Source organism: Sphingomonas sp. P3_C6 (assembly GCF_056402595.1).
The window spans coordinates 1-55,834 of sequence record NZ_JBFUHB010000023.1 but is presented as its reverse complement, the minus strand read 5'-3'; the positions used below and the strand labels follow the sequence as shown (position 1 = coordinate 55,834).

54 protein-coding genes and 2 tRNA genes (1 of these 56 cut by a window edge) are annotated in these 55,834 nt (G+C 64.3%); 39 read left to right on the top strand and 17 right to left on the bottom strand.

Annotated features, from left to right (window positions below; translation table 11 throughout):
- Window positions 1-186 carry the beginning of a PadR family transcriptional regulator gene (locus tag AC1DT7_RS18530; protein WP_478037637.1) on the bottom strand. It extends 336 nt beyond the left edge of the window, so 186 of the gene's 522 nt are visible here — the first part of the coding sequence; its start codon is at window positions 184-186; the stop codon falls past the left edge of the window.
- 58 nt (window positions 187-244) lie between these two features.
- Between AC1DT7_RS18530 and AC1DT7_RS18525 the strand changes: the two genes are divergently transcribed.
- Window positions 245-1,111, top strand: a complete 867-nt coding sequence (locus AC1DT7_RS18525) for an aspartyl protease family protein (protein ID WP_478037635.1) — start codon at window positions 245-247, stop codon at window positions 1,109-1,111.
- 98 nt (window positions 1,112-1,209) lie between these two features.
- Window positions 1,210-1,689, top strand: a complete 480-nt coding sequence (locus AC1DT7_RS18520; protein ID WP_478037634.1) for a hypothetical protein — start codon at window positions 1,210-1,212, stop codon at window positions 1,687-1,689.
- A gap of 170 nt (window positions 1,690-1,859) precedes the next feature.
- Here the strand turns inward: AC1DT7_RS18520 and AC1DT7_RS18515 are convergent, their stop codons facing one another.
- Window positions 1,860-3,815: a DUF2207 domain-containing protein gene (locus AC1DT7_RS18515; RefSeq protein ID WP_478037633.1), complete on the bottom strand. Its 1,956-nt coding sequence runs from the start codon at window positions 3,813-3,815 to the stop codon at window positions 1,860-1,862.
- A 2-nt stretch (window positions 3,816-3,817) separates the two neighbouring features.
- Complete coding sequence (locus AC1DT7_RS18510) at window positions 3,818-4,390, bottom strand: LemA family protein (protein WP_478037632.1); 573 nt, start codon at window positions 4,388-4,390, stop codon at window positions 3,818-3,820.
- Window positions 4,391-4,678: 288 nt separating this feature from the next.
- Here AC1DT7_RS18510 and AC1DT7_RS18505 point away from each other — a divergent pair, with 288 nt between their 5' ends.
- The 6 genes from AC1DT7_RS18505 to AC1DT7_RS18480 all read left to right on the top strand — a co-directional run bounded on the left by AC1DT7_RS18505 (window position 4,679) and on the right by AC1DT7_RS18480 (window position 10,288).
- A complete protein-coding gene (locus AC1DT7_RS18505; RefSeq protein ID WP_478037630.1) occupies window positions 4,679-5,287 on the top strand; it encodes an outer membrane protein in 609 nt (202 codons plus the stop codon).
- An 83-nt stretch (window positions 5,288-5,370) separates the two neighbouring features.
- A complete protein-coding gene (locus AC1DT7_RS18500; protein ID WP_478037628.1) occupies window positions 5,371-6,045 on the top strand; it encodes a response regulator in 675 nt (224 codons plus the stop codon).
- A gap of 65 nt (window positions 6,046-6,110) precedes the next feature.
- Window positions 6,111-7,445, top strand: coding sequence for a sensor histidine kinase (locus tag AC1DT7_RS18495; protein ID WP_478037626.1), 1,335 nt, complete (start codon window positions 6,111-6,113; stop codon window positions 7,443-7,445).
- Window positions 7,446-7,672: 227 nt separating this feature from the next.
- On the top strand, window positions 7,673-8,398 hold the full coding sequence (locus tag AC1DT7_RS18490; protein ID WP_478037625.1) for an SIMPL domain-containing protein: 726 nt from the start codon (window positions 7,673-7,675) through the stop codon (window positions 8,396-8,398).
- Window positions 8,399-8,841: 443 nt separating this feature from the next.
- Window positions 8,842-9,156, top strand: coding sequence for a hypothetical protein (locus tag AC1DT7_RS18485; RefSeq protein ID WP_478037624.1), 315 nt, complete (start codon window positions 8,842-8,844; stop codon window positions 9,154-9,156).
- 355 nt (window positions 9,157-9,511) lie between these two features.
- Window positions 9,512-10,288, top strand: a complete 777-nt coding sequence (locus tag AC1DT7_RS18480) for a hypothetical protein (RefSeq protein WP_478037622.1) — start codon at window positions 9,512-9,514, stop codon at window positions 10,286-10,288.
- Between the two features lie 489 nt (window positions 10,289-10,777).
- Here the strand turns inward: AC1DT7_RS18480 and AC1DT7_RS18475 are convergent.
- The 4 genes from AC1DT7_RS18475 to AC1DT7_RS18460 form a co-directional block, all read right to left on the bottom strand.
- Window positions 10,778-10,853: transfer RNA gene (locus AC1DT7_RS18475), tRNA-Thr, on the bottom strand.
- A 43-nt stretch (window positions 10,854-10,896) separates the two neighbouring features.
- The gene (locus tag AC1DT7_RS18470; protein ID WP_478037665.1) at window positions 10,897-11,757 is read right to left on the bottom strand and encodes a hypothetical protein; all 861 of its coding nucleotides are present in this window, start codon (window positions 11,755-11,757) and stop codon (window positions 10,897-10,899) included.
- A 102-nt stretch (window positions 11,758-11,859) separates the two neighbouring features.
- Window positions 11,860-12,210: an MmcQ/YjbR family DNA-binding protein gene (locus AC1DT7_RS18465; RefSeq protein ID WP_478037620.1), complete on the bottom strand. Its 351-nt coding sequence runs from the start codon at window positions 12,208-12,210 to the stop codon at window positions 11,860-11,862.
- Complete coding sequence (locus tag AC1DT7_RS18460; protein WP_478037619.1) at window positions 12,207-13,520, bottom strand: replication-associated recombination protein A; 1,314 nt, start codon at window positions 13,518-13,520, stop codon at window positions 12,207-12,209. The genes AC1DT7_RS18465 and AC1DT7_RS18460 overlap by 4 nt, the downstream gene beginning before the upstream one ends.
- Before the next feature lie 137 nt (window positions 13,521-13,657).
- Here AC1DT7_RS18460 and AC1DT7_RS18455 point away from each other — a divergent pair, with 137 nt between their 5' ends.
- A complete protein-coding gene (locus tag AC1DT7_RS18455) occupies window positions 13,658-14,236 on the top strand; it encodes a PadR family transcriptional regulator (RefSeq protein WP_478037617.1) in 579 nt (192 codons plus the stop codon).
- A complete protein-coding gene (locus AC1DT7_RS18450) occupies window positions 14,233-14,523 on the top strand; it encodes a DUF2218 domain-containing protein (protein ID WP_478037616.1) in 291 nt (96 codons plus the stop codon). The genes AC1DT7_RS18455 and AC1DT7_RS18450 overlap by 4 nt, the downstream gene beginning before the upstream one ends.
- A 130-nt stretch (window positions 14,524-14,653) precedes the next feature.
- On the opposite strand, the gene AC1DT7_RS18445 is transcribed toward AC1DT7_RS18450, so the two are convergent.
- Window positions 14,654-15,805, bottom strand: coding sequence for a glycosyltransferase family 4 protein (locus AC1DT7_RS18445; protein WP_478037615.1), 1,152 nt, complete (start codon window positions 15,803-15,805; stop codon window positions 14,654-14,656).
- 232 nt (window positions 15,806-16,037) lie between these two features.
- Here AC1DT7_RS18445 and AC1DT7_RS18440 point away from each other — a divergent pair, with 232 nt between their 5' ends.
- The 7 genes from AC1DT7_RS18440 to AC1DT7_RS18410 all read left to right on the top strand — a co-directional run bounded on the left by AC1DT7_RS18440 (window position 16,038) and on the right by AC1DT7_RS18410 (window position 21,875).
- Complete coding sequence (locus AC1DT7_RS18440; protein WP_478037613.1) at window positions 16,038-16,745, top strand: glutathione binding-like protein; 708 nt, start codon at window positions 16,038-16,040, stop codon at window positions 16,743-16,745.
- Between the two features lie 181 nt (window positions 16,746-16,926).
- A complete protein-coding gene (radA, locus tag AC1DT7_RS18435; RefSeq protein ID WP_478037612.1) occupies window positions 16,927-18,300 on the top strand; it encodes a DNA repair protein RadA in 1,374 nt (457 codons plus the stop codon).
- 102 nt (window positions 18,301-18,402) lie between these two features.
- A complete protein-coding gene (locus tag AC1DT7_RS18430; protein WP_478037610.1) occupies window positions 18,403-18,972 on the top strand; it encodes a CvpA family protein in 570 nt (189 codons plus the stop codon).
- Window positions 18,969-19,403: an iron-sulfur cluster assembly scaffold protein gene (locus tag AC1DT7_RS18425; RefSeq protein WP_478037609.1), complete on the top strand. Its 435-nt coding sequence runs from the start codon at window positions 18,969-18,971 to the stop codon at window positions 19,401-19,403. The genes AC1DT7_RS18430 and AC1DT7_RS18425 overlap by 4 nt, the downstream gene beginning before the upstream one ends.
- Window positions 19,400-21,154, top strand: a complete 1,755-nt coding sequence (locus AC1DT7_RS18420) for a cation:proton antiporter domain-containing protein (protein WP_478037608.1) — start codon at window positions 19,400-19,402, stop codon at window positions 21,152-21,154. The genes AC1DT7_RS18425 and AC1DT7_RS18420 overlap by 4 nt, the downstream gene beginning before the upstream one ends.
- Window positions 21,151-21,528: a diacylglycerol kinase gene (locus AC1DT7_RS18415; protein ID WP_478037606.1), complete on the top strand. Its 378-nt coding sequence runs from the start codon at window positions 21,151-21,153 to the stop codon at window positions 21,526-21,528. The genes AC1DT7_RS18420 and AC1DT7_RS18415 overlap by 4 nt, the downstream gene beginning before the upstream one ends.
- Window positions 21,529-21,539: 11 nt before the next feature.
- The gene (locus AC1DT7_RS18410; protein WP_478037605.1) at window positions 21,540-21,875 is read left to right on the top strand and encodes a DUF423 domain-containing protein; all 336 of its coding nucleotides are present in this window, start codon (window positions 21,540-21,542) and stop codon (window positions 21,873-21,875) included.
- A gap of 60 nt (window positions 21,876-21,935) precedes the next feature.
- On the opposite strand, the gene aroB is transcribed toward AC1DT7_RS18410, so the two are convergent.
- Window positions 21,936-23,042 carry a 3-dehydroquinate synthase gene (aroB, locus tag AC1DT7_RS18405; RefSeq protein WP_478037604.1) on the bottom strand — a complete coding sequence of 369 codons (1,107 nt, stop codon included), beginning with the start codon at window positions 23,040-23,042 and terminating at the stop codon, window positions 21,936-21,938.
- Window positions 23,039-23,578, bottom strand: coding sequence for a shikimate kinase (locus AC1DT7_RS18400; protein ID WP_478037663.1), 540 nt, complete (start codon window positions 23,576-23,578; stop codon window positions 23,039-23,041). The genes aroB and AC1DT7_RS18400 overlap by 4 nt, the downstream gene beginning before the upstream one ends.
- A 98-nt stretch (window positions 23,579-23,676) precedes the next feature.
- On the opposite strand from AC1DT7_RS18400, the gene AC1DT7_RS18395 reads away from it, so the two are divergent.
- From AC1DT7_RS18395 to AC1DT7_RS18380, 4 genes are read left to right on the top strand one after another with little or no spacing between them, the layout of a single operon-like run.
- Window positions 23,677-23,814 carry a hypothetical protein gene (locus AC1DT7_RS18395; protein ID WP_272626644.1) on the top strand — a complete coding sequence of 46 codons (138 nt, stop codon included), beginning with the start codon at window positions 23,677-23,679 and terminating at the stop codon, window positions 23,812-23,814.
- Entirely contained in the window at window positions 23,795-25,600 is a 1,806-nt protein-coding gene (locus AC1DT7_RS18390) for a hypothetical protein (RefSeq protein WP_478037602.1), read from the top strand. Before AC1DT7_RS18395 ends, AC1DT7_RS18390 begins: the two co-directional genes overlap by 20 nt.
- Window positions 25,597-26,514: a tyrosine recombinase gene (locus AC1DT7_RS18385; RefSeq protein ID WP_478037601.1), complete on the top strand. Its 918-nt coding sequence runs from the start codon at window positions 25,597-25,599 to the stop codon at window positions 26,512-26,514. The genes AC1DT7_RS18390 and AC1DT7_RS18385 overlap by 4 nt, the downstream gene beginning before the upstream one ends.
- A 12-nt stretch (window positions 26,515-26,526) precedes the next feature.
- Window positions 26,527-27,474 (top strand): acetyl-CoA carboxylase carboxyltransferase subunit alpha, encoded by a 948-nt coding sequence (locus AC1DT7_RS18380; RefSeq protein WP_478037600.1) that lies wholly within the window; start codon window positions 26,527-26,529, stop codon window positions 27,472-27,474.
- Between the two features lie 126 nt (window positions 27,475-27,600).
- On the opposite strand, the gene AC1DT7_RS18375 is transcribed toward AC1DT7_RS18380, so the two are convergent.
- Both AC1DT7_RS18375 and AC1DT7_RS18370 read right to left on the bottom strand, forming a co-directional pair.
- Entirely contained in the window at window positions 27,601-27,774 is a 174-nt protein-coding gene (locus tag AC1DT7_RS18375; RefSeq protein ID WP_478037599.1) for a Flp family type IVb pilin, read from the bottom strand.
- Between the two features lie 128 nt (window positions 27,775-27,902).
- Window positions 27,903-28,091: a Flp family type IVb pilin gene (locus AC1DT7_RS18370; RefSeq protein ID WP_478037662.1), complete on the bottom strand. Its 189-nt coding sequence runs from the start codon at window positions 28,089-28,091 to the stop codon at window positions 27,903-27,905.
- 66 nt (window positions 28,092-28,157) lie between these two features.
- Between AC1DT7_RS18370 and AC1DT7_RS18365 the strand changes: the two genes are divergently transcribed.
- Together AC1DT7_RS18365 and AC1DT7_RS18360 are read left to right on the top strand one after the other, a co-directional pair.
- Window positions 28,158-28,574, top strand: coding sequence for a (deoxy)nucleoside triphosphate pyrophosphohydrolase (locus AC1DT7_RS18365; RefSeq protein ID WP_478037597.1), 417 nt, complete (start codon window positions 28,158-28,160; stop codon window positions 28,572-28,574).
- 48 nt (window positions 28,575-28,622) lie between these two features.
- Window positions 28,623-29,762: a sterol desaturase family protein gene (locus AC1DT7_RS18360; RefSeq protein ID WP_478037596.1), complete on the top strand. Its 1,140-nt coding sequence runs from the start codon at window positions 28,623-28,625 to the stop codon at window positions 29,760-29,762.
- A gap of 110 nt (window positions 29,763-29,872) precedes the next feature.
- On the opposite strand, the gene AC1DT7_RS18355 is transcribed toward AC1DT7_RS18360, so the two are convergent.
- A complete protein-coding gene (locus AC1DT7_RS18355) occupies window positions 29,873-31,513 on the bottom strand; it encodes an acetolactate synthase large subunit (RefSeq protein WP_478037594.1) in 1,641 nt (546 codons plus the stop codon).
- 197 nt (window positions 31,514-31,710) lie between these two features.
- Window positions 31,711-31,784: transfer RNA gene (locus AC1DT7_RS18350), tRNA-Cys, on the bottom strand.
- 136 nt (window positions 31,785-31,920) lie between these two features.
- Here AC1DT7_RS18350 and AC1DT7_RS18345 point away from each other — a divergent pair.
- The 12 genes from AC1DT7_RS18345 (at window position 31,921) to AC1DT7_RS18290 (ending at window position 48,754) form a co-directional block, all read left to right on the top strand.
- On the top strand, window positions 31,921-32,553 hold the full coding sequence (locus AC1DT7_RS18345; protein ID WP_478037592.1) for an OB-fold-containig protein: 633 nt from the start codon (window positions 31,921-31,923) through the stop codon (window positions 32,551-32,553).
- 26 nt (window positions 32,554-32,579) lie between these two features.
- Window positions 32,580-34,271 carry a flotillin family protein gene (locus tag AC1DT7_RS18340; RefSeq protein ID WP_478037590.1) on the top strand — a complete coding sequence of 564 codons (1,692 nt, stop codon included), beginning with the start codon at window positions 32,580-32,582 and terminating at the stop codon, window positions 34,269-34,271.
- 24 nt (window positions 34,272-34,295) lie between these two features.
- Window positions 34,296-35,393, top strand: coding sequence for a hypothetical protein (locus AC1DT7_RS18335; protein ID WP_478037589.1), 1,098 nt, complete (start codon window positions 34,296-34,298; stop codon window positions 35,391-35,393).
- A gap of 163 nt (window positions 35,394-35,556) precedes the next feature.
- The gene (locus AC1DT7_RS18330; RefSeq protein WP_478037588.1) at window positions 35,557-36,225 is read left to right on the top strand and encodes a protein-L-isoaspartate O-methyltransferase family protein; all 669 of its coding nucleotides are present in this window, start codon (window positions 35,557-35,559) and stop codon (window positions 36,223-36,225) included.
- Between the two features lie 15 nt (window positions 36,226-36,240).
- The gene (locus tag AC1DT7_RS18325; RefSeq protein WP_478037586.1) at window positions 36,241-37,755 is read left to right on the top strand and encodes a TolC family outer membrane protein; all 1,515 of its coding nucleotides are present in this window, start codon (window positions 36,241-36,243) and stop codon (window positions 37,753-37,755) included.
- Between the two features lie 67 nt (window positions 37,756-37,822).
- Window positions 37,823-38,344: a DUF2497 domain-containing protein gene (locus AC1DT7_RS18320; RefSeq protein ID WP_478037585.1), complete on the top strand. Its 522-nt coding sequence runs from the start codon at window positions 37,823-37,825 to the stop codon at window positions 38,342-38,344.
- 89 nt (window positions 38,345-38,433) lie between these two features.
- The gene (locus tag AC1DT7_RS18315; RefSeq protein WP_478037583.1) at window positions 38,434-40,485 is read left to right on the top strand and encodes a S9 family peptidase; all 2,052 of its coding nucleotides are present in this window, start codon (window positions 38,434-38,436) and stop codon (window positions 40,483-40,485) included.
- A 90-nt stretch (window positions 40,486-40,575) separates the two neighbouring features.
- The gene (locus tag AC1DT7_RS18310) at window positions 40,576-43,266 is read left to right on the top strand and encodes a valine--tRNA ligase (protein ID WP_478037582.1); all 2,691 of its coding nucleotides are present in this window, start codon (window positions 40,576-40,578) and stop codon (window positions 43,264-43,266) included.
- Window positions 43,267-43,372: 106 nt separating this feature from the next.
- Window positions 43,373-44,833, top strand: a complete 1,461-nt coding sequence (locus AC1DT7_RS18305) for an MATE family efflux transporter (protein ID WP_478037580.1) — start codon at window positions 43,373-43,375, stop codon at window positions 44,831-44,833.
- Window positions 44,834-45,000: 167 nt separating this feature from the next.
- Complete coding sequence (gene hemB, locus AC1DT7_RS18300) at window positions 45,001-45,993, top strand: porphobilinogen synthase (protein WP_478037579.1); 993 nt, start codon at window positions 45,001-45,003, stop codon at window positions 45,991-45,993.
- On the top strand, window positions 45,990-46,523 hold the full coding sequence (locus AC1DT7_RS18295) for a GNAT family N-acetyltransferase (protein WP_478037578.1): 534 nt from the start codon (window positions 45,990-45,992) through the stop codon (window positions 46,521-46,523). Before hemB ends, AC1DT7_RS18295 begins: the two co-directional genes overlap by 4 nt.
- Complete coding sequence (locus AC1DT7_RS18290; RefSeq protein WP_478037576.1) at window positions 46,523-48,754, top strand: spermidine synthase; 2,232 nt, start codon at window positions 46,523-46,525, stop codon at window positions 48,752-48,754. Before AC1DT7_RS18295 ends, AC1DT7_RS18290 begins: the two co-directional genes overlap by 1 nt.
- A gap of 51 nt (window positions 48,755-48,805) precedes the next feature.
- Here AC1DT7_RS18290 and AC1DT7_RS18285 read toward each other — a convergent pair whose 3' ends face one another.
- Both AC1DT7_RS18285 and AC1DT7_RS18280 read right to left on the bottom strand, forming a co-directional pair.
- On the bottom strand, window positions 48,806-49,141 hold the full coding sequence (locus tag AC1DT7_RS18285; RefSeq protein WP_478037575.1) for a hypothetical protein: 336 nt from the start codon (window positions 49,139-49,141) through the stop codon (window positions 48,806-48,808).
- A 115-nt stretch (window positions 49,142-49,256) separates the two neighbouring features.
- Window positions 49,257-50,546, bottom strand: coding sequence for an exopolysaccharide biosynthesis polyprenyl glycosylphosphotransferase (locus AC1DT7_RS18280; protein WP_478037574.1), 1,290 nt, complete (start codon window positions 50,544-50,546; stop codon window positions 49,257-49,259).
- Between the two features lie 930 nt (window positions 50,547-51,476).
- Between AC1DT7_RS18280 and gmd the strand changes: the two genes are divergently transcribed.
- The 4 genes from gmd to AC1DT7_RS18260 all read left to right on the top strand — a co-directional run bounded on the left by gmd (window position 51,477) and on the right by AC1DT7_RS18260 (window position 55,588).
- A complete protein-coding gene (gene gmd, locus AC1DT7_RS18275; protein WP_478037572.1) occupies window positions 51,477-52,550 on the top strand; it encodes a GDP-mannose 4,6-dehydratase in 1,074 nt (357 codons plus the stop codon).
- On the top strand, window positions 52,550-53,518 hold the full coding sequence (gene fcl, locus AC1DT7_RS18270) for a GDP-L-fucose synthase (RefSeq protein ID WP_478037570.1): 969 nt from the start codon (window positions 52,550-52,552) through the stop codon (window positions 53,516-53,518). The genes gmd and fcl overlap by 1 nt, the downstream gene beginning before the upstream one ends.
- Window positions 53,515-54,681: an acyltransferase family protein gene (locus tag AC1DT7_RS18265; RefSeq protein WP_478037569.1), complete on the top strand. Its 1,167-nt coding sequence runs from the start codon at window positions 53,515-53,517 to the stop codon at window positions 54,679-54,681. The genes fcl and AC1DT7_RS18265 overlap by 4 nt, the downstream gene beginning before the upstream one ends.
- A 106-nt stretch (window positions 54,682-54,787) precedes the next feature.
- Window positions 54,788-55,588: a WecB/TagA/CpsF family glycosyltransferase gene (locus AC1DT7_RS18260; RefSeq protein WP_478037660.1), complete on the top strand. Its 801-nt coding sequence runs from the start codon at window positions 54,788-54,790 to the stop codon at window positions 55,586-55,588.
- A 12-nt stretch (window positions 55,589-55,600) separates the two neighbouring features.
- On the opposite strand, the gene AC1DT7_RS18255 is transcribed toward AC1DT7_RS18260, so the two are convergent.
- On the bottom strand, window positions 55,601-55,834 hold a 234-nt coding region (locus AC1DT7_RS18255), incomplete at its 5' end, for a transposase (RefSeq protein ID WP_478037488.1).

Below are 55,834 nucleotides of genomic sequence, written 5' to 3'. Positions count from 1 at the left end.
TACCAACCCCGCCGCGACCATCTTGCTGATCGCCGGATAGACGGCGCCAGCGCTCCCACTCCACTCGAGAGATGGCGAGACCTGGAACGCCTTGCGCACCTGAAACGCCGTTGAGCGCTGGCGGTGATGGATTTCCGAGAGGATCGCTCCCTCAAGCTCGGTGAGGGGATCTTTCCGACTGTTCATTTGACCCTTCCGTCACTATTAGTACTAATCGTACTATAAATGTTTCGAGGACGCACCCATGCTCTTAACCCGTCACGCCGCCGCCGCACTTTCCATGGCATTGTGCTGCGGTAACGCGGCGCCGGCATCAGCGCAGACCGCCAGCCCGTCTTCGGAACAGTCCGTCCAGACCTTCCCCCTGTTCAGCTCCGGCAATCGCACGATCGTGGTCGCACGTTTCAACGAATCGACCCCCGTACCGCTCGTTTTCGACACCGGCACGAATGGAAACATTGTCGATAGTATTTATGCCGCACAGATCAGCCTGCCCAATGTCGGCCCTTCGGAATCGGTCGATGGCGCCACGGGGCGTCCAATACCAGGATACACCACACGCCTTGTAGGATTGACCATTGGAAGGGCCGTCGTTGCCGACGGGCCGGCGACCGTGATCGACTTCAAGAGGCGCGATTCCGTAGGAGTCATCGGACCTAACAGCTTTCCGGGCCGTCTGACCGAGATTGATTTTGCTCACAGTCGGGTCCGGATCCTCCCGGATACGGCCGACAATAGGCCAACCGGGCCCGCGGTCGGTCACCTCGACGAGCTACCTGCAGTGACGGTGGGGTTGCCGGGGCAAACCATTACCGCCCTCGTTGACACCGGAAACGACCAGCCGCTGAGCTTTCCGCTATCAATGGCGGCAAGCCTTCCTTTGAAAGCGCCGCCCGTGCGAAATGGAATAACTCGGTCGGCAGGCGGTCAGCAAGCGTCCTACCAGGCACAGATCATAGGCGAAGTTCGGATTGGCTCAGTCGTCCTGCAATCGCCTATGGTAAGCTTTGAGGAAAACGGACTTCCGAATGTCGGCATGCCGGTCTTGAGACAGATGCTTATCGTCATCGACCACACGGGACAGCGGACATGGCTCCGCCCGTTGAGATGAACCGCGAAGGTTACCGCAGCCCTCGATCGCGTGGGTGCTTGGCCGCTCTGGGGCGACTTTACCTTAGGTGTTCGATATATTCAAACCTATGATAGCCGATGACCTTGAACATCCTGCTCTCTGTCCTTGTGGCCGTCCTTCAGATCCTCGTCCTTGGCGGGCTCTTCCTGCTCGGGCGTCGCTTCCTGCGCTCGAAAAAGTCATTGGGATCAGCGGGTCCCGTCAGCGTTGATACACTGGGTTTGGCCACAATTCCCGTGTTCGCGACCTTCACCGGTTTGCGGGGGCTATCGCCCTGGCTTGCCGTCGCGACCAACAGTCTGAACCCCTACTTGGGAATCGCGCCTGATGGACTTGAATACCGGGTGATCCGCAAGCGGGCCGCACCCTTCAGCACAATCGAGTCTGTCGAGGTGCGCACGGGTCCCGGCACGGTCAACCTCTGTTTTGTTTTCACCAGCGGGCTCTTCACGTTCTCAGCGAACGTCGGCGATGACGCCTCGGCATTGCAGGCCTTGGGTCGGCTGCCGGCATCGATCCCCCGGGGGCCAAACGCGCGTAAACTCCAGCGGCTCTAGCCCTAACCCGGGGCCGCGATATTGTCGAAGTCGGGCCTGCGGCCAATGGGGCTCTCAGCGCTGATGGGGCCCGTCACATTCACGTCCTTAGAACAGAGAAATCGGGCCGCCGTCGGCGCTGTCGCGACCGCCTGCGCTTGGTCACTGGAAACGTGGGCTATGTCCGCTTCCTACCATCCCGATCCACCGCCACCGCCGCCGCCGCCGCCGGATGAACCGCCGCCTGAGGAGCCGCTTGAACTACTGCTGCTGCTGCTCGAACTGCTGCTGGAGGTACTGGGCGAAGTCGCGGCCGAAGCGATGGTGGAGGTCAGCGCCGAGCCCATCGCAACAGCGAACGCGCCGGAATCCGACCAGGATCGCCTGTTGTTCCCGACATACCAGTCGCTCGTGGAGTTGGGGCGGTCGTCCATGCCGGCTGTGACCATGACATTGGCGAAGCGCTTCGCCCAGCGATTTTCCACCTCCAGCGCCATGGCATAGGGCAGGTAGCGTTCAAACAGCGCCGCGGTCTTTTCCGGCGGGTTCAGCGTGTCCAGCCGGTCCTCCTCCGCCACTGATAGATAATGGCGAAACCCGCGAATCCCGTCGCGAAGTGCCCATCCGGCCGGGGTGGGCACCACCAGCAACGCGCGGGTCACCAGCAGGAAGGGGATGGCGAGCAGCGGAACGAGCAGGGGGAGGGGGTTGCCGCTGGCCAACCCCAGGAAGACGAGCGTGCAGCCAAGGAACACCGTTGCCAGCCACGTCAGCCCGGTGACGATCCAGTTCAGGACCTTCACGCCTTTGCCGGGCTTCCCGCGGCGCTGGCGGGCCAACAGCATTAGCAGAAGGCGGCCGACGACCATGCCGCCGACGAGCCCGGGGAGCGTCCAGGGCGACACTCGCGGATTACCCAGCAGCAACGTGACCGCCACCGCGAGCATCAGGCCGACGACGAGCATCCATCCCAGCAGGCGGTTGCGGGGCTCCTCGGTAAAGGTGCGGCCCTCGCCATACTGCGCCTCGAGTTCCTCTACCAGGCTGCGGCGCGCGGCGGTCAGCACGGCGTGGTTGGCCTGCTTCAGCACCACCGACTTGCGCGATTTGAACAGCCGCCGGGTCATTTTCTCTTCCGCCGGGGGAAGAGCGGCCGCGCCGTCCACCTGCTCGAGCCGCTGCTCGGCGTCGCCGTCGTTCGCGACGCCGTCGACGATCCGCAGCCGGCCGCGTACCGCGGCATCGACCACCGCCGCGGAAAAGGTCCGATCGTCGAAATCCTTGCGCCAGACATAGCGCACCGCAGCCGCGGACAGCCCATCGGGTGGCGAGAACAGTGGCACGAGCGGGCGGGGATCGGGGTGACGCCGCGCCCGCCACAAGGAATGCGCCCAGTAAACGAGCATGGCGATCACGCCGAGGGCGGCGAGTAGCACCGCGCCCCAATCGTCCAACCACCAGCCGAGCTTGTCCAGCGCGCCGGGCGGAGCGACGACGCCCTTGGGCCAGGCGGCAGCCACGGTGAGCCCCTCCATCGCCTCAAGCCGCCTTGTGGTGCGAAAGACGATCCTGCCTGGCCGCTCGTCCACCACTTGCGCGTCAGCGGCGGTTGAGCCCTGTTCCCCGGTATACAGCGCCCGCTTCCCGAATTTCACTGCCTTGGGCAGGGTAATTCTTGCCTCTGCGCGTTCGATCGGGAAGGTCCAGCCATTGCCGGTGGCATTCCAGTAAAGCTCGTCGACATCGGAATAGAAACTGAGTTGGCGGGTCGTGCGATACTGGATGCGATAGACGTGCTCGCCGGGCGTCAGCAGCGTATCCGCGCGTCCGATCCGCACCCGCTCGCCATTGTCCATGCCGACCAGCGTATAGGGTTCGGGGCGACCGTCGCGCACCACGCCGACCACCCGGAAGCCGACGGTAACCATGCGGCCCCCCGGACCGGGATAGCGGGTCGGGAAATCGCGCTGGATACCTCGCTGGATCTCGTCCCCTTCGGAGACGATGTGGATCGTCTCGACGACGTCCAATGTGCCGTCCGCACGTACGGTGACGTCGCTGACGAAATCGGTGATCCGCTCCTCTGCATGCGCAGGCACGGCAACCAGCAGCGCGAGCGCTGCGATCAGCTTGGGCAGGATCCGCACGCTCAGCGCGCGCCGTCGAAACGGATTGCCGGGGCGTTCGCGATGGCGGGATCCGCATCCTCGAAATATTGTTCCTCGCGAAAGCCGAGCGGACCGGCGACGAGCAGATCCGGGAAGGAAGCTATACGGGTGTTCAGATCGCGGACCGTGGCATTGTAATAGCGGCGGGCGCTTTGAAGTTCCGTCTCGATCGCGGACAGCTCGGTTTGCAGGGCACGGAAATTGGTATCGGCCTTCAGTTCGGGATAGGCTTCGACAACCGCCATCAGCCGGCCGAGCATGCCGCCCAGCGCCGCATCGGCACGGGCCGCATCCTCCGGACGGGCGGCTTTCACCGCATCCGACCGATGGGCCGTGACGTCGTCGAGCAGATCGCGTTCATGCGCGGCATAGCCCTGGACCGTGGCGACCAGATTGGGCACCAGATCCGCGCGTCGCCGCAATTGCACGGTGATCCCGCTCCAACCCTCGCGTACGAGCGCACGCGCGCGCACCAGCCGGTTGTAGATCAGGATGAAGAGAAGACCAGCCAGCGCCAGGAGGGCGAGCGCGATCCACAAAGCAGTATAGGTCAAGTTCGCTCCCGGAAAGATCGCGCCGACGCCGGGCGGCTGCCGGTCCTCCCGATACCGCGTCAGCGATCGATATCCAACACCGTCTTGCGCCAGGCGCGACCGCTTCGGCCGAATGGCGGCGCCTCTGGTCGCCAACCTTGCCCCCGGAGCGTAGGACGGCGCCAGAAATCGGACCGCTGCGAGGCGCTCGTCTGAAATCTGACGCCGCGCAATGCTCGCACAAGGTTGCACGTCCATCCGGTCGGCACCGCCCTTTGCAGGCGGCTGTGACCGGAAAAAGGATTTGTGATGAAGAGTATCTGCTTGTTGATCGGGGCCCTGGTGCTTCTGCCGAGCGCCGCCCTCGCCCAGTCGCGCGAAGAGGTAACGCTCGCTGGCGTCAAGATCGGGGCGTCGATCGACTATCGCTGGCATGACGGTGACTTCCAGGTGCCGCGTATCGCGACCAAGGTCGATGAGAAGAAAGGCGGGATCGGTTATCGCGGACATGTCGGTTATGACGCGCAGATCGGCAAGGCATTGCTGATCGGTGCCGAGGCGGGGATCGGACGCGGCGGCAAGGCGCTTGTCGCGTCGAGCACCACGGGCGACTATACCCTGAAGCCGCGATGGACCTGGGATGTCTCGGGCCGCGTGGGCGTACTGCCGGCGTCGAACGTGCTTCTCTACGGCCGCGCCGGATATAGCTGGCTGCGGGTGCGCGAGACGACCGACTTCCGCGCGACCAATCTCAAGGACCTGAAGACCAGCAGCACCGAAAAGGGATTCCTGTGGGGCGCCGGCATCGAGGCCGCGGTGACACAGGGTGTTTCGGCACGTGCAGAATATGTCCGCGTGAACTATCGCGACGGACTTACCTCGTCGAAGATCCAGCTGGGCATGTCGCTCGGCTTTTGAAACGCCGCTGACACGGTGGGCGGTCGGTCGTGGCGACCGCCCATCCGGTTCGCGCCCCGTTAGCGACTGTAATAGGACGAACGATGCGGATATTGCTGGTCGAGGACGAGGCCGGGATGGCGGCGGCGATGGTCGCCGTACTGGAGCGCGAGGGCTACGTCGTCGACCAGGTGACGTCGCTCGCAGAGCTGCACGAAGCCGCGCGGCTCGCGGTGAGCGATGTCGTGCTGCTTGACCGTACGCTGCCTGACGGCGACGGTATCGCCGCGATCGACGACATCAGGCGGTTCAACCCAGGTGTGCCGGTGATCGTCATTTCCGCGCGCGGCGACATCGACGATCGCGTCGCCGGATTGGACATCGGCGCCGACGACTATCTCGCCAAGCCGTTCGCGATGGAGGAAATGCTGGCGCGCATAAGGGCGGTACGGCGGCGCCCGGCAGCGTTGCCTCATCGACAGGTTCAGCTCGGCGAACTGGTCTATGACATGGGGAACGACGAGGCACTGGTTCGCGGCGTGCGCCTCGATCTGCCACGGCGGGAACTCCGCGTCTTGGCGGCGCTCATGCGACGGCGCGGACGAACCGTCCTGCGCGGCGCGTTGGAGGAGGCTGTTTACGGATTCGACGACGAGATTCAGTCGAACACGCTCGACTCGCATGTGTCACGCCTGCGCAAGCGGCTGGGCGAGGCCGGTGCCGACGTCGAAATCCACGCCATCCGGGGCGTCGGCTACCTGCTGCGGAAGGCTCTATGAAGCCGCGGGCCCCGAGGTCGTTCAAGGCCCGGCTGATCATTCGCCTGCTCGGATTCCAGGTCGGCTTGTTCCTGCTGACCGGTGCCTTGCTGGCGGGGTATGTGCTTTATAACGATGATGGCAAATCGCTGGTCGAGCCCGATTTCGCCGACGTGGCGGCTCGCGCGATCATCCGCGACAGTCACGGCAAGCTGCATCTCGTCGATACGCCCGAACTGGTGGGCGCACGTCGTCGTGTACCCGACCTTTGGTTCGTGGCGCGGGATGCGCGGGGCGAAACCGTCTCCTACAACAAAACCCCCGCTGCCTATGCGGGGATCGCGAATAGTCTCGAGCACATCACGTTCGCCTACATCAAAGACGAGATGCCGCCGTATCGGTATGTCGCCTCAGTCAGGTTGGCTGACGGTCCGGCCGGCGAATTCACTATTCTGGGAACATCCCGGACCGGCGACTGGACGTTGCGCCTGTTCGCGGCGGGCGCCGACATCCTCGTATTTGGCCGGGGCGCGGTGCTGAACACGGTGACGATGCTGTTGCTGCTGTCGAGCACGATCATGGTGCCGTTCCTGATCGTGCTGTCGCTCATCACGATCGTTGCCATCCCCCTGATCGTGGGCAAGACCTTTCGCCGGCTTTCCGTTGTCGCCGGGGAGGCCGGTCGGGTGGATATTTCCCGGCCCGGCAGCCGCTTGTCGTCAGACGGAATCCCCTCGGAAATCGTGCCCTTGATCAAAGCGATGAACGGGGCGCTCCGCCGGCTCGACGAAGGATATGAGCAGCATCAGCGTTTCATCTCCGACGCTGCGCACGAATTGCGCACACCGATCGCGATCCTCCAGGCCAAGATCGAAGCTGCACAAGACTCGACGTTCGCGCGGCGTCTCCAGGGTGATGTCGCCCGTCTGGCGACCCTGGCCGAACAGATGCTGGACCTGCAGCGGATCGGGCGCGCTTCGCCGCTCGACGATGCAGTCGATCTCGGAAAGGTCGTGCGCGAGGTGGTGGCAGACCTCGCGCCCTTGGCGATCGCGGGTGGCAAGGAACTGGCGGTGGCCGATCTCGGCGCCGTGCCCGTGCGCGGCGACACGGCGGCGATCGGTCGTGTGCTTGCCAACCTGGTTCAGAACGCGCTCGAACATGGCGGTCGTCAGGTGGTCGTGCGCGTCGACGGCGCGACCATCGAGGTCGAGGACGATGGCCCGGGCATACCGCTGGAGGAACGCGAAAGAGTCTTCGAGGCTTTCCACCGCCTGCGGGGAGGGAAAAGCGGTGCTGGCCTCGGGCTCAATCTCGTTCGGGAGGTCATGATCCGCCACGGCGGATCGGTCGAGCCGCTCGAAGCACCGTCGGGAGGCACGATCATGCGGCTTGAGTTCGTCGCCGCGGCGCAAAGCTGATGCGACGCTGCCCGGAGACGATCGCCGCGGCTGATGGGGTGCGCCCAGCACGAGACACCAACCCTGGCGCGTGTGACGGGAATCGGTTGCCGGCGGCGTTAAAGCCAGAGTGGCTCGGATGCACACAAGGCAACAAAATCACGGCCACCCCAGAGATCCAGGAGAAAGTCGCGAGCAAGCAACTGCTCGGACCCAACCAAATACCAATTCTCGTGAAAGGAACTTCAATGCGTTTGTCTCTCAATCTTCTTGCCCTGGCGGCGACCACGCTCCTGCCAGTCGCAGCCTCGGCCCAGGCGCTGCCGACACCCGTGCTCATCGACGGCACCGTCCTGGAGGTTGTGTCCGAGGGCAAGGCCACGCGCGCGCCGGATCTGGCGGTGATCAACACCGGCGTCCTCACCCAGGCCCTCACCGCGGCCGGAGCCCTGTCCGACAATGCCGCGCGCGTGAAGCGCGTGATTGCCGCGCTCAAAGGGGCAGGGGTGGCCGACCGCGACATCCGTTCGGCCAATATCTCCCTCCAGCCCCAATATCGCTATGCCGAGAACACGCCTCCGGCGATCACCGGCTATCAGGCTTCCAATACCGTTTCAGTGAGGTTCCGGGATATCGGGCGCGCGGGCGCTATCCTCGATACGCTCGTCCGGGAGGGGGCAAATCAGATCGACGGCCCGAATCTGCTGCTCGACAAGCCGGAGACGGCCCTCGACGAGGCTCGCGCCGACGCGGTGGCTAAGGCCCGTGTCCGCGCCGGTTTCTATGCACGGATCGCTGGTCTGCGGGTCGATCGTATCCTGTCGATCTCGGAAAATTCGGGTGTGGGCGCTCCGATCGCCATCACTGCGATGCGCGAGAACATGGCCGGGGCGGCAGCCGACACAGCGACGAAGGTGATCCCCGGCGAACAGGACGTGACCATAAGTCTCTCAGTCCGCTTCCTTCTCAAATGACCGCGCGCGTATCTTGTCCCGCACGGCCGGGCCGGCGAAACGCGGGGGCGTCCTGCGGTGTCGCAAACCACCTCGCGGCCTTTCAACGAATATCTGAACAAATGGCGACAGTCGCGCCGGACGTCGCCTCGAATGCCGACGTCGGGACGCGCAGCAACCAGACTCCTCGCGGGTGGCGAGGAGCCTGCATGCTCGGGACTAGTCGCCGGTGAGCAGAGACGAGGACGGTGCACGTTCTGCCGGTTCTGTGTTCATGATCGGACTGCTGATGTCGAAGGCGTCGCTGAGCGGACATTGGCTCGAACTATGTGGAGTGGTTCCATTGTCGAGAGTTTCCAGGCCGCCAACTCTGTGTCGGCGCTTTCATTCTCTGTGTCGGCGCTTTCATCTCGTGGTTGCCGCATTCGCGCTTGCGGTCGCGCCGGCGCTGGTGAGCGCGCACGATGCTGGGAGCATCGCTCTCGGGCGGGAAGAGGCGCGCGAGGATCGAACTCGCAATTTCTGCGGTCGAAGCAGCCTTGCCAAACATCTATTGGCATCAGACCCGGCTGGAGTGGGCAGCGGCGAAAGCCGATGCCCGTGGCCGGGTGGCGGGCGTTACCGACAGCGCCGCACTTTGGCGAATTCTACGTCCGCTCATGGCGCAAATCGGCGAAGGCCATCTCAGTCTTCAGCTCAGTGACGCAACAAGTTCCTTTATGGGAACAATCCTCCACTTTCATCCCGCAGCGATTGTTACGATTCCAGAATGGCTTTGACCGTTCGCCCTCTCTCCAGACCGCTCGCTTCGGTGGGTGTAGTCTGGTGCGTGCGGTAGAGGCCGTTCGCTGGCCGGTACCCCGCGTGTTGGGCGGGTCACACGACAACGGTGATCCGTGAAATGCGCGAGGATGACACCATCCATGTGCATCAAAACCATACCGACTGTCTCAGGGGATCGTTGAAGGACCATTATTCAACCGCTGAGATTGAGACTTGGATGTATGGGCGTTCCCCCCGAAGGCTATGGCGGTTCGCAACCTCTGGTGAGACTTTCGCGACTCTCAAGCCTTCGCTTCGCGTTGCAAGGCCGCAGAGTATCGGCCATGGTCATCGGATAACGGGAGAGTGCTGATGCAGGGTATCTTGAGCTGCAGCGAGAAGGGCGGACCATATGCGATGCGGGGCATCGCAGCGAGCGCGATAGCCGTCACCACCCTTATGCTGGCTGGGTGCGGCGGGAACGGCGGGTCTGGCACAGCCGCGCAACAGGATATTCCAGCCGCATTCGACACAGCCGCGCGCGCGCTTTCGGCCCAAGGTTATTCGTTGGCTAGCTGCGTCGCCATTGCGGACGACAAGGAGAAACTGGCTTGTTATGCCGCGCTAGGTTTCAAGGATAAAAGCGATGTCGCGAAAGTCGAGGCCCTGGCTGGCGCCTCGGACATAATGGCCGGGAAGCGCTGGCAGATCACGGCGCCAAGCCCGGGTGGGAGCGACAGCTTCCAGGGCACCGCCACGTTGACGCTGGCTTCACTCCCCAACGAGGGGCCGATGGCGTTTCGCAATACTCGCATCTTGCTGCGCTGTCCGGCAGACTGGGGCGGTCCAAGCAACCAGAAATGGGGTGCATCGATCGATCTGCCCTCCGATGTGTCTTATGATTCAAACAGCAAGGATCGCGGCACCATGGCGATCGAGGTCGATGGTAAGCCCTTCAGTGCAGTCCAGTTCTCACGCACCAGTTTCAACGTGGTCGACGATCAAGCGACGGCGTTCCGCGATGCGGTCATCGCCGGTAAGGCATTGTCCTTCACGGTGAAGACGACTGATGGAAAGACCGGAGCGACGAAGACCCCGCTCCCGGACGCCACGGGCCTGAAGGAGTATTTCGCGAAGTTCTGTGCATAAGGCGCCGGGCGCGCTATCCCGCGGAAGCGTGAGACGCAGGTAGAACGTTTGACGTCGATCCGCTTGCCGATAGGCGATCGTGCGTTTTACCCGGCGAAAGCCGCCGGCCGAGGTGCTCGAGACCTAAATTCTCCGAATGGCGATGCGCCCCGATCTAGGGCCGCGCAGGAGCGACAGTCCGTAACGGAATCGGGATCGGTGACGTCACTTGCCATCAGGTCCGGGCAGTCATCGGCGCGGGGGGGTGCCGGGCTGCCGCCGGAGCGGCCAGCGCAAGTCGGAACAAACATGAGCGCAGCTGCGAGAATGATTCGAAGCCTCATGCAGCCAACCTAGCGCCGGCGCTTTGCCAGCGGGAGGGCGGGTCGTCTTGCGAGGCGTTTGGTTCGGCAGGGATGGGCTGGTCCGCTGATGCGCGGACATGACACTTATCGTCGGAGCCGCTCCCGATTTCGGCCGTTCAGCGGCCGAATCACGAGGACTCGTATGTGGTGCCGGTTGCAGGAATCGAACCCGCGACCTTCGGTTTACAAAACCGCTGCTCTACCAGCTGAGCTAAACCGGCGCTGGGGCGTGAGCCCCGACTCATGGTGTTTCCGCCCAATGCGTCAGACGACGCCGAAGGTCCAGCCCTCGCGTTGCGCGATGTCGTCGGTCATACCCGGTGGATGCCAGAGATCGGCCCTGCCGGCATTGGCGCGGAGCCACGCCGCCGTCAGGATCGCGTCGGTCGCATGGTCGGTATAGCGCTCGAGCGGGACATGCGGCTTCGAACCCATCACCGCCAACGCGACATCCAGCGTCTCGCCATCGCGAAACTTGCTCAGGCCCTTGCGTTTGCCTGCGGCTCGCGCGGCAATCGAGGTGTATATCTCGACTATCATAGCGCCCTTGGCGGGCACGGGATCGAACGGCCAGATCGGGATGGCGGTATCGATATGGTGCAGCAATCGCATGCACGCGAAGCTGGCCTTCGCCACCTGCGCCGCGCCGATCGCGTCGTAGAGGGAGGCGGGCTTGTGGCCCCCGCTTGCCTTGTACTGCGTCTCGCTCGCGCGCAGGTGGATAAAACCCGCCTTCGGCCCGTCGGCCGCACCGAGATAAAAATGGCGGCCCCGCCGGTTCTCGAGGAAGGATGCCGCACCCAGATCCATGTCCGGGCTGGCGGCATCGACATAGGCCCAGAAAGCGCGAGAGGTGACCGGCGTCTCCTCGCCGGGCAGGTAGGCGCCGCGTTCGATGATCGGTGGCGAAAAGCTGCAGTCGAACCCCACCAGCAGGGGTTCGTCGGCACGAGCACGCAGCCATTCGAGTATCTCGGTGCGCGACCACGCCCTGCCCGGCGGATCGACGAGCACCGGCGCCGCGTCGCCCGCCTCGCATATCGCCAGGGCGATGCCGGGGTGGCTCCGGCCTTTGGCGCCCGACCAGTCGATCGCGGCGAAATGGGTGAAATGGTCAGGGACGATGGCCACCGCGCCTCGCCCGTTTCACCCCTATGGCCCTGTCCCGCCGGGCGCACTCGATCAGCACGCCGATCTTCTCGGGGGCCGCGCGCAGGACGCAGTCGCTCATGCCTTGGCTTTACGCGGTCTCGATCGCGGCCGCGCGGCGCTCCAGTCGCGCGACCGCTCGATCATTGCGTGGACCCGGTCCGGATCGGCGCTGTCGTACCGCACCAGCACCCCGGGCCAGCCTTCGTAGTGCGGCGTCTGCCAGAAGCTGTCCGGATCGGTCTCCATCAGCATCTCCTTGGTGTCGTGGTCGATCGCGAGCACGAAGGAATCGTCTTCCCGGCTGGGGTGGAGAAAGGCACGGCCATTCGACACGATCTTCACCGCAGGCTTGCCATAGCTGGTCGCCAGCTCCGTATCGGGCAGGCCGAGAGCGAATGCCGTAACGCCGTTCCAGTCCAGGCTCATCCGCCACGCTCCTTCAGCGCCTGCCAATAGGCCATCCGTTCGGCGATCCGCTTCTCCACGCCGCGATCGGTCGGGGTGTAGAAGGTCTGGGGGCTCATCTCTTCGGGCCAGTAATTGGATCCCGAGAACCCCTCCGACGTGTCGTGGTCATAGGCGTAACCCTTGCCGTACCCGATGTCTTTCATCAGTTTGGTCGGCGCGTTGAGGATGTTCTGTGGCGGCATCAGCGATCCCGTTTCCTTCGCACTGCGCCAGGCGGCTTTCTGCGCCGCATAGGCAGCGTTCGATTTTGGGGCGACGGCGCAGTAAAGGCACGCCTGCGCAATCGCGAGTTCACCCTCGGGCGACCCGAGGAAATCATAGGCATCCTTGGCCGCGAGGCACTGCACCAGCGCATTGGGGTCGGCGAGCCCGATATCCTCGCTGGCGAAGCGCGTGATACGTCGAAGCACATAGAGCGGCTCCTCGCCCGCGGTCAGCATCCGCGCGAGATAATAGAGCGACGCCTGCGGATCGGACCCGCGCATCGATTTGTGCAGCGCCGAGATGAGGTTGTAATGCCCCTCGCGGTCCTTGTCGTACACCGCGACGCGCCGCTGCAGGAACGCGGAAAGCCCCGCCGGATCGAGTGGCTCGGGCAGATCGACCGAGAAGAGGGTCTCGGCCTGGTTGAGCAGGAAGCGCCCATCGCCATCGGCGCTGGCGATCATCGCGTCGCGCGCCTCGGGGGTGAGGGGCAGGGGGCTGTCCATCGTCTCCTCGGCGCGGTCGAGCAGCTTGCCGAGCGCCGCGGCGTCGAGACGATGAAGGATAAGCACCTGCGCGCGGCTCAGCACTGCGGCGTTGAGTTCGAAACTTGGATTTTCGGTGGTCGCGCCGACCAGGGTGACGGTACCGTTCTCGACATAGGGCAGGAAACCATCCTGCTGCGCGCGATTGAAGCGGTGAATCTCGTCGACGAACAACAGGGTGCGCTTGCCGATCCGGGCATGCTCGCGCGCCTCCGCGAACGCCTTTTTCAGGTCGGCCACGCCGGAGAACACCGCCGAGATCGCCACGAAGCGCAGATCGACCGCATCGGCCAGTAGCCGTGCGATGGTGGTCTTGCCGGTGCCGGGTGGTCCCCACAGGATCATCGACGACAGGCGCCCCGCCGCGACCATCCGCCCGATCGCTCCTTCGGGCCCGGTCAGATGCTCCTGCCCGACGACATCCTCCAGCCGCTGCGGCCGCAATCGGTCGGCAAGCGGCGCATTCTCGGCAAGCGCCTCGCGGGAAGGTGGATCATGGGTGGCAAAAAGGTCGGCCATGCGCGGAACATAGGGTGGACGGGCACATGGTGCCACCCCGGTGAGGCATCATCGCGTTCCCGAAAAAATCCCCCTTGTCAAAACCGACTCAAGATATATCTTGGAGCAATCGTGATACACAAAGAGGAAAACCGATAATGTTTCATCATCATATGCGCGGCCGCGATTGCGGCCCACGGGGCGGGCGCTTCAGCCGCGGCCCCTTCTCCTTCCAGTGGGAAGTGCATGGCCATGGCGAACGCGGCGGCCGCAGTCGGCGCATGTTCGACGGCAGCGAGCTTCGCCTCGTCCTGCTCAAGCTGATCGAGGAGCAGCCGCGCCACGGCTACGACCTGATCCGCGACATCGAGGAGCGCACCGGCGGAGCCTATGCGCCAAGCCCCGGCGTGATCTACCCGACCCTGACCATGCTCGACGACATGGGCCTGATCGAGGAGCAGAAGTCGGAAGGCTCGAAGAAGCTCTACGCGATCACCAATGCCGGCAAGGCACTGCTCACCGAGCGCGAGGAAGAGGTGGAGGCGCTGTTCGCCCGGCTCGAGGATCTCGGATCGATGCGTGAACGCACCAGTGGCGGTCCGGTCCGCCGGGCCATGGGCAATCTCAAGGCGGTGCTTCAGCAGAAGCTTGGCGAGCATGAGGTCGATGGCGACACGCTGCACCATATCGCGGCGCTGATCGACGAGGCTGCCCAGAAGATCGAGCGGCTGAAATGAGCGTCTCGGTCGCCCGGGTGCCGACCCAGTCGGCCAGCCGCTATCTCCAGCAACTCGCCAAGCACTGGAGCCACAAGATGACGGTCGTGTTCTCTCCCGAGGAGGGCACGATCGACTTCCCCAACGGCAGTAGGCTGGAGATGCAGGCGGACAGCGAAAGCCTGGACGTCGTGCTGACCGTGCCAGACGATGCCGAGGACGAGCGGATGCGCGGCGTCGTCGCGAGCCATCTCGACCGCTTCGCCTTCCGCGAGGCGCCGCTCACCTTCGACTGGCGGACGCCGTAATTTCCCTCTCCCGGCGGGAGAGGGAGGGAGCGCGTAGCGCGGAAGGGTGAGGGCGACATGCCATTCAGCCCAACCCCGCGCCACATTCGTCTCGACCCCGAAGGCTGGTCGCACTCCGGCAGCCGGAGGGTTATTTCCCTCGCCGAGCCAGTACCGCGAGATAGGTATCGAGCACCGCCTGGTTGACCGTTTCCCAACGATAGCCGGCGGCCTTGGCGTGTCCGGCCTCGCCGGCGGCATGGCGGAACGCGTCGTCTTCGCAGAAGCGTCGAAGCGCATCGGCATAGCCCTTGATGTCGGTCGGATCGACGATCAGACCGGTGACCCCGTCGTCGATCAGGCCGACCGCGCCGGAAGCGTGGGCCGCCACCACCGGGACTTTCGCTGCCATTGCCTCCAGCGTCACATTGCCGAAGGTCTCGGTCACGCTCGGGTTGAAGAACACATCCATGGAGGCGACCGCACGGCCAAGGTCATCGCCCGACTGGAAGCCGGCGAACACGGCGTCCGGAATCTCCTGGGCGAACCAGTCGCGTGCCGGGCCTTCGCCCACCACCAATGTCTTGTGCCGGACGCCGAGCGCGTCGAGCGCGTGCATCGCGTCGGCGAACACGTCGAGGCCCTTTTCCTTCACCAGCCGGCCGAGAAACCCGATCGCGATCTCGTCGTCGGCGATGCCCAGGCTTCGGCGCCATTCGAGGCTACGCCGGTCGGGGTTGAAGCGATCGTGATTCACCCCGCGCGACCAGCGCGAGATATGGGACGTCACGCCCCAGTCGCGCAGGATCTCGCCCATCATCTGGCTCGGCGCGAGCACCTCGTCGACGCGCGAATAGAATTTGCGCTGCGCATTGATGATGATCGGTTCGAGGAAGCCGATGCCGTAATAGCGGACATAGGTCTCGAACCGCGTGTGGTAGGACGCGACCGAGGCGATGCCGTTCCGCTCTGCATAACGTACCGCGGCATGCCCCAGCCAGTCGGGTGCGGAGACATGGATCAGGTTCGGCGCGAAGGCGTCGACATCCCGCCGGGTCTTTGCGGGCATGCCGCGCGCGAGCTTGTACTCCGCCCGCCCGCCGGGCAGCTTGATCGAGGGCACGCTGACGAGGTCGCCGGTCGCCGCGAAGGCGGGGCGTCGGCTGGTCGGGGAATAGACGCGCACCGTCGCGCCCTGCTTAAGGAGATGGCCGACAAGAAGGTTGAGAGCCTGATTCGCGCCGTCGCGCGTATAATTATAGTTGCCGCTGAACAGCGCGACGCGGAGGTCTTTCGCTTGCATGGCGGGCGCATAGACCCGCCGGAGCGAAACGCCAATCTCCCTGCGCGCCAAGTATGACTTTATGTTTCTGGCCGGTGCGGTCGGAATGAGGGGGCCAATCGTTTGTCCGGACGAGCCGACAACCACATCATTCCCGATAGTCGGCGCGACGCATGATGATATCGGCGGGCAACGTCGTTCTTCAGATGCTAGGCCGTGGCGATGCCTCTATGGTGCGCGCAAGGAGACCTTCATGACCGACCTGTCCGATTTTCCGATTACGAAGCGCTGGCCCGCGCAGCATCCCGACCGGATCCAGCTCTATTCACTGCCGACGCCGAACGGGGTGAAGGCATCGATCATGCTCGAGGAGACCGGGCTGGCCTACGAGGCGCACCTCGTCGATTTCGCGACGAATGACCAGAAATCCCCGGAATTCGTGTCGCTCAACCCGAACGGCAAGATCCCGGCGATGATCGACCCCACCGGCCCCGGCGGCAAGCCGCTCGGCCTGTTCGAAAGCGGTGCGATCCTGCTGTATCTCGCCGGAAAGACGGGCAAGTTCATCCCCAACAACCCCACCGGCCGCTGGGAGGCGACTCAATGGGTGATGTTCCAGATGGGCGGTGTCGGGCCGATGTTCGGGCAGCTCGGTTTCTTCAACAAGTTCGCCGGCAAGGACTGGGAGGATAAACGCCCGCTCGGTCGTTATGTCGATGAATCTAAGCGCCTGCTCGGCGTGATGGACGCGGCGCTGGCGGGCAAGGACTGGTTTCTCGGCGACGAATATACCATTGCCGACATCTCGATGCTCGGCTGGGTGCGCAACCTGATCGGCTTCTACGAAGCGCGCGATCTGGTCGGTTTCGACGATTTCAGGAATGTCTCCGCGTGGCTTGAGCGCGGGCTGGCGCGCCCTGCGGTGCAGCGCGGCCTGACTATCCCCGCAAAGCCGGCCTGATCCACCGCCTGGCCTGACCCTATAACGTCACCCCGGACTTTTTCCCGGGGTCCATGGCTGCCCAACCGCAACGACTGTGGGCCCGCGGAAGCATGGATGCCGGAACAAGTCCGGCATGACGAGGTGGGGGTGCGTGGAAAAGTTTGTTCCCCTCCCGTTCCTTTTTCGTTAAAGCCTCCAAATGGCAAAACCCCAGAAGCGCTATGTCTGCCAGGCCTGCGGATCGGTCGCGAACCGCTGGGCCGGGCAGTGTGCCGATTGTGCGGAGTGGAATAGCCTGGTCGAGGAAGTGGGCGGCACCGTCACGCCGTTCCAGGCCAAGCACAACCTCCAGTCGGGCGGCCGCTCGGTCACGATGGTCGGGCTCGACGCCGATATCGCGCTGCCCGAACGCATGCCGAGCGGCATTGCCGAGCTCGACCGCGCGCTCGGGGGCGGTTTCGTCGAGGCATCGGCGACGCTCATCGGCGGCGACCCCGGCATCGGCAAGTCGACGCTGTTGCTCCAGGCGGCGGCTAAGATGGCGCTTGCCGGCCTGCCGGTCGCCTATGTCTCGGGCGAGGAAGCGGCCGATCAGGTTCGCCTGCGCGCGCGCCGGCTCGGTCTCGGCAATGCCCCGGTTCAGCTCGCCGCGGCGACTTCGACCCGCGATATCCTGACGACCCTGGGGCAGGGCCGGGCGCCGGCCCTGCTGGTGATCGATTCGATCCAGACCATGCATTCCGACCTGATCGAGGGCGCTCCCGGCACCGTCAGCCAGGTTCGCGCCTCGGCGCAGGAACTGATCCGCTTTGCCAAGGAGCGCGGCACCGCTGTGGTCCTGGTCGGACACGTCACCAAGGACGGCAGCATCGCCGGCCCCCGCGTGCTCGAACATATGGTCGATACGGTGCTCAGCTTCGAAGGCGAACGCAGCCATCAATATCGCATCCTCCGCGCGATCAAGAACCGCTTTGGCGGCACCGATGAGATCGGCGTGTTCGCCATGGTTGCGGAGGGGCTGGCCGAAATCTCCAACCCCAGCGCACTGTTCCTGACTCAGCGCGACGAGGGCGTTACCGGCACCACCGTCTTCCCCGCGCTCGAGGGCACCCGGCCGGTTCTGGTCGAGATCCAGGCGCTGGTCGTCCGCCTCGCCAGCGGCGCCACCCCGCGCCGTGCCGTGGTCGGTTGGGACTCGGGGCGACTGGCGATGGTCCTCGCGGTGCTGGAGGCGCGGTGCGGCCTCAGTTTCTCGGCGTGCGAAGTCTATCTCAACATCGCCGGCGGCTACCGGGTGCAGGATCCCGCTGCCGATCTGGCGGTGGCTGCGGCGCTCGTCTCGGCCCTGTCGGAGCGGCCGGTGCCGTCGGATGCCGTCGCGTTCGGCGAGATCGCGCTGTCGGGCGAGATTCGCCCGGTCGCCCATGGCGCGCTCAGGCTCAAGGAATCGGGCAAGCTCGGCTTCGAGCGGGCGCTGGTGCCCGCGGCCATCACCAATGACAAGTCGCCATTGAAGCTGTCGGGATTCCGTACCCTCGGTCAGTTCGTTGACCATATGCTGGGCCGCGGGTAGCGCTGGGCGCCGAAGACACCTACCTGCCAATCGTGCCGGGCGGAAACGGGGCTTGTCGAGAGCCCGCTGCCGGTAGCGAACGGGGGAAAGCCAAGGCGTATCATGGGACTGACCGCACTCGACATCCTCGTACTGATCGCGGTCGGCGGGGCCGCGATCCTCGGCCTGATGCGCGGCTTCGTGACAGAGATCCTGTCGCTGTTCGCCTGGGTCGCGATAGTCTTCGCGATCAAGCTGTTCCATATGCCGCTCACGCACCTCTTGTCCGGTTCGGTCGGCACGGTGACCGGGGCTGCAGTGCTGGCTTTCGCGATCATCGCCGGCGTCACCTATTTTGCAGGGCGGGCGGTGGCCAATGTGCTCGGGTCGCGCACTCGCGATTCGATCCTGGGACCGGTCGATCGCGCGCTCGGCTTCGGCTTTGGCGCGCTGAAGGGTCTGATCCTGGCCAGCCTCGGCTTCCTGCTCGTCGCGCTGATGACCGATACGGTGAGCGGCGGCCCGACCCATCGCCCCGAATGGCTCACCTCCGCGCGGACCTATCCGCTGCTCAACACGACCAGCGCGAGCATCGCCGATTTCGTCGATCGCCGCCGCAAGGGCAAACCGGTGTTCGGCCCTGCGGATAACGCCGCCACCCCAGCCACCAATATCAGTGAGGAGCGGCCATGAACGCACCGCTCTACAATGCCGAGATCCTGCGCCTCGCAGCGACTGTCCCGCATCATGACCGCCTGCCCGAGCCAATGGGCACATCGGAGAAACGCTCTCCCGTCTGCGGCAGCCGCGTCACCGTCGATATCAATGTCGACGATCAAGGCCGGGTCAGCGAGGTTGGCCTGCTGGTGCGCGCCTGTGCGCTCGGCCAGGCATCCTCGTCGCTGATGGGCGCGAGCGTCATCGGCAAGTCGCCCGAGGAACTGGCTGCTGCCCGCGATGCGCTGGCGGCATGGCTGGCGGGCGAGGGGCCCTTGCCCGACTGGCCCGGCTTCGCGCTTTTCACACCGGCGTTGCCGCACAGCGCGCGCCACGCCTCGATCCGTCTCGCGTTCGAGGCAGCGGCAGAGGCCGCCGCGACCGCCCGTGCAGGGCTCGACGCATGAGCGAATCCCTGCTCTTCGACGCGGTGATCCTGCTTGGCTCCGGCCTTGTCTTTGTCCTGATCTTCCGCCGCTTCGGCCTTGGTGCGACCCTTGGCTATCTCGTCGCCGGCGCACTGGTCGGCCCGCAGGCGCTCGGGCTGGTCGGCGGTGCCGAATCGAAGATCGGCGTCGCCGAACTCGGCATTACCCTGCTGCTGTTCATCGTCGGGCTCGAACTGAATCCGCAGCGGCTGTGGAAACTGAAGAACGAGATTTTTGCCCTCGGCCTGATGCAGGTCGTGCTGTGCGGCATCGCCGTGTCGGGCGTGGTCTGGGCCATCACCCAATTCTCGCCCGCTGCCGCATTGGCGCTCGGTTTGCCGCTTGCGCTTTCCTCGACCGCGCAGGTCCTGCCGATGCTCCAGTCGGCCGGACGCATGCGCACCCCGTTCGGTGAACGCGCCTTTTCGATCCTGCTGTTCCAGGATCTGTCGATCGTCCCGCTCATCACCATCGTCGCGGTGATGTCGCGCAATCCGGCGGATGCCGCCGGGCCGCCGGGCTGGCTGTTGTTCATCTATACCGTGCTGGCAGTCGCGGGGCTCATCCTGATCGGGCGCTACGCCCTTCGGCCTCTGTTCCGGATCATCGGCAATCTCGGCGAGCGCGAGATGTTCGTGTTTGCCGGCCTGTTCACCGTCATCGCCGCCGCGGCGCTGATGGAGGCGCTTCATTTGTCGACCGCGCTCGGTGCTTTCGTCGCCGGTGTCATGCTGGCCGACAGCCCGTACCGGCATGAACTGGAGGCCGATGTCGAGCCGTTCCGCTCGATCCTGCTCGGCCTGTTCTTCCTCGCGGTCGGCATGATGCTCGATCTTCATGCCATCGCCGAACGACCCTTCTTCGTCGTCGGCATGGCGCTGGCGCTGATCGTCACCAAGCTGGTGATCATCATGGGGCTCGGCCTGCTGTTCAAGATGACGTGGCGCGGCGCGCTCGCGCTCGGCCTGTTGCTCAGCCAGGGCGGCGAATTCGGTTTCGTGCTGTTCGCCCAGGCGCAGAATGCGATGCTGATCGCGCCTGAGGCTGCCAGCCTGTTCGGAGCCGTCGTCACCTTGTCGATGGCCACCACCCCGTTCCTGATGAAGGCGACCGCGCGCATCCGCACCGAACCGGAAACCGACGGCGGCACGCGCGAAGGCCCGGTCTCGGACGGCGCGAATGCGCTGATCGTCGGCTATGGCCGTTTCGGGCAGACGGTCGGCCAGATGCTGATCGCGCAGGGCGTGCCCGTGACCTTGATCGACACCGATATCGAGATGATCGACGTTGCCGGCAGCTTCGGCGCCAAGGTCTATTATGGCGACGGGACGAGGCTCGATCTCCTGCGTCAGGCGGGCGCGGCGGATGCGGAACTGATCCTGTTCTGCACCGACGGCGACCAGATCACCCCGGAAATGATCGAGGCGGTGCATGAGGCGTTCCCCAACGCGGCGATCTTCGTGCGCGCCTATGACCGGCGCTCGCTGATCAAGCTGAAGGGGGCGCCGGTGCGCGGCGTCGTCCGCGAAGTGCTCGAATCCGCGATCAGGATGGCGCGCATGGCCATGTCCAGCCTCGGCATCGACGATGAGGAGATCGCCCGTACCGAGGACATGTACCGGGCTCGCGACAAGGAACGGCTCAAGGCCCAGGTCGAGGCAGGCGATATTCGCGCCGCGGTCGACCGGGTCATCACCCAGCCGTTGCGCGGCGAGGAAGGCAGCGTGTGAAAAACCGCTCGCTCGCCGCGCGGATCGGTTTCGCCCTGGCGGGCTGGCGTGCCGCCTGGTCGCGGGAGCGTAGTTTCAGGACCCAGGCATGGTGTGCGCTTCTCGCCTTCATCGCCCTGTGCACGCTCCAGCCGTCGATCCTCTGGTGGGTCGTGGTCATGCTGATCTGCGCGCTGGTTCTGGCGCTCGAGTTGATCAATTCGGCGCTCGAGGCATTGATCGATCTGCTTCATCCGGCGGTCCATCCGGAGATCAAGGTCATCAAGGACATGCTCGCCGGCGCGGTGCTCGCGATCAGCTGCGCCGCCCTGTTCGCGGGGCTGATGCTGGCCGGCGCCTATGTCTGGGCACAATTGCTCTCGCTGGAAAGTTGAAGGAAGCCGCCATGAACCCGATCGTCCTTTTGGCGGCCCTGTCCGGTGCGCTCGCCGTCGCCGCCGGCGCGTTCGGCGCGCATGGCGCAAGCGGGCCCGCGGTCGACTGGCTCAAGACCGGCGCGCAATATCAACTGCTCCATGCCGTCGCTGCCCTGGCGATATTGCGGCTCGACGCGAAAGGACCGGCCATCCTGTTTCTCGCCGGTGCCGCGATCTTTGCCGGCTCGCTGTACCTGATGGCGCTCGGCCTGCCGCGCTGGCTCGGCGCCGTCACGCCCATCGGGGGTGTGTTGCTGATTTCGGGCTGGCTGTGGCTTGCCTGGCTGGCGACGCGCCGGGCCTGACGGGAGGTCTCGGGGGCGCCCGGGAAACCCGGTCGAAAGCCCTCGATTCGCGCATCGCCGTCAGGTTCGGCCGCCATCCTCGTCCAGGAACGCGGCGACGTCGCCCAGCGCCACCGACTTGTCGAGAAATGTCTGCCCGATGCCCCGCGCAAGCAGGAAGGGCAGGGTGCCCGCATCCATCTTCTTGTCATGGAGCATATGGTCGACCAGCGTCACGCCGTCCGCTTCCAGGCCGGCTGCGGCGACGCCGTCCGGCAGGCCGATCGCCTTCAGATGTGCGGTGACGCGCTCGGCATCCTGGCCCGGCGCAAGGCCCTTTGCCGCTGAGTAGCGGAAAGCCAGCGCCATGCCGGCCCCGACCGCTTCGCCGTGCAGCAGCCGGTCGGAAAAGCCGGCTTCGGCCTCCAGCGCATGGCCGAAGGTGTGGCCGAGATTGAGCAGCGCCCGCACCCCGGTCGTCTCGCGCTCGTCGGCGGCGACGATCCGCGCCTTGGCGGCGACCGAATGGGCGATGGCATATTCGCGCGCGGCCGGATCGCCGGCGAGCAGTGCGGCGGCGTTCGCCTCGCACCATTCGAAAAAGGCGAAATCGTCGATCAGGCCGTATTTCACGACCTCGGCATACCCGGCGCGAACCTGACGCAACGGCAGCGTGTCGAGCACTTGCGGGTCGATCRGCACCATGGCTGGCTGGTGGAAGGCGCCGATCAGGTTCTTGCCGGCGCGCGCATTGATCGCGGTTTTGCCGCCGACCGACGAATCGACCTGCGCCAGCAGGGTGGTCGGGATCTGCACGAAGCCGCAGCCGCGCTTCACGATCGCGGTGGCGAAGCCGACCAGGTCGCCGATCACGCCGCCGCCCAAGGCGATGACATGGTCGCCGCGCTCGACACCAAGGTCGAGCAACCGGTCGGTGAGGTGCTCCAGCGTCGCCCAGCTCTTCGATCCTTCGCCGGCCGTCAGTACGATCGCCTCGCTCGCAACACCGGCCGCGGTCAGCGATGCCTGCAGCGTTGCCAGGTGCGGCAGGACATTCTCGTCGGTAACGATCGCCATCGTCCGGCCGCGCGACAGCGGGGCGAGGCGTTCGCCGGACCGTGCCAGTAGTCCGTCCTCGATCACCACCTCATAGCTGCGCGCGCCGAGGGAAACGGTGATGCTTGTCATAAGCGCAGGGCTTTCAGGATCGAGTTCACGGTCGTTTCGTGCGGCGCGTGATGGCTCGCCACACGGATTTGGGCCAGCGCGTAGATGGGATTGCGTACCTTGGCCAGTTCGTCGAGCACCTTGCGCGGGTCGCGATTGCGCAGCAGCGGTCTCGTGTCGCGCCGGCCGACACGGTCGGCCAGCACGGCGGGATTCGCGTCGAGCCAGATCGACAGCGCCTGGTCGAGGATCAGCGCGCGGGTCTCGTCGTTGATGAAGGCGCCGCCGCCGGTGGCGATCACTTTCGGCGTGCCGTCTATCAGCCGGGCGATCACCCGCCGCTCGCCGTCCCGGAAATGCGCTTCGCCGAATCGCTCGAAGATTTCGGTGATGGTCATGCCGGCGGCAGCTTCGATCTCCGAGTCGGCGTCGACGAAGGGCAAGCGCATGCGCGCCGCCAGACGACGGCCCACCGTGGATTTACCGGCACCCATCAGCCCTACAAGGACGATCGGCAGGCCGGTCCAGTCCGGTATTGGGGGATGGCTTTGCAACATGGAGGCGGGGGCTATACAGCGAGCCCGCGTCTCGGGCAAAAGGCGCGCGCAGTAGATTTTCTCACGTCTGTTTAAACGTGTCTGTACAAGGTTCGCTCATGTCCCGTTCGCTGATAGCGCTCATCGTCATCCTGGTCGTCGTGATCGGGGGACTGTTTTTCCTGGCCGGGCGTACGAACGAAAAGCCGCTGACCCGGGTCGAGAAGGTAGTACCGCTTGCGAATCTCTCGAACTAGCGTCGCGCTCGGCGCGATTGCCGCGGTACTTGTCGGCGTGGGGCTTCCCGCGCTGGGGCAGGACAAACCCGAATCGCTGTTGCCGCCCGGCTTCGGCGATCCAGTCGCCGCGCCCGCGCCGACACCCGCACCAGCGCCGGCAAGGCCGTCGGCGCCGACCCAGATCCTGCCGGTAACACCCACACCGGCGGCGGGGTCGGTTGACGGCGTCCTGCCGACGCCCGACGCATCGGCCACGCCTGGCGAGCCGGTGCCGATCGATCCGGCGGTGCTCGCCCGGTACAATATGCCGGAATATGCGCGCCGGTCGCTCGCCTCGGTCGGTCCGGTCGGCCCCGATGGCGGCGGTATCGATCCGCGCGCGTTCGGCGATGCCGACGGACATTATGTCGAAACGCTGATGCGCCGCCTCGACGTGCCGATCGCGTCGCGCTGGCTGTCGATCGCGCTGCGTCGCGGGCTGGTCTCGCGGGTCGATACGCCCCGGGGGATCAACGGTGCCGATTTCGCCGCCGAACGCGCCTGGCTGTTGCTGCGCATGGGCGAATCGGTCGCGGCGCGCGGCGTCGTCCAGAGCGTCGACAGCGAAAATTACACGCCAAAGCTCTATGAGATCGCGATGCAGGCGGCACTAGCGACGGGCGACCCCGGCGCGTTCTGCCCGGTCGCCGATGGCGGCGCGGCGCTCCAGCGCGAGCGCGCCTGGGTGATGGCGCAGGCGATCTGCGCCGGGCTCGCCGGGGAACCGCGCAAGGCTCAGGCACTGATCACCGCCGCGCGCAAATCGGGCGTCGCGGGCGGTATCGACCTGCTGCTCGCGCAGAAGGTGACCGGCGCGGGTGCCAGCGGCCAGCAGGCCGTGACGATCGAATGGGACAGCGTCGATCGCCTGACCGCCTGGCGCTACGGCCTGGCAATGGCGAGCGCGGTGGAGATTCCCGAGCCGCTGTTCGCGACCGTCTCCTCCAACGTTCAGGCGTGGCGGGCTCAGTCCCCCGGCCTGACGGCGCGCATGCGGGTGGCTCCGGCCGAGCAGGCGGCGGTACGCGGCGTGTTCTCGAACGCGGCATTGGTCGATCTCTATGGCACGATCGATGCGGAGGACGATCAGTCGATCGCCGAGAGCGGCATCGCCCGCGACCTGCGTAGTGCCTATACCGCCGGCGACATTCCGGGCCGGCTCGATGCGCTGAAGCAGCTCTGGGACGAACCCAAGACGCCGGAAGGCCGCTACGCCCGCCTGATCCTGACCGCGCGTGCCGCAGTGCGGATACCGGTCGGCTCAGAGGGCGCCGATGCCGACCGGATCGTCGCCTCGATGCTGACCGCCGGAATCGATCGTGGCGCGATGCGCTGGCGGGCCAGCGTGCCGGCTGGTGGCGATGCCTGGGCAATGCTGGCGCTTGCCGATCCGGCCGCCGTCTCGTCGAGCTGGTCGGACGTGAATAGCTATGCCAGCGCGAATGATCCGGGTGGCCTGAAGAAACGCATGTTCTTCGCCGGCATGGCCGGGCTAGGGCGTCTGTCGGCCGACGATGTCGAGCGCGGCGCCCGGTCGCTCGACGTTCAGATCGGCATCGACAATTCCTGGACCCGTGCGCTGGCGCGTGCGGCGCAGGGACGTCAGCAGGGAACGGTGCTGGTTCTGGCCGCGATCGGTATGCAGACCTCGCTATGGCACGGGGTGCCGCCCGAAGCGCTCTACAATATCGTCACCGCCTTGCGCGCGGTGGGGCTGCAGGCGGAGGCACGGATGATCGCCGCCGAGGCCCTGGCGCGGCTTTGACTGTCGCGCCCGGCCCGGGCACCGATCGAGCGCTGATCGAGCGCTTCCTGGAGATGATGGCCGCCGAAGCAGGCGCGGCAAAGAACACCATCGCCGCCTACCGCAGCGATCTCGCCCTCGCGTCGGATTTCCTGGCCGCCGGTCTCGCAGCAGCGTCGGCCGACGATCTCGCCCGCCTGGGTGCCCAGTGGCTAGAGCTGTCGCGCGCCAGCGTCGCGCGCAAATCGGCTGCGCTCCGTCGGTTCTTCGCCTTTCTCGCCGATGAGGGGCATCGTGGCGACGATCCGGGCGCCGCCTTGCCCCGGCCGGGCGCGCAACGGCCCTTGCCCAAGGTGCTCGGGCATGAGGATATCGACCGCTTGTTCGCGGCGATCGCGACGCGCATCGCGCGCGTGCCGCCCGACCCCAATGATCTGCGGCTCTCGGCCCTGGTCGAGCTGCTCTACGGATCGGGCCTGCGCGCGACCGAGCTCGTCTCGCTCCCCCGCAACGCCATCGCGCCCGACCGACCCTATCTGATCCTGCGCGGCAAGGGCGGGCGCGAGCGGCTGGTTCCGATCTCGGATCGCGCCCGTGCCGCCGTGGCAGCCTGGCGTGCGCACGTCGCAACCGACCGGGCCTGGCTCTTCCCGTCGGGCAAGGCGCATCTGTCGCGTGTCCGCCTCTATCAGTTGCTCAAGGCGCTGGCGGCGGAAGCGGGCATCCCGCCAGACCGGGTGAGTCCGCACGTGCTGCGCCATGCCTTCGCCACGCACCTGCTCGCTGGCGGCGCCGACCTGCGCGCATTGCAGTCGATGCTCGGCCATGCCGACATCGCCACGACCGAAATCTATACCCATGTTGACGCCAGCCGATTGGTCGAACTGGTCAACACGCGCCATCCTCTCGTTGACGTGAAGAGGCGCGGGGCCTAACCGACGCGACCGATGGCAAGCTTCCTCGATTTCGAGAAACCGATCGCCGAGCTGCAAAGCCGGATCGATGAACTCCGCGAAACCGCAGCCGATGGCGCGGTCGATATTGATTCGGAGGTCGCGCGGCTTCAGGCCAAGTCCGACAAGCTCCTGCGCGACACCTATTCCAAACTCACGCCGTGGCAGAAGACGCAGGTTGCCCGCCACGGGGAGCGCCCGCACTTCAAGGATTATGTCGCCGGGCTGTTCGACGAGTTCATGCCGCTCGCGGGCGATCGTGCGTTCGGCGACGATCAGGCGATCCTTGGCGGTTTCGCGCGGTTCCGCGGCCGCAAGGTGCTGGTGATAGGCCATGAAAAGGGCGACGACACCGCCAGCCGCCTCCGTCACAATTTCGGCATGGGCAAGCCGGAGGGTTATCGCAAGGCGATCCGCCTGATGCAGCTTGCAGACCGGTTCGGCCTTCCGGTGCTGACCCTGGTCGATACCTCGGGCGCCTTTCCCGGCGTCCAGGCGGAGGAACGCGGCCAGGCCGAGGCCATCGCCCGTTCGACCGAGCAATGCCTTGCACTCGGCGTGCCGCTGATCTCGGCGGTGGTGGGTGAGGGCGGCTCGGGCGGCGCGATCGCGCTTGCGGCGGGCAACAAGGTGCTGATGTTCGAGCATGCGGTTTATTCGGTCATCTCGCCCGAAGGCTGCGCCTCGATCCTCTGGCGTACCGCCGACAAGGCGCCTGAAGCCGCGGAAGCGATGAAGGTGACCGCACAGGATCTGAAGGAACTGGGCGTGATCGACACGATCGTGTCCGAACCGCTCGGCGGCGCACACCGCGACCCGGCGCTTGCCATCTCCAATCTCGGCGACGCTATCGATGGCGCGCTGGCCGAGATGGGCAATCAGGGCCCTGACCAGCTCCGCCGCAGCCGTCGCGAGAAATTCCTGGCGATCGGTCGGCTCTGAAACGCCCACGGAATCGATCGTAGCGCGCTACGTCTTGCCACGACGAGCAAGAAAAAGGGCGGCGGAACCATGGTTCCGCCGCCCGATTTCGTTGACGTGTTTCGGGCTGTGTGCCCGAACTCAGTCTTAGGTGGCGCTCGCCTTCATGTTGGACGAAACGTTCGTGAAGGTGGTCTTGAGCGAGTTACCCAGGCCCTGCATCGCTGCGATCGCTGCGACGGCGATCAGCGCGGCGATCAGGCCGTACTCGATTGCGGTTGCGCCCTTGCTGTTCTTGACGAATTTGCGGAAAGATTTCATGATTCCGGTCTCCAATGGTCTAAAGCTTCAGTACCCGGCCGATCCGGGAGGACCGGAGCAGCAAGGCCGTGTTTAGGATCGGTAGGTTGAGAAAAGTTTAAGCCGAAAGGCCGATTCTGAGGAACCAATCAACCGTTCGAACGTGTCGCCGTATCGATTTTCGTGTTCACGTTGGTCCACATACCCGTGGTGCTGTTGGCGACCTCGATGAACGATGCGATCATGGTGATGACGACCAGGGCGGCGATCAGGCCATATTCGATCGCCGTGCCGCCCTTGCGGTCCCTCATCAGCTTCCTGATCATGTCGAACAGCATCAAGGGTTTGTCCCGGCCCGAAAACGTTGCCGAATTCTAACCCTGGAGCGTTAATGAATGCCGAATATGGCCGAACCCGCAGCCTCGGCGATTTCCCTGGTGGTCGCCGTCGCACTGCTCGACCGTGAAGGCAGGCTGCTCGTGCAGCGCCGTCCGGAAGGAAAGTCGATGGCCGGGTTGTGGGAGTTCCCGGGCGGCAAGGTCGAGCCCGGCGAGACCCCCGAGGTGGCCCTTGTCCGCGAGCTTGCCGAGGAACTCGGCGTCAAGGTGAACCCGGCGGACCTGCAGGCCGCCACCTTTGCCAGCGAACCACTCGCCGGCCGTCATCTGCTGCTCTTGCTCTATATCTGCCGGATATGGGAAGGCACGCCGTGCGCGCTCCATGCGGAAAAGCTCCTCTGGTGCGCGCCCGACCATCTCTACAATCTGGAGATGCCGCCGGCCGACCTGCCGCTGATCCCGCAGCTCGAGGCGTTGATCTGACGTTAAGTGCTCAGACCTGATCGTGACCATGGCATTCGAGGAATTGGAATGAAACGCGGATTTTTCGGTAGCCTGCTGCACGATCTCGAAGCGCCGATCGAGGCGCGGGGGCTCGGCACCGGCTGGTTCGCCGGCTTCTTCGCCCTCGTCTGTGCGATTGCCGGGCTGTGCTTCGTCGCTGCGCTGCGCTGGCCGGAATGGTTCGGCATGCCGCAGCTTGGCGTTGTACGAGACCTCGCCGGCTTTCGCATCGCCGTCCATGCAACGCTGCTGGCGGCCTATGGCCTTGCTTTGCTCAGCCTGTTGCTGCGGCCGCGCAAGGCGCTCGGCGCGGCGGCCCTGGTCATTGCGCTCGCCGCCACGCTGCTAGGCGGGGCGGCGGTGCAGCCAAGCGAAAGCCACGCTTGGGGCATCTTCTTCGGTATCGATTTTTTCGCGCTGAACATGATCGCGACCGGCCTGATGTTCGCCCCGATCGAGCGCATCTTTCCGCACCGGGCATCGCAGCGCCTGTTTCGCACCGAATGGCGCGAGGACCTGTTCTACTATCTCGTCAGCTCGATGCTGGTGCAGCTCATCACCTTCCTCGCGCTCGCACCGTCCACTTTCATCATGGCGTCGAGCACTGGCTTTGGCAGCTTCCGCGCGATGGTCGCGAGCCAACCCTGGTTGCTCCAGTTCGTCGAAGCGATGTTCCTGACCGATCTGACGCAATATTGGTTCCACCGCGCCTTCCACCGCTGGCCGCTCCTGTGGGGCTTCCACGCGGTGCATCACTCCGCCAAGTCGATGGACTGGCTCGCCGGATCGCGCATGCATTTCGTCGAAGTCGTGCTCCTGCGCGGCGTTACCTCGCTGCCGCTGCTGACGCTCGGCTTCGCGCCTTCGGTGATGCAGGCCTATGTCGCGATGGTCTATATCTACGCCTCGCTCGTGCACGCGAACCTGCGCGGCAATTTCGAGCTACTCGGCAAATTCCTTGTCATCCCGCGCTTCCACCACTGGCATCACGGCATCGAGGAGGTCGCGATCGACAAGAATTTCGCGATCCATTTCCCCTGGCTCGACCGGCTCTTCGGCACGCATTACCTGCCACCCGGCGAATGGCCGAGCGGCTATGGCGTCGCCGAGGAAGTGCCCCGGGGCTATCGCGCCCAGTTCGCCTATCCCTTCCGCCGTCGCGGTTGAGCGCCGCGTGCTGTTCATAGGTCGGTAAGGGCTGCCAGCCTGATACGGGCCGATCATGCGAAAGGCGCTGGAAGGACGCACGTGACCCGTGCGCTTCCGCGGGGGATTTCCTATAACCCTGCGCTTAGTTCCCTGATCTCGTGGTTCAGGATCCGGTCGTTATCGGCATAGTCCACCGGGCAATCGATCAGATGCACCCCCGGCATGGCCAGCGTATGGCTGAGCAACGCCGGCAGCTGCGCCGCGCTCTCCACCCGGTGCCCAAACGCGCCATAGGCCTCGGCATATTTGACGAAGTCCGGGTTGCCATAGGTCAGGCCGAAATCGGCAAACCCCATATTGGCCTGTTTCCAGCGGATCATGCCGTAGCTGCCGTCGTTGAGGATCAGCACGGTCAGGTCGAGCTTCAGCCGGACCGCCGTCTCCATCTCCTGGCTGTTCATCATGAACCCGCCATCGCCGCAGATCGCCATCACCTTGCGCCCGGGATAGAGCATTGCCGACGCCATGGCGGAGGGCAGGCCGGCACCCATCGTGGCCAGCGCATTGTCGAGCAGCACGGTGTTCTGCTTGCGCGCCGGATAGTTGCGGGCGAACCAGATCTTGTAGATGCCGTTGTCGAGCGCGATGATCCCGTCGCTTGGCATCGCCGCCCGCACCGCGCGCACCAGGCTCGGCGGAAAGATCGGGAAACGCTCGTCCCCTTCGAGCGAAGCGGTATGCGCCACCTCGGCTGCCCGCGCCGCGTGCATCGCCTCGAAGGACCAGCCGGCCGAGGGCACGATATCCTCCTTCATCTGCCAGATTGCGTTGGCGATATCGCCCAGCACCTCGATCTGCGGGAAATAGACCGGGTCGACTTCGGCCGACCGGCTGGAGACGTGGATCACCTCCGTCCCGCCCGCCTTCATGAAGAAGGGCGGCTTTTCGATCACGTCATGGCCGATATTCACGATCAGGTCGGCCGCCTCGATCGAGCGATGGACGAAGTCGCCGGCGGAAAGCGCCGCACAGCCGAGAAATTTCGGGTGGGTCTCGTCGATCACCCCCTTGCCGAGTTGGGTCGTGACGAAGGGGATGTTCGTCTTCTCGACGAACTGGAGCAGCATCCGTCCGGTCAGCTTGCGGTTCGCGCCCGCACCGATCACCAGCAAGGGCGACCTGGCCTGTTCGAGTCGTTCGACGGCGGCGCGCACTGCCTTTGGATCGGCCGAAGGCCGGCGGGACAGGCTCGCCTTGATCGGGCGGCTCTCGGTCGTCTCCTCGGCGACATCTTCCGGGAATTCGAGATGAGTCGCGCCCGGTTTCTCTTCCTCGGCCAGGCGGAAGCTCTCGCGCACCCGGCTCGGGATATTGTCGGCGCTGGCGAGCTGATGGGTGTATTTGGTGATCGGCCCCATCATCGCGACAACGTCGAGGATCTGGAACCGGCCCTGCTTGGATTTCTTGATCGGCTTCTGCCCGGTGATCATCAGGATCGGCATGCCGCCAAGCGTTGCATACGCCGCCGCGGTGACGAGGTTGGTCGCACCGGGCCCCAGCGTCGCCAGGCACACGCCCGTCTTGCCGGTGTGCCGCCCATAGGTCGCCGCCATGAAGCCGGCGCCCTGTTCGTGTCGGGTCAGCACCAGCTTGATCGGGGAACGCGACAGGCTGTCGAGGAAGTCGAGATTCTCCTCCCCCGGCACGCCGAACACATAGTCGACGCCTTCTTCCTCGAGGCATTTCACGAAAAGGTCGGAGGCTTTCATGGATCGTTCCTCCTGGCTGCGTCTCGGACGAAACGACTTGTGCCGCGACTCCGCGGACGGCGGGCGCTTTCGAAATAATATATTCTTTTGCCGTTAGAAAGTAGCGGTGCGGAGCGGCCGACGCCGATCGAGATCCGATCAAGGGTCAGACCTCCCCCGCCAACAAAGCGTTGGAAGGGGTGCATATTTCAAATGAGTGGAGGCCCGACCGGGAATCGAACCCGGGTGCAAGGATTTGCAGTCCTCTGCGTCACCACTCCGCCATCGGGCCAGAGGCGGGCGCAGATGCTTTCTTTTTGTCGCGCGGTCAACAGTGCTTGGCCATGCTTGGTCGATTTACCATCATGCCCTGGGAATGGCGCCGATCTCGCTTGACGCGGGTCGGGTGGGCACTCGATGATCGCGGCATGTTCTCGATTTTCCTGACGCCGGACTATTTTCCCTTTGCTGTCACGTTCGTCGTCATGCTCGGAATCGGCCTGATCGAGGCAGTCGGACTCGGAATCGGCCATCTCGATCTCCATCCGGGCATCGATGGGCACGGCGATATCGGCGATGTGCACGGTGTGCTCGACTGGCTCGGGCTGGGCGGCGGGATGCCGCTGCTGATTTGGCTTACGTCGCTGCTTTGCTGTTTCACGATTGCCGGCGTCGCCATTCAGCAGATCGCGACGGGTGCCGTCGGCGCACCATTGCATTGGGGTATCGCCTCGGCTGGCGCTCTCGCAGTCGGCGGTATCGCCAATATATTCGTCGCGAACGGCCTGGCGCGGATCATGCCGGGCTATGAATCGACCGTCATCGATACCGATGATCTTGTCCGTCGTCGCGGCACCATTTTGGAGGGCACCGCACGGCGCGGCTTGCCGGCTCGGGCAAGGGTCGTCGATCAATATGGCCAGGCTCATTATGTCATGGTCGAGCCGCATGACGATGCGGATGCCATCGCCCAGGGCGAAACTGTCCTGCTCGTGCGCCGGGAAGGCGTAATTTTCTACGCAGTGCCGGAAAGCCATCCGACCCTGCGCTCGCTGTCATAATCAAAACCGTCCTTTAGGAGACTCCTGTGCCCGCCTCCCTGCTGACCATCCTCATCTATGCGGGCATCGCCATTGTCGGCCTGATCGTGATCATGCTGACGCTGACCCGCCTCTATCGCCGCGCCACCAAGGATGTGGCGCTGATCCGCACCGGTTTCGGCGGCGAGAAGGTCGTGCTCAACGGCGGTGTCCTGGTCTTCCCGGTCCTGCACGAACTGATGCAGGTCCGCCTCACCACGGTGAAGCTTGAGGTTTCGCGCCTCAACAAGGACGCGCTGATCACCATGGACAAGCTGCGCGTCGACGTGGTCGGCCTGTTCCACATCAAGGTGAAGCCCGACGCGCAGTCGATCGCCGCCGCCGCCCAGACACTCGGCGAATCGGTCAACAGCCCGGACGCGGTGAAGTCGCTGCTCGACGGCAAGCTGGTCTCGGCGCTGCGCTCGGTCGCCGCGACGATGACGATGGAGCATCTCCACGCCAATCGCGCCGACTTCATCCAGAAGGTGCAGGAAGCGCTGATGACCGATCTGGACATGAACGGCTTCCAGCTCGAATCGGTCTCGATCACCCATTTCGACCAGACCGCGTTCGAGCATTTCAACGAGAACAACGCCTTCGACGCCGAGGGCCTGACCGTGCTCACGCGGACGATCGAGGAGCGCAAGAAAATCCGCAACGACATCGTCGCGACCAACCGGGTCGAGATTGAGCAGCGCAACCTCGATGCCAACAACCAGTCGCTCGAAATCGCCCAGGCAGCCGAACAGGCCCGTCTGACCCAGGAGCAGACGCTCGCCGCCCGTCGCGCCGAACAGGCGACGGCGATCGCGACGGCCGAAGCCGAGCAGACCCGTCTCGCCGAGATCGCCCGCATCACTGCCGAGCAGGCACAGACGGTCGCCCAGACCGAGGCCGACAAGATCATCCAGACCGCGACCATCGTGCGGGACGGCGCGGTGCAGACGGCGACGATCGAGCGCGACCGCAATATCGAACTGGCCCGCATCACCACCGCGGTGCAGACCGCCCAAAAGTCGGAAGAAGAATCGACCGCCACCGCCGCCGCCAACGAGGCGCGCGCTCATGCCGTCCGAGCCGAGGAAAGTGTCGCCACGGCCAAGGCGACCGAAATCGCCAATCGTACCAAGAATGTCGCGGTCATCGCGGCGACCCAGAAGGCAGAGGAAGAGGCGGTCCAGATCACCGTCGCCGCCCGCGCCGAACGGGAAGCCGCCGAAGCGCGCGCCATCGCGCTCCGCACAGAGGCGCAGGCCGATGCCGACGCCGAAAAGGCGCGCGCCGAGGGCCGCGAGGCAGCGTTCAAGGTCGACGCAGCCGGCCAGACGGCGATCAACGAGGCGACCAACGTCCTGAACGACGCGCAGACCGCGCTGCTGATCCGCAAGGCGATGCTGGAGGCATTGCCGGCGATCATCACCGCGGCGAGCAAGCCGATGGAGCAGATCGACAAGATCAGCATCCTCGATGCGCGCGGCCTGCACGGCAATGCCGGCGGCGGCGACGGCGGGGAAGGGGGCGGCAACCTTGCCGACGCCGCGGTCGCGGCTGCGATGCGCTACCGCGTCGGCGGCCCGCTGATCGACGCGCTGATGGCGGAACTCGGCATGGGCGGTGGCACGCTCAACGGCCTGCTCGGTGGCGCGGCGCCGGTGCCGGTTACGGTCACCGAAAAGGGCGATCCGTCCGAAAAATGATGTCTGCGTAGCGCGGAGAGCAATATGCTCTCCGCGCCCGCCCATGATGCGGCATTCGCGCGGCTGATTCACAATTCAGGTCCGCCCGCGCAACCTGCCATCATGGCACGCCCCTCGCTCTACAAACCCGAATTCGCCCGCCAGGCTGGCATGCTCTGCCGCCTTGGTGCCGATTATCAGGAACTGGCCCAGGTCTTTCGGGTCAGTCAGGCGACGATCTATCGCTGGCTGGAGCAGCGCACGGATTTCGCCGCTGCGACGGCGCACGGCCGGGCACGGTATGAGAGCCCGGTCGACCGCTCCCGGTATCAGCGCGCCATCGGCGGCGACTATATCGTCGAACGCGTGTTCCATTTTCGAGGCAGGGAGCCGGTCGTCGCCCGATATCGTCGCCGTATCCTCGCCGATCCGAAAGCCGCCCTGTGCTGGCTTCGCGCCCGCCGTCCCGAAGAATGGCGGATCGGCTATCGTGCGCACCTCAAGGGGAGCGGGCAAGTCTCATCGTCGGATCTGGTCAGAAGGCGCGTCGATGCCCCATGTAATGAATCAACGAATGAGCCGATCCGTCCGAATCGCCAAGGCCTCAAAAGCGATTCTCATAACCCGAGGGCGGTGAATATGGTCGAGACCCACCTGCCTGCCCCGACATTGCTGCCAGGTGATAGCGCCAAAGCTCGCAGGGTCGATTGGATAGTGCGGAATACTGTCCCGCGACGTTCATCCGCCGTCGAATCCGGATGGTACGTAGGGTCGCAAAATAGAATTTCGACTTTGCGTATTACTTGCCGGGAGCCACTTCTTCTTGGGGTAGGGCAGGATCTCTTCACCAGCCTGCGTCTTTTCGCGACCGCGGGTCTACCGCCCCCCCGAATCCCCGCCATCCTCCGGGCCAAGCAAATGGATTGCGAAGTCGTCCTTCACCATCCGCCGCCCGCAGCCGCGGCACACACTTTCGCGTCGTCCATCGACGAGGCGGGAATGCCTGCTCGACCGGACATGGTGCCCGGTCGTACACCGGAGGAGTTGCCAAAGGTTCATCGAGAGTCTCCTATTCGCCGACTCAGCGATATATTTACGCCGCATAGCACAACGAACCATAATATGGCATTGACGCTTGCATGAATTCTTAGCCCAATTTGGACATTCGTCTTGTCGTGGCGTCGCAGCATCGCTTTGATAATATCGCTGCGGCTGCGCTTGGCGCGAGGGCAAGCGCGCGATACAAGCCGCGCAGCGACAACATGTGTATTGCATGACTAAAACAGTTGTGCGACAGGGTGACCCGATGGAAATGACCGCAACCGATTCCGCTCGCTTCGAGGCGATGCGCCACGCCATGGTGGCAAGCCAGCTGCGCACCAACGCGGTCAGCGATCCGCGTATCGTGACGGTGATGGCGCGTGTGCCTCGCGAGGCTTTCCTGCCGGCCGGGGTGCGCGAGATCGCCTATCGCGATACCGCCGTGCCGCTCGGCCGAGCGCGCCTGCAGAATGTGCCGATCGCGACCGGCCGTCTGTTGACCGAGGCCTATCTGCTGCCGTCCGACAGGGTGCTGCTGATCGGCGCCGCAGGCGGCTACACCGCCGCCGTGCTCTCCGAACTCGTTGCCGGGGTCGTCGCTGTCGAAAGCGATCCGGAACTCGCCGCCCAGGCACGCGAGGCGCTGGCCGGCTATACCAATGTCACGCTCGTCGAAGGACCGCTCGAGGCCGGTCACGATGCGGGCGGCCCCTATGACGTGCTGGTGATCGACGGGGCGGTCGAGCATGTGCCCGAGGCGCTGGTGGCTCAGGTCGCTGCCGGCGGTCGTGTCGTCACCGGCATCGCGGACCGTGTCGTGACCCGGCTCGCATCCGGCCGCAAGTCGGGTGGCGGTTTCGGCCTGCTCGACTTCGCCGATATCGACTGCGTTCCCTTGCCGGGGTTCGCCCGGCCCAAGACGTTCACCTTCTGAAAGATGCCGCGACCTATGCGACGGATCCAACTGCTAACCGGTGTTGCGGTGATGCTGACAACGACGGCACCGGCGACGGCGGAGACGCTGCGTGAGGCGCTGGTCAAGGCGTACAACACGAATCCGACGCTCGCGGCGCAGCGCGCCAATGTCCGCGCGATCGACGAGAATGTGCCGATCGCCCGGTCGCAGGGGTTGCCGGGCGTCAATCTGAATAGCGGCTATACCGAGAACCTGGTCAAGGCCGCGAACAGCTTCGTCGCGCCCAATCGCCAGGTGACTGGCCAGGCCCAGATCAGCGTTCCGATCTTCAGTGGCGGGGCCGTCAAGAATTCGGTGCGTGCAGCCGAAACCCGCGTCGAGGCTGGCCGCCTTAGCCTGCGCGGTACCGAGGCCGATCTCTTCACCAATGTCGTCGGCGCCTATATGGACGTCATCCGCGATGAGGCGATCGTCTCGCTCAACGAGCAGAATGTGAAAGTGCTCGACGTCAATCTGCAGGCGTCGAAGGACCGGTTCCAGGTCGGCGACCTGACTCGCACCGACGTCGCCCAGTCCGATGCACGCCTCGCGGTCGCCCGCAGCCAGCTCCAGACGGCTCAGGCGCGCCTGATTTCCAGCCGTGAAAGCTATATCCGGCTGGTCGGCACGGCGCCCGGCAATCTAGACGTGCCGCCGGCGCTGCCCAATCTCCCTGGCGATCCGGATAATGCGGTCCAGGTCGCGATCGACAATAATCCCGTGCTGCTCGCCGCGCAGAAGAATCGCGATGCAAGCAAGTACGACATCGACGTTGCGCGCGCGAACCGCTTGCCGCGGCTCAACGTCAATGTCGGCGGCAATTACTATAACTATCTCGGCTCGCTTGGCTCGGGCACAGGCGTCGCCGTCGGTCAGTCGGGTACCGCAGCCACGGCTGGTATCGGCCTGACCGTGCCGTTGTACCAGGGCGGTCTGCCGGCAGCGCAGATCCGTCAGGCGCAGGAGCGCCGGGCCCAGGCGGCCGAGCAGGTCACGGAGACCGAGCGTGGCGTGATCGCCCAGGCCCGTTCGGCCTATGCGGTGTGGAAATCCTCGCTGGAGGTGATCGCTTCGTCCGAGACCGCCGTGAACGCCAACCGGCTGTCGCTCGAAGGTGTCCGCGCCGAGAACAGCGTCGGCAACCGCACCATCCTCGACATCCTCAACGCCGAGCAGGAACTGCTCAACTCGCAGGTCACGCTCGTGACGGCCCGGCGCGACGCCTATGTCGCGGGCTTCGCTCTGCTCGCGGCGATGGGTGAGGCGGAGGCCAAGGATCTTGGGCTCGATGGCGGTCCGCTCTACGATCCGATCGCGCACTACAAGGGCGTGCGCGGCAAGATCTGGGACTGGAGCTCGCAGCGTGATCCGGCGCAGACCAGCACCAGCACCGCCAGCACGCCGGCGCAGGGCTCGGTCGTCACCCGGCCGCTCGACCCGATCCTCGACGCCCCGGTAGAACCCGCAGTTGACACGACTGCCCCGAATCCCGCAGGTGTGAGGAAGTAAGGGCTGCTGACGAGTGGTCTTCGTACACGAGGTTCGTTCGATGGGGGATATCAGCGCGGAGCCTTCGATGGAGGACATCCTCTCATCGATCAAACGCATCATTGCCGAAGAGGGCGAGACGGCGACCGCAAACCGCACCCGCCGCGCGGCGCGCACCACCACGGCGTCGCGGATCGATCCGGCTTCGTTCGGGCATGACGAGATCCTGGAACTCAGCGATCCGATGCGGTCCGTCGAGGAGGAGCCGTCGATGGACGACGACGACTATGAGGAACCGGTGGTCCGTTCGCCCGTTGTCCCAGCGTCGATGGCACCTCCTCCGAAGAACCCCTCCATGTCTCCGGCCCCCGCGCCTGTCGTCCCGGCCGACCCGATCCTGTCGCACCGCGCCGCCGAGGCGAGCCGCGGCTCACTCGACGCACTGTCGCGCATGATCGTGAAGCCCGAAGTGCAGGGCAGCGATTCGCTCGAAGGCATGGTCCGCGAGATGCTTCGTCCGATGTTGCGCGACTGGCTCGACGCCAATCTCCCTGCGATGGTCGAGACGATGGTCTCGCGGGAAATCGCCCGGATTACCGGCTCTCGGTGATTCAACAGGATCGACGGAAGCCCTAAATCGGCGACGATGAACCCGTCGCCCGATTGCCCGGCACGCGCCCTTCTGCTCTATCGGCAGGCATGAAAATGTTCGTCTCAGCGAGTATCCTCGCACTTACCGCCGCCGCTGTTCCGGCTCAGGCCCGCCAGCTCACCATCGACGACGTAACCATGCTCTCGCGCGTCGGCTCGCCCACCGTATCGAAGGACGGCCATTGGCTCGTCTGGCAGCAGCGCGAGACCGATCTCGCCGCCGATCGCGGCCGCTTCGACCTGTGGCGTCTCGACCTGACGAACAAGGGCGCTGCGCCAGAACAGCTCGCCGCCGAAGCTGACGTCAACGAAACCAGCCCGCAATTTTCGCCCGACGGCAGTTACGTCTATTTCCAGTCGGACAAGGGCGGTGACGACGCCGTCTGGGTCGTCGCGGTCACCGGCGGCGCGCCGAAGAAGGTGACGAGCTTTACCGGCGGCTTCAGCGGCTTCAAGGTCGCGCCGACCGGCGACAAGCTGCTTGTCTGGGCCGATCGCCGCCCCGGCGCGCCGAGCCTAGAGCCGGCGATGGTCAAGAAGGATCCGAACGCCGGCGCCGGCCGCACCTATGACCAGCTCTTTGTGCGCCATTGGGACAGCTGGGCCGACGGCACCCGCTCGCAGCTCTTTGTCCTGCCGCTGACCGCCGAGGGTGCGACCGGCAACGGCATCGCGATCGAGGGAAAACTGGTCGGCGACAGCCCATCCAAGCCGATGGGCGGCGGCGAAGAGGTGGACTGGTCCGCCGATGGCAAGACCGTGTTCTTCGCCCTGCGCGAGGCGGGCCGGATCGAATCGACCTCGACCAATCTCGATATCTTCGCGGCGCCCGCCGACGGCTCGGCTGCGCCGACCAACCTGACGCCCGACAACGACGGGATGGACAATCTTCCGACGGCCTCGCCCGACGGCAAATGGCTGGCCTATTTCTCGATGAAGCGCCCCGGCTACGAAGCCGATCGCCAGGTGCTGATGCTGCGCGATCTCGCGACCGGCCAGGTCCGCGCGCTGACGGAGGCCTGGGACCGGTCGGTCGCCTCGATCGTCTGGTCGGCCAATGGCAAGACCATCTACGTTACCGCCGACGACACGCAGGAAACCCCGGCCTTCGCGGTCGATGTTACCAGCGGCAAGGTCACGCGGCTGACTCAGGAAGGGCATGTGTCCTCGATCAACGTCACGCCCAAGGGGTTGGTGCTGGCGATGAACAGCCTGACCGCGCCGGACGATTTCTACCTGCTCTCGGGCAAGAAGACCGAGCGCCTGACCTCCGTCAACGCGACGAAGCTCGCGGGCATCGAGATGCCGACGGTCACACGCTTCAGCTTCACGGGCGCGAACAGCGATACTGTCTGGGGGTATGCCGTGAAGCCCGCTGGCCTCGCCGAAGGCACCAGGCTGCCCGTCGCCTATATGGTCCATGGCGGCCCGCAGGGATCGAGCAACAACAGCTGGTCCTATCGCTGGAACCCGGCCGTGTTCGCCGGTGCAGGCTATGGTCTGGTCGCGGTCGATTTCCACGGCTCGACCGGCTACGGCCAGTCCTTCAGCGACGCGATCCGCAACAACTGGGGCGGCTGGCCGCTTGAGGATCTGCAAAAGGGCCTCGATGCAGCGACGACCAAGTTCACTTGGCTCGACGGCGGCAATGCCTGCGCGCTCGGTGCTTCCTATGGCGGCTATATGATGAACTGGATCGAGGGCAAATGGCCCGACCGGTTCAAGTGCATCGTCCAGCATGACGGCGTGTTCGACGCCCGGGCCATGGCGTACGAGACCGAGGAGCTTTGGTTCGACGAGTGGGAACATGGCGGCAAAACCTATTACGAGGATCCCGCCGCGTTCGAGAAATGGAACCCGGTCAATTTCGTCGACAAGTGGAAGACTCCGATGCTGGTCATCACCGGCGAGAAGGATTTCCGCATCCCCTATACTCAGGGACTCGCTGCCTTCACCGCGCTCCAGCGCCGCGACATCCCGTCGCGCCTGCTGGTCAACCCGAACGAGAACCACTGGGTGCTGAAGCCGAAGAACAGCCGCCAATGGTATCGTGAGGTCCTTGGCTGGATGGACAAGTGGACCGGTAAGGCAGGCAACTGACACGATCCGTCACCCCGGACACGTTCCGGGGTGACGATACGGAGAACAGGGTGGCGTTTCTCGCCCCACCAAGGCTAGAGGCGTCCCATCATGACCGAGCTCCCGAAAACCTTCGACCCCGCCGAAATCGAATCCCGCTGGTACGCCCATTGGGAAGGCGAGGGCCTGTTCCATCCCGACCGTCCGGGCGCCGAGCCCTGGACGATCGTCAACCCGCCGCCGAACGTGACGGGGTCGCTGCACATCGGTCATGCGCTCGACAACACGCTTCAGGACGTGCTGGTCCGCCATGCCCGCCTCAAGGGCAAGGACGCGCTATGGGTGGTCGGCACCGACCATGCCGGGATCGCGACCCAGATGGTGGTCGAGCGCCGCATGGCCCAGCAACAGCAGAAGCGCACCGATTTCACCCGCGACGAGTTCGTGGCGAAGGTCTGGGAGTGGAAGGCAGAAAGCGGCGGCGAGATCACGCAGCAGCTGCGCCGGCTCGGCTGCTCGATGGACTGGGCCAACGAACGCTTCACGATGGACGAGGGCTTCTCGAAAGCCGTCCTGAAGGTGTTCGTCGACCTCTATAATCAGGGGCTCATCTATCGCGACAAGCGCCTGGTGAACTGGGATCCGGGCCTCGGCACCGCGATCAGCGATCTCGAAGTCGAGACCAGGGAAGTCAAAGGCAGCTTCTGGCAGATCCGCTATCCACTGGCGGACGGCTCGGGCTCGATCACCGTCGCGACGACGCGGCCCGAAACGATGCTCGCCGACATGGCTGTTGCGGTCCATCCCGATGACGAGCGCTACAAGGCGATGATCGGCAAGCATGTGAGGCTGCCGATCACCGGTCGCCTGATCCCCGTGATCGCGGACGAGCATGCCGACCCGGCGCTGGGCACCGGCGCGGTGAAGATCACGCCGGGACACGACTTCAACGACTTCGAGGTGGGCAAGCGCGCCGGGTTCAAGGCGGGCGACATGCTCAACATGCTCGACGCCAAGGCGCAGGTCAGCCAGACCGCGGACGAATTGATCCCGAACGATCTGCTCGGCATCGACCGGTTCTGGGCACGCAAGCAGGTGGTCGAACTGCTCAAGCAGGGCGGCTTCCTTGTCCCCTTCATCGACAAGGAGGGTGTCGAGCACGACGCCGAACCGCGCACGATCCAGACGCCCTATGGTGACCGCTCGGGCGAGGTGATCGAACCCTGGCTGACCGACCAATGGTATGTCGATGCCGAGACGCTGGCCAGGCCGGCGGTCGAGGCGGTGAAGACCGGCGCGGTCAAGGTCGTGCCCAAGACCTGGGAAAAAACCTATTTCAACTGGATGGAGAACATCCAGCCCTGGTGCGTGTCGCGCCAGCTATGGTGGGGGCATCGCATCCCGGCATGGTTCGCCGAAGACGGCCGCATCTTCGTCGCCATGGATGAGGCCGGCGCGCAGGCACAGGCAGGTGAGGGCGTCGAATTGCGCCAGGACAGCGACGTGCTCGATACCTGGTTCTCCTCCGCGCTCTGGCCCTTCGCCACGATGGGGTGGCCCGAGGACGGCAACCCCACGCTGCACGGTCGCTATCCGAACGACGTGCTGATCTCCGGCTTCGACATCCTGTTCTTCTGGGATGCGCGCATGATGATGCAGGGCATGCACTTCATGAAGGATGTGCCGTTCCGCACGCTCTACCTGCACGGCCTTGTCCGCGCGGCGGACGGGCAGAAGATGTCCAAGTCCAAGGGCAATGTCGTCAACCCGCTCGGGCTGATCGACAAATATGGCGCGGATGCGCTGCGCTTCTTCATGGCGGCGATGGAAAGTCAGGGCCGCGACATCAAGATGGATGAGAAGCGGGTCGAGGGCTATCGCAACTTCGCGACCAAGCTGTGGAACGCTGCCCGCTTCTGCCAGTCCAACGGCATCGGCGCGAGCGCGACGCTGGAAGCGCCCGAGGCGGCGCTGGCGGTCAATCGCTGGATCATCGCCGAGACGATTCAGGCCGTGCAGGCGGTCGATCTCGCGCTGGCCGACTACCGCTTCGATGGCGCCGCCAACGCGGTCTACCAATTCGTCTGGAGCCGCTTCTGCGATTGGTATCTCGAACTGATCAAGCCGCTGCTCGGCAATGCCGAGGGCCCGGCGACCGGTCCCGAAGCCGACGAGACACGCAAGGTCGCGGGCTGGGTGCTCGACCAGATGCTGGTCCTGCTCCACCCGTTCATGCCGTTCATTACCGAGGAACTGTGGCACGCCATGGGACCGCGCGAGAACGACATCATTATCGCCAAATGGCCGATGGCCGATGCCCGCTCGATCGATCCCGAGGCGAGCAGGGAAATCGACTGGCTGATCCGCCTCGTCGGAGAAGTCCGCGCGGCCCGTAATGAGCTGAATGTCTCTCCCGGCGTCCGCATGCCTTTCCACGTCCGCGACGCCGACGCCGCGACACTTGCCCGGCTGGACCGCCAGGCGCCTGCCATCGCCCGGCTGGCCCGGATCGATCGGGCCGAGGGCGAAGCGCCTGCAACCGGTGCCGTCCAGGTCGTGATCGACGAGGCGACCTTCGTGCTCCCGCTCGAGGGCGTGATCGATCTCGACGCAGAACGCGCGCGCCTGACCAAGGCGATCGAGGCCGCCGCCAAGGAGCGCGACGGTCTCGCTGGCCGTCTCGGCAATGCGAGCTTCGTCGAAAGGGCCAAGCCGGAAGCGGTCGAAAAGGCCCGCGCCGATCACGCGGAGAAGTCGGCCGAGGCTGAACGCCTGGCCGCGGCGCTGTCGCGGCTGGGATGAGCCACCCCAGCCAACCTGTCACCCCGGACTTGTTCCGGGGTCCATCGGCCCGCACGTGCTACCGTTGTTGCGTTCGCGGAACCATGGATGCCGGAGCAAACCCGGCATGACGGGGAAGGGCCCAACCCGCCCGGGCCAGCGCGATCTGACGGTCGGGCCGATCGCATCGACCCTGCTCGCCTTCGCGCTGCCGACACTCGGATCTAATATCCTCCAGTCGCTCAACGGATCGATCAACTCGATCTGGGTCGGGCGCTTCCTCGGCGAAAGCGCGCTGGCGGCGACGTCGAACGCCAACATCATCATGTTCCTGATGTTCTCCGCCGTGTTCGGCTTCGGCATGGCGGCAACGATCCTGATCGGCCAGTCGGTCGGACGCCACGATATCGACGCGGCTCGGCGCGCCTTCGGATCGACGGTCGGCCTTGTGGTCGGTGCCGCGGTGCTGATCTCGATCCTCGGCTGGCTGTTCACTCCGCAGATTCTTCGCCTGCTCGCCACGCCGGGCGAGGCGCAGAACATGGCACGCGACTATCTGCGCGTTATCTTCCTCGGCCTGCCTTTCTCGATGCTCGGCGTGCTCATCCAGATGAGCCTGCGCGGCACCGGCGATTCGCTGACGCCCCTGTGGTTCATGCTGCTCAGCGTGCTGATCGACAGCAGCTTCAATCCGCTGCTGATCGAAGGGATCGGGCCATTCCCGCGCATGGGCATCGCCGGATCGGCGACCGCGACCCTGCTGGCCGGCATCGTCTCTTCGGCCGGGCTCCTCTTCTATGTCTACTGGCGCGATCTGCCGATCCGGTTGCGCGGTGCCGAGCTTCGTTATCTGATCCCCGAGGCGGCGCTGGTGAAGACGATCGTCGCCAAGGGCCTGCCGATGGGCGCGCAGATGCTGGTAATGTCGACCGCCGGACTCACCATGGTCGGGCTGGTCAACCGGCTCGGCGTCGAAACCGCGGCCGCCTATGCCGTTTCGCAACAACTCTGGACCTATATCCAGATGCCGGCGATGGCGATCGGCGTTGCCGTCAGCAGCATGGCCGCGCAGAACATCGGTGCCGGCAAATGGGAACGGGTGAACGCGATCACCCGGGCGGGAATCATCTTCAATACCGCCATCACCCTTGCGGTGATCCTCGCCATCATCCTCTTCGATCGTCAGGTGATGGCGCTCTTCGTGGGCAGCGAAAGCCCGGCAATCCCGATCGCGCGACATATCCAGCTCATCGCGAGCTGGACCTTCGTCATGTTCGGCGCGACCATGGTGCTGTTCTCCACGGTGCGCGCCAATGGCGCCACCGTGGCGCCGCTGATCATCCTGGCGATCGCCTTTTATCCGGTTCGCATCGGCTTCGCGCTCATCGGCCCACGGTTCATCGGTCAGGACGCCTTGTGGTATTCCTTTCCGCTAGGCTCGCTCGTCTCGCTGTCGCTTGCGATCCTTTATTATCGCGGCGGCCATTGGCGCGAACAGGTGCTGGTCGTGCCGCCGGAGCCGGAAGAGGCCGAGGAGCACGCCCATGCGGCGGGCGAACCGGCCGGTCGGCAGCATCCGACGGGCTGAAGGCAACGCCAGATGGAAACGTCAGCGACTCTGCCGACCTAAAACTTGCCTGGTGCGTGCGCCGATTCAATCACTGGTAACCGCGCGTTACCCAACACCGGCCATAGCGCTAGGGGATGTCCTGCCCCGGGCTTGCACGGGCGGGCGGGAGGGATCAAAAGCCGCGCATGTCTGCTCAATATCCAGCGCTTCGCCTCCGCCGCACCCGTGCTTCCGCATGGAGCCGGCGCATGTATGCCGAAACCGTGCTCACGCCGGCCGACCTCATCTGGCCATTGTTCATTGCCGAAGGGCGGGGCGTCGAGGAACCGATTGCCAGCCTGCCGGGTGTGTCGCGCTGGTCGGTCGATGGAATCGTCGCCCGCGCGAAGGAAGCGCGCGATCTCGGTATCCCGTGCCTGGCGCTGTTCCCGAACACGCAGGCCGATCGCCGCTCCGATCGTGGCGAGGAAGCGCTCAACCCGGACAACCTGATGTGCCGCGCGATCCGCGCGCTGAAGGATGCTGTGCCAGAGGTCGGCGTGCTGACCGATGTTGCGCTCGACCCCTATACCAGCCACGGCCATGACGGACTGCTCGACGACACGGGCTATGTGCTGAACGACGAGACCGCCGAGGTTCTGGTCGGCCAGGCGCTCAACCAGGCTGCGGCGGGTGCCGATATCATCGCGCCCAGCGACATGATGGACGGCCGCGTCGGCCTGATCCGCGAGGCGCTTGAGGGCGATGGCCGCACCAATGTCCAGATCATGGCCTATTCGGCAAAATATGCGAGCGGCTTCTATGGTCCGTTCCGGGATGCGGTCGGCTCGCGCGGCCTGCTCAAGGGCGACAAGAAGACCTATCAGATGGACTCGGCCAATGCCGAGGAAGCGCTGCGCGAGGTCGCGCTCGATCTCGCCGAGGGCGCCGATAGCGTGATGGTCAAGCCGGGGCTGCCGTATCTCGACATCATCCTTCGCGTGAAGAGCGAATTCCAGGTACCCGTCTTCGCCTATCAGGTGTCAGGCGAGTACGCGATGGTCGAGGCGGCCGTCGCAGCCGGCGCTGCCGAGCGGGACGCTGTGGTGCTGGAAACGCTGATGGCCTTCAAGCGCGCCGGCTGCTCGGGCGTGCTCACCTATCATGCGGCCCATGCCGCGCGGCTGCTCGCCAGGTGATTGAGACGGAACGCCTGATACTGCGGCCGTGGGAGGGGCGCGACCGTGCGGCACTGCGCGCGCATTGCAATGATCCCGACGTCATGCGCTTCCTCCTGCCAGTCCCGGACGATGCCGCGTTCGAGACGATGCTGGGCCGGCTGACCTCGTGGCTCGATAATCACGGATTTACCTTCTGGGTCCTCGAACGCCGCAGCGATGGCGCCATGATGGGCATGTGCGGCCTGAAACCGGGCGCGGTCGACACGCCGATCGAGAACCATGTCGAGATCGGCTGGCGATTGGCGAAGGATTATTGGGGCCAGGGATATGCCCGTGAGGCGGCCCAGGCGGCGCTAGACTGGGCCTGGGCAAATCTCGATGCGACCGAGGTGTTGGCAATCACGGTGCCTGCGAACGGCGCGAGCTGGGGCCTGATGGAAAGGCTCGGTATGACGCGGGATATGGACAACGACTTCGACCATCCACTCGTGCCGGAAGGTGATCCGCTCCGGCGCCACATCCTCTACCGTATCGCGCGGCCTGCCTGATGGCGCGCATCGCCGTGCCGGCGAGTTTCTCCCGGCCCCTGTTCGTGGTGACGATCCTCGCTGGATCGTTCCTCCTGTTCCTGGTTCAGCCGATGGTAGCGCGTATGGCGTTGCCCCGGCTCGGCGGCGCACCCGCGGTGTGGAACTCGGCGATGCTCGTCTATCAGGCGCTGTTGCTCGGCGGCTATGCCTATGCGCACTGGCTTGGTAGGGTGACGCCGCGGCTTCAGGCTGCGATCCATCTGGCCGTGTTGCTGATCGCCGCGCTATGGCTGCCGATCGGCCTGATGGCGATGCAGCTTCCGTCCAATGCTCAGCCCGCCATCTGGGTACCGTGGCTGCTCGGCGCATCGATCGGACCGCTGTTCTTCGCCATCTCGGCACAGGCACCGTTGCTCCAGCGCTGGTTCAGCGTGTCGAGCAGGGGGCAGGACCCTTACGCCCTTTATTCCGCGTCCAATTTCGGCAGCTTCGCCGGGCTGATCGCCTATCCGATCTTCGTCGAGCCGGGCCTCGCGCTGACCGGCCAGAGCAGGCTCTGGACGGTCGGTTACATTGTCGTCGGCCTGCTTGTCGCGGTCTGCGCGATGACCTTGCCAAAGATGAAGATGCAGGTTGTCGAGGGGCCGGTCGCCGGGAGCGAGCCGCCGGGCGGCAAGCGTGTCGCGCATTGGATCGCGCTGGCATTTGTGCCGTCGGGGCTGATGCTGGCCACCTCGACCTACATCACCACCGATGTCGTCGCGATGCCGCTGCTCTGGGTCCTGCCGCTCGGGCTGTACCTGCTGAGCTTTACGGTTGCCTTTGCGACGAGGCGCGGCCCGGCCGATCTGCTCACCCGGCTTGCGCCGGTGGTCATCCTGCTCATCGGCGGCGTGCTGGTCGGAGGGCTTCAGGGCAAGCCGTGGCTCAACGCGGTACTTGCGCTCGTCCTGTTGTTCCTCGCATCCGTCGCGCTGCACACTGCGATGTACCGGCTGCGTCCCGAGGCTGACCGGCTGACCGGCTTCTATCTAGCCATGTCCGTCGGCGGCGTGCTGGGCGGAGTTTTCTCCGCGCTGATTGCGCCGCTGGTGTTCGACTGGACCTATGAATATCCGTTGCTGGTACTCGCTGCCGGTATCCTCGCCCCGCAGAGCTTCCTGATCCCCGAGATCGGCGTGTTGTGGGACCGGAACGCACAGCATCGGCGGATTATGACCGTCGCCGTCGCTCTGCTGATGTGGGTGATGATCCTGGTCGTGATGAATAGCCCGGGCGCCGGATCGGATGATGCCGGCCCTGTCCAAGGTATCGTTTTCGTCGTGATGGTCGCGGTAGGCGTCCTCACCATCGGTGCCAGAGGAGCCTTTGTCGCTGCTCTGGCGGGCGCGCTGATCGTCTTCGGCGGCTACCGCTCGATTCTACTGTCGCTCGAGCCGGGCGCAAGGACACGCAGCTATTTCGGCGTCTACACGATTCGCGGCAATGACGAGGTACGGCAGCTCCAGCACGGCACCACGGTGCACGGCACGCAATTGCTCGGCAGCATCGATCGCGAGCGCAAGCCCACCGCATATTATGTCGCCGGCTCGGGCGTAGGGCAGGCGATGCAGGCCGTTCCGGCGCTGTTCGGCGATCATGCCCGAATCGGCGTCGTCGGCCTGGGGGCGGGGACGCTTGCCTGCTACGCGCTGCCTGGTCAGAGCTGGCGCTTCTACGAGATCGATCCTGCCGTGGTGCATATCGCCCGCGACACAGGCCAGTTCACTTTTCTGAAGAACTGTCTGCCCAATCCGAAGATCGAGGTTGGCGATGCACGGCTCAACCTGGCCGCGGAGGCGACCGGTTCGCTCGATCTGCTGACGCTGGACGCGTTCTCGTCGGACGCCGTGCCGATGCATCTGATGACACGCGAGGCGTTCGGCACCTATGGCCGGGTGTTGTCGCATGACGGTGTGCTGCTCTTCCACATCTCCAACAAGTTTCTCGATCTGGAACCGGTCGTATCGGCTGCGGCGAAGGAAGGCGGTTGGAGTGCGGCGAAGCTGCTCTATTTCCCGGGGCCGAATGTCGAGCAGCCGCGCGCCGTGTCCTTCTGGGTCGCGTTGTCGCACGACCCGGCGACGATCGACGCGCTGAAGGCCCGCGATGCGACGTGGCGGGCGCTCAACGACTATCCGCATTTCACGCCCTGGACCGACAATTATTCCACGATCATCCCGCTGGTGAAGCTCCTGCGGAAACCTTAGCTGTAGCCAGCAGATCCCCGCGCCCGGCGGGTTGGCTGGAGGTTTGCCGAATCAGTTCGCGCCTTTGAATCTCGCGCGGGCAGCAACAAGTGGTCGTATCCTGATTCCCATGCATATCAATGTCGGCCAGAAGAGTGTGTTGGCGAGATCGGCCAGCGTATCGGGCCAGCGCCACGATCCGAAATAGAGTCGGTCCATTATTTCATTGGCAAACTCTGCTGCCACCACGACCGATAATGGCACAATGGTACCCAGAGACCTGCCCGAGACGAGCCGAGCCAGCATGAGTATGGCGAGCCCGGCGTGGATATGCAGGATCGTGTCGGGCAGGCCGGTGCCGTCGCCGATCCAGTCGATAATGCCATGATACCAGCCAGCGATATTCATAGGGTTATGTGCCCGATCCGGTGCTGGAGAAAATACCCTGCTTCGGTCGTCTCATCGGCGGCGCGCCATGAGCCATACGATTAAAGGTTACGAAGGTCGTTTTGCGCAGACGGACTTAATAAGCATTGGGATGAAGAATAACGCGGACGGTACGGAACAGAATCCAGACGTCTTTCAACAGCGACCAATGATCCAGATACTCCAAGTCGGCCTGGAGGCGATTGATCAGATCACTTTCCGAATGAGTCGCGCCCCGATAGCCCCTGACCTGCGCGAGGCCCGTCAGCCCCGGTTTCGTCGTGTGGCGATGCCAGTAGCGTTCGTCGATCTCCCAGAACAGCTTGTCCGCCGCGCGAGAGCCAAGCGCGTGCGGGCGCGGTCCCACGATGCTCATATCGCCCACGAGCACATTGAGCAGCTGCGGAAGCTCATCCACGCTCGTCATACGCAGGATGCGCCCGACACGGGTAATACGGTCATCGTCCCTGGCGGCTGATCGCCGCCCATGGCTGTCCGATTTCTCGTGCCGCATGCTGCGGAATTTGAGAAGCCGAAACTGCTCGTTCCCACGGCCGATGCGGGTCTGCACGAAGAAAACCGGGCCGGGGGTTTCGAGTTTGATGAGGATCGCAGTGAGGACCAGCGCTGGTAGCAACAGGATCAGCGCAGTACCGGCCACAAAGACATCGAACGCCCTCTTCACCAGGCGGTCGGTGAGACGTAGCGGCCCATTGGCGACGACGACTGTGGGAGTTTCCTCCAGCCGGCCTTGACCGAGGGGCGCGAGCGCCGCCAGTTCGGGAACGATGATCTCACTGCGGATATTGGCACCCTTGAGTGCCCGGGCCCAGCTTTGCCGCCGTTCGGGCGCACAACTCACGATAACTCGATCCGCAGAGCCCAGGGCCTTGGCTAGCCTGTCGTACATGTGCGGATCGTGCTCATCTGGATCGATGTCGTGGTGCACGGGGTACAAAAGCATATGGTCGCCGGATGGAACTTTGTGGTCACCGTCCACCATCAGAATCGAGATATGAGCTTTCCCGCCCAAAATACGTTCTGCCCTGCCAACAAAAACATAACGCCCCGTCGCGACTAGCACCATGCTGGCCAGCATGCCGATGATCATCGTCAAGCGAGAGAAATTCGCGCTTACCTTCAGGCAGAACGCTACGAGCACAATGGTTGCCAGGGTAATCAACAGCGCCTTGCTCGCGGTCTTAACTGCGACGAACCTCGAGTTCAGGCTTATGATGTCATAAGCTCTGAGATTGATCGCGAGCACGAGAAAGATTGGGGTGATTGCTATGAGGTAGGGCAGCCAATCGGTGTCGTAAAGGTCTCTTCCGACAACAACGTGGGTCAAGGTAAAGCCGCAGAGTATGCCCAGCAGATCGATCGACATCAGCGTCGCGATAAAACGGGCACGCAATATCCCGCGCCCGCCTCGTTTGCGGAGACTGTCCGATTCGGATGCATTCCTCCGAATGCTGCTTTTCCCCCACTCGGCGTCCATTTGCCAACCTTGCTCAAATGGTTCGGAATCATTCCGACACCTCCGCGCGTGCGGAGGAGATCGGATACTGTGCGACCTTCTTTTCTGCACTGCAACAGCGCTCACCGCCGTCATACATCGTCAGAGCTGCTGAGGAACCATCTGTTGACAGTCTGTGCGAACTCCGACGCGTTTTTATTTCACCCCGGCGCATCTGAGCTGATTTGGCTGTATTTCATATGGATGCTAGGCAGGCGCTGTCTGCTGCAACGCGAGGGTCCGATACGATCCAGGATTGGGACCTAAATGACCGGTGCGCGGAAACGTATTTTCCTAGCTGCGTCTCTTCGCGCGTGCAGCAAGCATTTTTGACGCCTCCGAGGCAACAAGTTCGATGGCGTGGTGACTGCCAGATGTCGGTGATGCGTTCGTGTCGGGCTATGCCGGAATGGCTCAAATACGTGCTTCTTTCGGCTCATGCCGACTCCCATTCCAACGTCCTGCGCCCCGGTATTGCACGCTGTTGATCGGGCATTCAATTCGCGTTGCTGCGGCGCGGTGGAATCTGCAATCCGCTGATCCCATAAAAATTGTCGCTCGCGGCTAGGAGCTCGACGCGTTTCCGCGTCCATCCGTCGTAATTCGATTGGGATGCCCAACAATCACTTGCTTTCGAGGCAAAAATACCAGCTGCGGTCACTTGACCGGCGAAGCGGCGGTCTATCATCCGGCGAGGCTTTTGGGCGCATTGGCGTCCTGCCCGTGCCGCGGTGTCGAGATTTTCTCTTTCGCGCCTGCAGCAATTGGTTAAAATTGGTACTGACACAGCGGGGATTCGAGATGACTTCTGGCGACAAGAAAGTGGCGTTGATTACGGGTGTCACCGGGCAGGATGGCGCCTATCTGGCGGAACTGCTTCTGGCGAAGGGATATGAGGTCCATGGCCTGAAGCGGCGATCGTCCTCGTTCAACACCGGGCGTATCGAACACATCTACCAGGATCCTCATTCGAGCGATGCCCGGTTCCATCTCCATTATGGCGACCTGACCGATTCGACCAACCTCATCCGTGTCGTCCAGCAGATCCAGCCAACCGAAATCTATAATCTGGCAGCGCAGAGCCATGTCCAGGTGAGTTTCGAAACCCCCGAATATACCGCCAATGCGGATGGTATCGGTACGCTCCGCCTGCTTGAGGCGATCCGAATCCTGGGCATGGAAAAGCGGTGCCGATTCTATCAGGCTTCGACGTCCGAATTGTACGGCCTGGTGCAGGAGGTCCCTCAGAAGGAGACAACGCCCTTCTATCCGCGGTCGCCTTATGCGGCGGCGAAGCTCTATTCCTACTGGATCGTGGTAAACTACCGCGAGGCGTACGGGATGCACGCATCCAACGGTATCCTGTTCAATCATGAGAGCCCGCTGCGCGGCGAGACCTTCGTGACGCGCAAGATCACCCGCGCTGCCGCTGCTATCAAACTCGACCGTCAGCAGAAGCTGTGGCTTGGGAATATCGACGCGAAGCGCGACTGGGGCCATGCCCGGGAATATGTGCGCGGCATGTGGATGATGCTGCAACAGGACGAACCGGACGATTATGTGCTGGCCACTGGGGAGACGACCACCGTGCGCAGTTTTGTCGACTGGGCCTTCCAGGATGTGGGGATCACACTCGAATGGCGAGGCGAGGGTATCGACGAGAAGGGCTATTGCACGAAGAGCGGTGCCTGCCTGGTCGAGATCGATCCCCGCTATTTCCGGCCGACCGAGGTAGACCTGCTGATCGGTGATCCGACAAAGGCACAGACCAAGCTCGGCTGGCACCACGAGACCTCGGTGCGAGACCTGGTCAGCGAAATGGTTCGTGAGGATCTTATTGTCATGCGCGAGGCACCGATCGAGAAGGGCGCCTGATGTCGTTCTCGCTGGCTGGACGGAGAGTTTATGTCGCCGGGCACGGCGGCATGGTCGGCTCCGCGATCGTTCGACGTCTGGCCAGCGAGCAGTGCGAGGTGTTGACCGCTCCCCGCGCCAATCTCGACCTGCTCGACCAGACGGCAGTTCGCGCATGGTTCGACCAGGAGAGGCCCGACGCGGTGTTCCTTGCCGCAGCGAAAGTCGGTGGAATCCTGGCGAACTCCACCTATCCCGCCGATTTCCTGTACGAAAACATGATGATCGAGGCGAACATCATCGAGGCCTCCTATCGCACCGGCGTAGGAAAGCTGATGTTCCTCGGGTCGAGCTGCATCTATCCGAAATTCGCGCCGCAGCCGATTCCCGAAGATGCGCTCCTGACCGCGCCGCTCGAAGAAACCAACGAATGGTATGCGATCGCGAAGATCGCCGGGATCAAGCTCGCTCAGGCCTATCGGCGGCAACATGGCTGCGACTTCATCTCGGCAATGCCGACCAATCTTTACGGACCTGGCGACAATTTCGACCTGAACGGCAGCCACGTCCTGCCGGCGCTCATCCGCAAGGCGCATGACGCAAAGATCGCCGGCGCGTCTTCCATGGAGATCTGGGGGACCGGGACACCGATGCGAGAGTTCCTGCACGTCGACGATCTGGCCGATGCCTGCGTCTTCCTGATGAAGACCTATTCCGGCGAACAACATCTGAATGTCGGGTCGGGGGAAGAGATATCGATCGCCGATCTCGCAAGGCTCGTGCTCGACGTGGTCGGTCTCGAGGGCGAGCTGGTTTGCGATACCACCAAACCCGATGGCACGCCGCGGAAGCTGATGGACAGCAGCCGGCTGTTCTCGATGGGCTGGGCGCCAAGGATTGGGATTCGTGAGGGGGTGGCATCGACCTATGCCGAGTTCCTGGGCGCCGGCGGCGCACTTCGGGGGGTATCAGCCCGGGCAGTGGCGTGAATTCCTCGACGGGGAAGCCAGGCGCCGTTGATGGGTCCGCGACGCGCTTCCACGGTCCGGACAGAAGATTCGCCGCTCTGGACGGAATGCGCGGAATCGCCGCGATTTGTGTGATGATGTTGCATTCCTCGGACCCGGGCCTGCGATCGCTGGTCGGCAGCGGTTATCTCGCCGTCGACTTCTTCTTCATGCTGAGCGGATTCGTCCTGGCCTTTGCCTATTCCCCGCGGCTCGCGCGCGGCCTCGGCGTAGGGGAGTTTTTCGTGCTGCGGCTTGCACGCCTCTATCCCTATTACGTGCTCGGATTGGCGCTTGGCGTTGCATATTATGCGCTGTTTCACGTGCTCAAGCATGATCTCCAACTGAAGCAGATTCTCATTCCACTTGGATTCAACGCGTTCTTTCTCCCGGTGATAGTGCACATTCCCGACAGCAAGAATCTCCTTTTCCCGTTCAATGGCGTTGCCTGGTCGCTGTTTTGGGAGATGGTGGCGAATTTGATGCTCGTCGCGACCTTCGCCTGGCTGCGACCCTCACGTCTGATGATCCTGGTCCTGGCAGGCGGAGCTGCGATGGCGCTGTGCGTGTTCTATCTCGGCTCGCTGGATGCCGGTATCGACCATCGCACGTTCTTGGGAGGCGCGGCCCGCGTCATCTTCACTTTCTTCGCCGGAGTCAGTCTTTATCGCCTGTGGGAACGCGGTGTGTCCACGCCCTATGTGCATCCGGGATTTCTCATTCTGGTGCTCGCTGCGACGCTCGCGGCGGCGCCGGGGCAATACCGGCCGGTCTACGATATGGGCGTGGTCCTGATCATCTACCCGGTCGTGGTGTTGGCTGGTGCAGGCAAGCGCCATGGCGACCCCGAGCTGCCGGGCTGGCTTAACAGGATATTCCATGTCGTGGGCGCACGCTCATACGGCCTGTACGCTACGCATGTGCCGCTCATGGTGATCATCAGCACATTTTTCAGCCAGGCATTCGGATTGAAATCACAGGCAACGGGGACTGCCGGTGCCGTGCTGTACGCTGTCACCGTCTTCGTTGCGGTGGGCTGGCTCGACCGGTTCTGGGATCGGCCGGCGCGGCGCTTGATGGCATCGGTCCTGTTGTCACGGTTCAGGAAGCCACATCGGGCACCGCGACTGGAAATGGGATCGTGATACTGGCGAGACGGAGGGCGGCAGAAATGCTCAGGGAGAATAGCGGCGCCATGCAGTGCGACATCGAAACAGCTGACAGCCCGTGCGCGGTGCTCGCGTGACCGATATGAAGGGTATCGTTAGATCCGATGGGGGGGTGGCATCGGGCGCTGTCGCGACGACTCAGGTGCTCGGGGTGCCGCTGAGCCTGATCGACATGCGTCTGTGCCTGTCGACCATCTTCGGATGGCTGGCTGCTGGCAAGGCCCATTATATCTGTGTCCGCGACGTGCACGGCGTGATGCGTGCCCAGACCGACCCCGCGCTGCTCGCCATCCATCATGGCGCCGGCCTGGTGACGCCGGATGGCATGCCGCTCGTCTGGATATCGCGCCTGCGCGGCCATTCTGAGGTCAGTCGGGTCTGTGGCGCCGATCTTGTGGCCGCGCTGTGCGAAGCCTCGGTGGAACGAGGTGTTCGCCACTATTTTTATGGCGGCAAAGAAGGCGTGGCAGATCGCATGGCGAACGCCCTTGCGGCGCTTTTCCCGGGGCTGGTCGTTGCGGGCACTTATACGCCACCTTTCGGTGAACTGACGCCCGAACAGGATCAGGCGATCATCGCCGAGATATCCGCTGCAAAACCCGACATCATCTGGGTGGGACTCAGCACGCCCAAACAGGAATATTGGATGCGCGACACTGTCGGGCGAATTCCGGGCGCGACCATGATCGGCGTCGGGGCGGCATTCGATTTCTATGCCGGCGACGTGAAGCGCGCACCGAAATGGATGCAGCAGAACGGTGTTGAATGGCTGCACCGCCTCCTGAGCGAACCGAGACGGCTCTGGCGACGCTATCTCGTGCTTGCCCCGACCTTCGCCGTGAAGGTGGCGAGAGAGGAATTCAACCGGGTCGTGAAGCGCTAGAGTCGGATGACATTAGCTTGATCCGTATCCGGAGTTGAGCAAGTAATTGCGGCATTCATCTGGGCTGAAGGTGTCTAGTATGGAGCCGATGCGTCGCCAGGTTGCGTCGTGGGTACGCTCTGCGGCCTTGCGCATCAGGTGCTTGAGCTTGGCGAAGACCTGCTCGATCGGATTGAGATCGGGGCTGTACGGCGGCAGGAACAGGAGCTTGGCGCCCGCGCTACGGATTGCCTCGCGGATGGCAGG

Excerpts from the sequence above, each read along its gene's own strand:
- AC1DT7_RS18525 (WP_478037635.1), top strand. The coding sequence starts at position 245 with ATGCTCTTAACCCGTCACGCCGCCGCCGCACTTTCCATGGCATTGTGC.
- AC1DT7_RS18520 (WP_478037634.1), top strand. The coding sequence starts at position 1,210 with ATGACCTTGAACATCCTGCTCTCTGTCCTTGTGGCCGTCCTTCAGATC.
- AC1DT7_RS18505 (WP_478037630.1), top strand. The coding sequence starts at position 4,679 with ATGAAGAGTATCTGCTTGTTGATCGGGGCCCTGGTGCTTCTGCCGAGC.
- AC1DT7_RS18500 (WP_478037628.1), top strand. The coding sequence starts at position 5,371 with ATGCGGATATTGCTGGTCGAGGACGAGGCCGGGATGGCGGCGGCGATG.
- AC1DT7_RS18490 (WP_478037625.1), top strand. The coding sequence starts at position 7,673 with ATGCGTTTGTCTCTCAATCTTCTTGCCCTGGCGGCGACCACGCTCCTG.
- AC1DT7_RS18485 (WP_478037624.1), top strand. The coding sequence starts at position 8,842 with ATGCTGGGAGCATCGCTCTCGGGCGGGAAGAGGCGCGCGAGGATCGAA.
- AC1DT7_RS18480 (WP_478037622.1), top strand. The coding sequence starts at position 9,512 with ATGCAGGGTATCTTGAGCTGCAGCGAGAAGGGCGGACCATATGCGATG.
- AC1DT7_RS18465 (WP_478037620.1), bottom strand. The coding sequence starts at position 12,210 with ATGAGCCTGGACTGGAACGGCGTTACGGCATTCGCTCTCGGCCTGCCC.
- AC1DT7_RS18460 (WP_478037619.1), bottom strand. The coding sequence starts at position 13,520 with ATGGCCGACCTTTTTGCCACCCATGATCCACCTTCCCGCGAGGCGCTT.
- AC1DT7_RS18455 (WP_478037617.1), top strand. The coding sequence starts at position 13,658 with ATGTTTCATCATCATATGCGCGGCCGCGATTGCGGCCCACGGGGCGGG.
- AC1DT7_RS18450 (WP_478037616.1), top strand. The coding sequence starts at position 14,233 with ATGAGCGTCTCGGTCGCCCGGGTGCCGACCCAGTCGGCCAGCCGCTAT.
- AC1DT7_RS18445 (WP_478037615.1), bottom strand. The coding sequence starts at position 15,805 with ATGCAAGCGAAAGACCTCCGCGTCGCGCTGTTCAGCGGCAACTATAAT.
- AC1DT7_RS18440 (WP_478037613.1), top strand. The coding sequence starts at position 16,038 with ATGACCGACCTGTCCGATTTTCCGATTACGAAGCGCTGGCCCGCGCAG.
- radA (WP_478037612.1), top strand. The coding sequence starts at position 16,927 with ATGGCAAAACCCCAGAAGCGCTATGTCTGCCAGGCCTGCGGATCGGTC.
- AC1DT7_RS18430 (WP_478037610.1), top strand. The coding sequence starts at position 18,403 with ATGGGACTGACCGCACTCGACATCCTCGTACTGATCGCGGTCGGCGGG.
- AC1DT7_RS18425 (WP_478037609.1), top strand. The coding sequence starts at position 18,969 with ATGAACGCACCGCTCTACAATGCCGAGATCCTGCGCCTCGCAGCGACT.
- AC1DT7_RS18420 (WP_478037608.1), top strand. The coding sequence starts at position 19,400 with ATGAGCGAATCCCTGCTCTTCGACGCGGTGATCCTGCTTGGCTCCGGC.
- AC1DT7_RS18410 (WP_478037605.1), top strand. The coding sequence starts at position 21,540 with ATGAACCCGATCGTCCTTTTGGCGGCCCTGTCCGGTGCGCTCGCCGTC.
- AC1DT7_RS18400 (WP_478037663.1), bottom strand. The coding sequence starts at position 23,578 with ATGTTGCAAAGCCATCCCCCAATACCGGACTGGACCGGCCTGCCGATC.
- AC1DT7_RS18395 (WP_272626644.1), top strand. The coding sequence starts at position 23,677 with ATGTCCCGTTCGCTGATAGCGCTCATCGTCATCCTGGTCGTCGTGATC.
- AC1DT7_RS18380 (WP_478037600.1), top strand. The coding sequence starts at position 26,527 with ATGGCAAGCTTCCTCGATTTCGAGAAACCGATCGCCGAGCTGCAAAGC.
- AC1DT7_RS18375 (WP_478037599.1), bottom strand. The coding sequence starts at position 27,774 with ATGAAATCTTTCCGCAAATTCGTCAAGAACAGCAAGGGCGCAACCGCA.
- AC1DT7_RS18370 (WP_478037662.1), bottom strand. The coding sequence starts at position 28,091 with ATGCTGTTCGACATGATCAGGAAGCTGATGAGGGACCGCAAGGGCGGC.
- AC1DT7_RS18365 (WP_478037597.1), top strand. The coding sequence starts at position 28,158 with ATGGCCGAACCCGCAGCCTCGGCGATTTCCCTGGTGGTCGCCGTCGCA.
- AC1DT7_RS18360 (WP_478037596.1), top strand. The coding sequence starts at position 28,623 with ATGAAACGCGGATTTTTCGGTAGCCTGCTGCACGATCTCGAAGCGCCG.
- AC1DT7_RS18355 (WP_478037594.1), bottom strand. The coding sequence starts at position 31,513 with ATGAAAGCCTCCGACCTTTTCGTGAAATGCCTCGAGGAAGAAGGCGTC.
- AC1DT7_RS18345 (WP_478037592.1), top strand. The coding sequence starts at position 31,921 with ATGTTCTCGATTTTCCTGACGCCGGACTATTTTCCCTTTGCTGTCACG.
- AC1DT7_RS18335 (WP_478037589.1), top strand. The coding sequence starts at position 34,296 with ATGCTCTCCGCGCCCGCCCATGATGCGGCATTCGCGCGGCTGATTCAC.
- AC1DT7_RS18330 (WP_478037588.1), top strand. The coding sequence starts at position 35,557 with ATGGAAATGACCGCAACCGATTCCGCTCGCTTCGAGGCGATGCGCCAC.
- AC1DT7_RS18325 (WP_478037586.1), top strand. The coding sequence starts at position 36,241 with ATGCGACGGATCCAACTGCTAACCGGTGTTGCGGTGATGCTGACAACG.
- AC1DT7_RS18320 (WP_478037585.1), top strand. The coding sequence starts at position 37,823 with ATGGAGGACATCCTCTCATCGATCAAACGCATCATTGCCGAAGAGGGC.
- AC1DT7_RS18315 (WP_478037583.1), top strand. The coding sequence starts at position 38,434 with ATGAAAATGTTCGTCTCAGCGAGTATCCTCGCACTTACCGCCGCCGCT.
- AC1DT7_RS18310 (WP_478037582.1), top strand. The coding sequence starts at position 40,576 with ATGACCGAGCTCCCGAAAACCTTCGACCCCGCCGAAATCGAATCCCGC.
- AC1DT7_RS18305 (WP_478037580.1), top strand. The coding sequence starts at position 43,373 with ATGACGGGGAAGGGCCCAACCCGCCCGGGCCAGCGCGATCTGACGGTC.
- hemB (WP_478037579.1), top strand. The coding sequence starts at position 45,001 with ATGTCTGCTCAATATCCAGCGCTTCGCCTCCGCCGCACCCGTGCTTCC.
- AC1DT7_RS18290 (WP_478037576.1), top strand. The coding sequence starts at position 46,523 with ATGGCGCGCATCGCCGTGCCGGCGAGTTTCTCCCGGCCCCTGTTCGTG.
- AC1DT7_RS18285 (WP_478037575.1), bottom strand. The coding sequence starts at position 49,141 with ATGAATATCGCTGGCTGGTATCATGGCATTATCGACTGGATCGGCGAC.
- AC1DT7_RS18280 (WP_478037574.1), bottom strand. The coding sequence starts at position 50,546 with ATGTCGATCGATCTGCTGGGCATACTCTGCGGCTTTACCTTGACCCAC.
- gmd (WP_478037572.1), top strand. The coding sequence starts at position 51,477 with ATGACTTCTGGCGACAAGAAAGTGGCGTTGATTACGGGTGTCACCGGG.
- fcl (WP_478037570.1), top strand. The coding sequence starts at position 52,550 with ATGTCGTTCTCGCTGGCTGGACGGAGAGTTTATGTCGCCGGGCACGGC.
- AC1DT7_RS18260 (WP_478037660.1), top strand. The coding sequence starts at position 54,788 with ATGAAGGGTATCGTTAGATCCGATGGGGGGGTGGCATCGGGCGCTGTC.